The organism is Sphaerisporangium sp. NPDC049003 (assembly GCF_043197795.1).
In the GTDB taxonomy this organism is placed as follows: Bacteria; Actinomycetota; Actinomycetes; order Streptosporangiales; family Streptosporangiaceae; genus Sphaerisporangium.
Map to the genome: position 1 here is coordinate 1 of NZ_JBICTU010000032.1, position 57,671 is coordinate 57,671.

A 57,671-nucleotide genomic window follows, 5' to 3' on the forward strand; every position below is an offset into this window, starting at 1 on the left:
TTCGTTGCGCTGCGGACATCCGTGCTTCATCGCGCCGTCTGGGTGACGCGACGAGGCGGGAACCGCACGCCAGAGGGCACGCAGCGGCACGAGTCGTCCCCGACGCAACAGCGGACCGCTTGCATCATCCTGACATTCCTCGATACATCATTGCAATAGACGGAAATGCAGATGAAATGAATAAGCAAATGAGGTGCAAGAACTTGCGGCGCTGATCGCGATCGGACCGGTCCAACCGACGCGAGCGGACGCCCGGCACCGGTGGGGACCGCGTCATCGACAACTGGCCCCCGGGCCACCGTGTCCTTCAGCCTGTGACGCCCGCTATGTGACGCCTGATCGGGGTTCGGACCGTGCCCGTTCGGTAAATTGGTGCGGGTGCCGATCGCCCCGGCCGCGACCTCGCGCGCCATGACGTCCTCCGCGACCCGCCTCGCCTGGCTGGACGCGCTGCGGGGCATAGGGGCGATCGCGGTGCTGGCCGAGCACATGCTGCCCTGGGTCATCCCCTCGCTGCGCCCCTACCGGTTCAACGTCGGGCTCTACGGCATCCTGGTGTTCTTCCTGGTCAGCGGATACATCATCCCCGCGTCGCTGGAGCGGCACGGGGACCTCAGGGCCTTCTGGATCAGCCGGGGCTTCCGCCTCTACCCGATCTACCTCGTCACCATCGGGCTGGTGCTCGCCCTGGCCTGGTGGATCCCGGTACGCGGGGCAGTGCCCCGCGATCCGTCCGCGGTGGCCGCCCACGCGACGATGCTGCTGGACGTGATCGGCGTCGGCGGCGTCGTGGACACCATGTGGACGCTGTCGTACGAAATGGTGTTCTACCTGCTGGTGACCGCGCTGTTCGCGGGCCGGGTCCACCAGCGCAGCGGGGTGCTTGCCCTGCTGTTCGGCCTGACGGCGCTGGCCACCGCGCTGTTCCTGCCCGGGGCGCCGCTCGCGGGAGGCTGGCTCGCCTGGGCCTCGGGCGCGGTGCTGGCGGTGGGGCTGACCTGCGTGGTCGCCGACCGGCTCCGTACGGCCGCCGCCTGCGGGATGGGGCTGATGGCGCTGGTCCTGCTGCTGCTGAGCAGCAGGGTCCCCTGGTTCGGTGTGGTCATCGTCGCGGTCATGTTCGCCGGTACGGCGATCTACCGGTGGGAGCGCGGCGCGGGCGCGTTCTGGCCGGTCATCGTGACCGTGGTGCTCGTGGCGATCACCCCGGTGTGGGCGATCCAGGGTGGCTGGTGGTGGATCCAGCCCGATGTCTGGATCACCACGATCGCTCTCGCCGGCGCGACGTTCGCGGGCGCGATGGCCCTGAGGCACCGCAGGGTGCCCCGCTTCCTCACCTGGCTCGGGCTGATCAGCTACTCGCTCTACCTGCTGCACCACCCCCTGCTGAAGTACTACGTCGCGCTGACAGGGGACCTGCGCTGGTCTCCCCTCCACGTGCAGGTGCTCATGGCCTCGCTCTTCGTGGCCGTGGTGCTGCCCGCCAGCTGGCTGACCCACCGGTTCGTCGAGAGGCCCATGCAGCGCGCCGGCCACCGCCTGGCCCGCCGCGACGCCGCGTGACGCGCGGCTCCGGGACGGCGGCGTGCGGACCGCGCGCACGGGTCGAGGCCCGCGGCGCCGCGCCCGTCCCTACGAGGAACTCCGCCCGGCGACGAGGTGGGGGAATGCCGGGTTCGTCAGCATCGTGCGCATCCGTCGCAGCGTCCTGGCGTCGGGTGCCCGTCACGGGCTCGTCCCCCACGCGCGTTCCCCTCGAGGTGTCGTCGCGGGGGACGGCCGGGTGAGCGAGCGCGGCCGGGGCCGGGCGGCATGACCGCCCCCACGGGTACGTGATCGGCCGGACCCGGCCCCGCCCGCCCCGGCGTCAGGACGAGCGCGACTCCTCGGACGCGCGGGACTCCTCCGACGGGTGGGACTCCTCACTCGGCTGGACGACGGCGCCGGGCACGTCCGTCCGGTCGCCGGGGAGCATCCGCCACGCGAGCACGGAGGCGAGGAGCAGGACCGCCGCCTGCAGGTTGAGCAGCCCGAGGGTCGGGATGAAGCTGACGAGCACGCCGGCGAGCAGCATGCCGAGGGCCTGCAGGCCGTCGGACAGGGCCAGGAAGCTGCTCATCACCCTGCCGCGCAGGCCGGCGGGCGTGGCGCGCTGCACCACCGACAGCCAGCCCGCCATGATCCACACTCCCGGCGCCCCCGCCAGGACGAACAATCCGACGTAGACCCACAGCGCGGTCGTCAGCAGCGCCGAGTTCCAGGTGGCCAGGCTGATCAACGCGAAGATCATCAGCCCGTGGCTGACGAACTGGTTCATGTTCAGCTTGCGGGCGATGATCCCGGCCAGCGCGCCGCCGATCAGCCCGCCGACCGCCTGCACGCCGCGCAGCAGGCCCGCCTCCGACTCGCCTCCGCCCAGCAGGTCGGTGACGAACAGCAGGAACAGGATGACGAACATCCCCTGGGCGACGGACATGAGGCTGACGACGATCATGACGGCGCGCAGCCGGCCCGATGCCCAGATCGTGCGCAGGCCCCCCAGGGACTCCCGCCAGAACGCGGTGCCGGGGCCGGGCGGCGGGCCGGCGGCCCGGGTGCCGGAGATCGTCAGGACCAGCATCACGGTCAGGACGAGCGGCGCCACGGCCGCGACCACCACGCCGTTGATCCCGGCCCAGGTGAGCATCACCCCGCCGAGCGGGCTGCCGACCAGGCGTCCGAGGTTGGAGTTGAGGCTGATCGTCGCGTTGGCGGTCACCAGCTGGGCGGGGGCGACCACCGTCGGCAGCAGGGCGTTCTTGACGGACTCGAACATCGCGGTGAGCCCGGCCTCGGCCGCGGCGACCAGGTAGAGGATCCACAGGTGCCGCATGTCCTGGACGAGAAGCAGCGGCAGCAGCAGGACGCCCCGGACGATCGCGAGCCAGGCCAGGAACCGCGCGGGGTTCCACCGGTCGGCGAATATCCCGGCCAGGGGCGTGAGCACGAGGCTCGGCAGCAGCCCGAGCATCGCCACGGTGGAGGTGATCAGCGCCGACCCGGTCAGGCTCAGTGCGTACAGCGGCACCGCGATGAGCAGGCCCCACCGGGTGACCTCGGTGAAGAAGCTGGCCGCCCAGAGCCGGAAGAAGGTCGGCTGACGTAAGGGGTGGGTGAGTGCGGGGGTGCTCATCAGACCGGCTCTCCTGTCGCCTCTAATCCCGGGAAAACGCGCACACCGATATGGGCCGAGCGTCCCTCCTTAAGGCGCGCGCGTATTACGGGACGCGCGGGCGACGCAGCGAACCGAGCGATCCGCGCTCAGACGCGGAGGAAATGCCTACTCCCCCGCCGCTCCCCGGCTAAACTTTTCTCACCCGGCGCATGGGGAATCCGTGGAGCACGTACATGACCCTTTCCACGTCCTGCCGGGGAGCCTCACGCGACTGCCGCCGCCTGGCGCCTATCGCCACGTATCGCTCATGGCCGACATCAGCTCCGCATGCAGCTGTGACAGCTCGTCGCGCGTCAGGTCGATCGTGCCGTCCGCCATGAAAGCGGCGTCGAGCCAGGCCGTGTCCCCCGAAAGGACACCGTGCGGCTGCTCGCGGACGCGCTGAATCCACGGTCGCGATCGGGCCACATTCGAGGGGCCAGGCACCAGAGCATGTGCGGCGACGCGTGGGGAAGTCGCGAGGCTGACTTCCTGGCCGTGTTCCCGCGCGGGGACGCCCCCGAACGGCCTGCCTGGCCTCCGGCGGGATTCATGGATCCCGACGTGAAGTACGAGTACAAGACTCTCCGCCTTTACGCGGAAGCGCCTCCCGCGATGGAGGAAGAATGGTCTGACGTGCTCAACAACGAGGCCAGATGCGGCTGGCGCCTGGTGACCGTCCACGACAGCGTCGCCTTCCTCGAACGCGGTATCACCGACGCCTACTCGGAATCCCCTTCGCGTTTCGCGTGAGCGGCGAATGACCTGACGGTCACGGCCCCTCCGGTCGCCGGACCTTCTGGCGCACCTCCCTCAGGCAGGTCACGGTCGGCGAGGCGGATGGCGGTCCGGGCTCGGAGACGGTCTGCTGGTCGGCCCTGTCACACTCCACGCGCGGCTCCGGTCGGGGGGTGAGCCACACGATCGCCAGGACCACCGCCACCAGCACGACGCCGGCGGCGACCAGCGCCCTCCCCCAGCGGACCGGCGGCCGTACGGAATCGTCGTAGCCGTCCATGGGCGACATCCGCGCGGGCCTCCGTGCGGGCGCGGAGGGGCGGCGGGTGACGGGCGACCGCAGTGGGAAGTCCTCACTTGCCTCGACCGTGAAGCCCTCCTCGTCGCCGAGGAACCGGCGGTAGGCGCCCAGCGACGCCTGGCGGCAGAACCTCAGATCCTCCTGGTCGGGCTCGCCGGCCGCCGCGTCCAGGCAGACGTACCCGTAGATCAACTGCAGCGGGCGGCTGTGCTGGTCGCGCGGGTCGCGCGGGTCGGGAGGGGCGCCCGGTTCCGCGATGTCGGCGGAGGTCACCAGATGGGTGGCGTGCGCGACGGTCAGCCGGCGTCCCCTGCCGGTCTCGACCTCGATCACCGTGGCGCGGTCCTGGTCGGAGTTCGGCACCACCGAGTCGTCCAGCACCCCGTGGCCGTGCTCGGCGATGAGGAAGCCGGGCGCCAGAAGGGTCCGGTACCCCCGGTGGCGGCCCCGTGCGACCAGGAACGGCCAGCCCCGCGCGTAGGAGTCGTCGCCCATGTCAGTGCCCGTCCGAGAAGCGACCGTCCGTGAAACGGCCATCCGAGAAGGGGCCGCCCGTGAAGCGGCCGTCCGTGACATGGCCGTCCGACAGGCGGGAGTGCGGCAGGCGGCCTTCCATCATGTCCACCTTGCGCCGCATGTCGTACAGGACCCGGCGGCGCGCCAGGCGGAGGTTCTCGACGCGCCGCTCGGCCTCGCTCAGCTCCTGGTCCAGGCGGAGCCCCTCGTCGCCGCTCCCGCCCAGCCGGGAGTCCAGGAACAGCCCCAGCATGGTCTCGCCGACGGCCACCGCCGAAGGGCCGAAGGCGGCGAGCAGCGCGCGCCCCGCCATCTGCCCGGCGAACAGGCTCGCGGAGCCCAGCGCCTCCAGAGCGCCCTGGCGGCTCCGCCGGCGCACCTCGGCGCTCAGGGCCAGACGCGCCTCCTGGTTGAGCCGGTTCTCGACCTGGTCGAACATGTCGGGGACCACCGCCGACAGCGGGACGTCCACGTTGGCCGGGTGCGCCGGGGCCCGGGACACCTTGACGATCTCACCCCGCGAGTCGATCCTGGCGAAACCCGGGCCCACCGCGCTCACCGGGATCAGCCGGACCACCCTGTTGGCGCTGTGCAGGTTCACCAGCGACCGGAACAGGTCGTTGGAGGTCAGCAGGTTGTGCACGATGCTCAGCCGCGTGCTCTCGTCGGGATGCAGGTCCATCAGCAGGTCCCATTTGGTGATGATGAAGCTGATCGGCGCCGTCGCCTCGATCATCACCGGCAGCAGGGCGTTGAGCGTCCGCTCCAGGTGCGTCGAGCCCTCGGGGTGCCCGTCGATCTGCTGCTTGATCCGGTGCCCGTCGAGCACGCCGATCAGCGCGTCCGCCGCGTCGATCTGGGCGAACAGCTCCTTCTGCTTGGTGGAGCCCGCGTCCTGGATCTCGGTGAGGAGCTCGCCGGCGTACTCCAGGTACTTCAGATGCAAGATGGTGAGCGCCGTGCCGGCCATGGGGGTCTTCACGGTGAAGGTGAACTGCCGGGTCTCCCCCTTGGCCGTCCCGCGGGGCCAGTCGCCCGAGCCCGCCGTGTCGACCATCTGGGCGTACCACTGGTTCAGCAGCAGCACGTCGTCGTGCGACGCGGTGAGGTAGTAGCACTGGCCCGCGGGCGCCTTGAGCCGCTGGTACATGCTCGCGAGGAGCAGTGTCTTGCCCGAACCCTGCAGGCCGAGCGCCACCACCTGGAACGTCGGGGCCTTCTCGTCCACCGTCAGCGGACGCCCGGTCCTCCTCTCGCGCAGCCACCGGCCGAGCAGGACGAGGAAGACGGCCAGAACGATCATCACAAGGAGGACATCCACCACGCTTCCCCATCCCTCGCATGCCACGCGGGAGCACGCAGGCACGTCGCGGTCGCTCCCGTCCGCCTCGATCTTTCGCCGTGGGCGGGGGACGGCGCATGAGTAGGCCCCTACTCAAACGTGGACCGGGGGAACCGGCTAAGGGTCCCCCTCCGGGACGCCCAGGTCGGTGAGGATGTCCAGGGCGCGCCGCCACAGCCTCCTGGCCTGCTCGTGGTGGCCGAGGTCGCGGTGCGCGCACGCCACCGCCTGAAGGGCGTTGCTGTGCAGGGTACGGGCGTAGGTGCGGTGGGCGCGGGTGCGCAGGTGGCGGTCCAGGATCGCCGACAGGTGCAGGGCGTGGGCGGGCCAGCCGTGCCTGGCGGCGTGGACCACGGTGGCGAGCAGGTTGGCCAGCTCGGCGTCCAGCCACTCCACCGCGCGTGCCTGGTCGTGCGGCGTGGGCCCGGCCGGGTCCGGGACGGGCTGACGGCGGCCGGGCTCGCGGGGATGGGCCAGGCCCATCGCGGCCGAGGCGGTGTGGATGTAGTGGTCGAACAGCCGGGTCAGGGCGGTGCGCCGGTCGGCGTCGGTGTCCTCGTCGGCCAGCGTGGCGGTGGCGTGCGCGCGCAGCAGGTCGTGGAAGCAGTACCGGCCCGGCACCGGCTCCTGGAGCAGGTGGGCGTCGACGAGGTCGTCCAGGAGCCTGCTCGCGTGCTGGGGGGTGGTTCCGGCCAGGGCCGCGGCGGCGTGGCGCTCGATGTCGGGCCCCGGATGCAGGCCGAGCAGCCGGTACATGCCCTGCCGGCCGGGGCTGAGGTGGTGGTACGACAGGTCCATGGTGGCGGTGACGCTGAGCCGCCCGACTTCGAGCTCGCCGAGCCGGTGCTGGTGGTCGCGCAGCCGGCCGGCCAGGTGCGCGGGCGTCCAGCCGGGCCGGCCACGCAGTCGGGCGGCCGCGATGCGGATCGCCAGCGGCAGCCGGCCGCACAGCTCGACGATCTCGGTGAGCAGCGCGGGCGGCTGCCCGGCCACGCGCTGCTCGCCGGCGCTGCGGGTGAACAGGGCGAGCGCGTCGCCACGCGGCAGGACGTCCAGGGAGAGCGGCCTGACGTCCTCCAGCCCGGTCAGGCGCCTCCGGCTGGTCACCATCGTCAGGCAGCCGGGCGCGCCGGGAAGCAGGGGACGTACCTGGGCCTCCTCGGCGGCGTTGTCCAGCAGGATCAGCACGCGCTTGCCCGCCAGCCGCGACCGGTACAGGGCGGCGCGGGCGTCGAGGTCGTGGGGGATCTGCTCGCCCGGCACGCCGAGGGAGCGCAGCAGCTGTTCCAGGGCGTCGGCCGGGTAGACCGGCGACACCCCCTGCGTGAACCCGTGCAGGTCGACGAACACCTGCCCGTCGGCGAACCCCTCGGCGAGCCGGTGCGCGGCGTGCACGGCGAGCGTGGTCTTCCCGACCCCGGCCATGCCGTCGACGGCGCAGATCACGGGCGCGCCGGGCCGGTCCGCCAGGTGGACGAGCGCGCGCAGGCGCGCCAGCTCGGCCGCCCTGCCCGTGAAGCTCGGGATGTCGCGGGGAAGCTGCCGGGGCACCGCGGGCGGTCCGGGCCGGGCGTCCGCCACGCCGTCCCGGACGGCCGGTGGGGCGAGGTCGGCGTGGCCGGTCAGGATCTGGCGGTGCAGCCGCTGCAACGGCGGGCTCGGCTCGACCCCGAGCTCCCGCACCAGGTGCCTGCGCAGGTCGGCGTAGGCCCGCAGCGCCTCGGCCTGGCGGCCCGAGCGGTACAGGGCGAGCATCCACTGCGCCCGCAGCCGCTCCCGGAGCGGCTGCTCGGCCACCAGCGCCCCCAGCTCGGCGAGCAGGTCGCCGTGGTGGCCGAGCGCGAGCTGGGAGTCGATCCAGGTCTCCTGCGCGGCGGCCTTGCGCTCCTCCAGCCGGATCAGCTCCGCCCCCAGCCGGGGGTCCAGCGCGACGTCCTCGAACGGCCGGCCGCGCCACAGCCCGAGCGCCCCCCGCAGCCGTTCCGCCGCGAGCACCGGCCGCCCGTCGGCGAGGGCCCGCTGTCCCTGGTCGACAAGCTCCTCGAAGGTCAGCAGGTCGAGGTCGGCCGGGGAGAGCCGCATCTGGTAGCCGCCGGGCACGGTGGACAGCAGCGGGGCCTCCGCCGGGTCGGTGAGCCCGAGCACCCGCCTGAGCGCGGACACGTAGGTGCGCAGCGCGACCGCCGCCGTACGGGGTGGCCTCTGCGGCCACAGCGCGTCGACCAGACGGTCGACGTGCACGGGCCGGTTGACGTTCAGCAACAGGACCGCCAGCAGCGCACGCTGCTTGGCCGCGCCGAGCCGGACCAGCTTGTGGCTGCCGGAGCGGGCCTCAAGCGTGCCGAGGACACGAAACCGCATGGCCCGGCACTATCACACGGAGTTCACCTGTCGACGCGGCCGGGGTCGTCCTGTTCTTCGGCGTCATCTATTCGCCTCTCCCGCAATGGGGGATTCGGCCTTCCGGCCCCATGACGAATGGCGGCGACGGAGGCGCGCGGAACGCGTTCCCCGGGTCATCGTCCGGCAGATCGCGATCGGTTCCCAGGTCATCGTTCGACACATCGCCCCGCGTTTCCCCGTATTTCATCCCATCTCACATGGGTTGAGGGTGTTCTCGGATCCTGAGACGTTTTCGCGGTGCCGACCGGGCCGAGGGGGCGGTACGGCGGAGCGGCAGGTGAAAGGCCCCGTGGAAGCCGCCACCTCCCCGGCCGGGCCGATCGCGCACCGGTCCCTCGCCCACGTGCTGGTCGCCCTGGTCTCACCATCTGAAATGCGTGCACTCCTCATGTCAAGCGGCGACCTTACCCGGGCTTGACAGTCAGGCCGCATTGTCAATGCGACTCCGTTCCATACGTGGTCAACGAGCACCGAGCGTGGGGCCGATAAGGGGTCCACGCGGAGCCGGCCGAGGAGGATCGCCCGTGAACGCGCGACCGCCGAACAGAAACCCCGTTTCGGGACCGGCCATTTCGCCGTCCGGGCTTTCCGCCCCATCGAATCGCGTGTCGGACGACACAGAAGAGAGAGTGCGCGTGTCCGAATTGTTCAGCCTCGACGAATGCGAGCGTCTGACGGCGAAAGACGTTCACGATCTGTACCGGAAACACGTCAGCCGCAGCCAGGTCTCGCTCATGACGTCGCTCGGCTTCGGCAGGGAGCTCGTCGAGCGCGCCGAGGGAGCCTGGATCTGGACCCGCGGAGGCCGGCGGATCCTCGACTTCACCGGCGGCGTGGGCGTGCTCAACCACGGGCACAACCACCCGCGCATCCTGGCCGCCCGCAAGCGCTTCCAGGACGAGCGGCGGATGGAGGTGCACAAGACCTACTTCTCGCCGTACGTGGCGGCGCTCGGCCACAACCTCGCCCAGTTGCTGCCCGGCGACCTCAACATGTCGTTCTTCCCCAACTCGGGCGCCGAGGCGGTCGAGGGCGCGGTCAAACTCGCCTACAAGTACCACGGGGGGCGCAGGCGGACGATCCTGCGCGCCGACATCGGCTTCCACGGGAAGCTGCTGGGCTCCGGCAGCCTCACGGGCACGCAGGAGCGCTTCCGCTTCCCCGGGATCCCCGGAGTGGTCTCCTTCCCCTACGGCGACCTCGGCGCCGTGCGCGCCGCGACGGCCTCGGCGCGCACGCGCGACGGCGGCTGCGACGTGTACGCGATCATCGTCGAGCCGTTCAGCGCCTCGACCATGCGCTCCTGCTCCGAGGAGTTCCTCCGCGGGCTGCGGGAGCTCTGCGACGCCCACGGCATCGTGCTGATCTTCGACGAGATCTACACGGGATGGGGCAAGACCGGCAGCCTCTTCTACTTCATGCGCTATCCCGGCCTGGTCCCGGACGTCCTCACCACCTCCAAGTCGTTCGGCGGCGGCAAGTCCTCGATCTCCGCGTACGTCGCGAGGGAACCGGTCTTCCGCAAGGCCTACGACAACCTCGCCGACTCCCTCGTGCACAGCACCAGCACGACGTACTACGGGTTCGGCGAGGAGACCGCCACCGCGATCGAGGCGCTCAACATCGTCGTCGAGGACGACTACCCGAAACGGGCGCGCGAGATCGAGCGGGTCCTCGCGCCGGGCCTGGAACGGATCCGCAAGGAGCACCCGGACACGGTGGCCGCCGTACGGGGCTCGGGCGCGCTGTACGGGATCTTCCTGGACGGCGGGCCGAGGATCCTCGACCTGGCCGCGAAGCTCGCCCCCGGAGGCCTCCTCAGGGACCCGCGCATCCGCGTCAAGTTCGTCACCTGCTCGGTCATCGACGCCCTGTACCGCGACCACGGCGTCTACACCTACTACACGCTGAACGGCGACAACCCGCTGGTGGCCGCGCCCCCGCTGGTCGCCGAGCCCGCGGACGCCGAGTACTTCCTCGACGGCCTCGACAAGACGCTGGCCCAGGGCCTCCCCCGGCTGCTGACCAGGTTCGTACGGGAGAAGGTGGCGCCGCGATGGCCGTCCGGGTCGTAGTCACAGGCAGCTCCGGCATGCTGGGGGGCAACCTGGTCCAGCGCCTGGCGGGCGCGGGGTACGACGTGCTGGGAGTGGACCTGCGCGCCCGTCCCGGCCAGTGCCCGCAGGCCCGCTACGCCACCGGGGACGTCCGCGACACCGCGCTGATGACCGAGCTGGTGACCGGGGCGGACGCCGTGGTGCACTGCGCCGCCGCGCTGCCGAGCTACTCCCCCGACGAGATCCGCGACGTGATCGCCGGTGGCACCCGGAGCGTGCTGCGGGCCGGTCACCGCGCGTCCGTGCCGCGCGTCGTACACATCTCCTCCACGGCCGTTTACGGCCTGCCGGAGCTGGTGCCCACGCCGGAGGACCATCCCCGGGAGCCGGTCGACCCCTACGGCCGGGCCAAGGCGGCGGCGGAGGAGGTGGCGGAGAAGTTCAGGGCCGAGGGGATGTGCGTGCCGATCCTGCGCCCCAAGACCTTCCTCGGGCCGGGACGCATGGGCCTGTTCGCGATGCTCTTCGAATGGGCCGAGGAGGGGCGCGACTTCCCCATGCTCGGCCGGGGCGACGTGCGCATCCAGATGCTGGCCATCGACGACCTCGTGGACGCGGTCGTCCGGACGCTGGAGGCGCCAGCGGAGGTGGCAGGCGACACCTTCAACATCGCCGCGGCGGCGTTCGCCACCCTGCGCGAGGACTTCCAGGCGGTGCTCGACGCGGCCGGCCACGGCGGACGGGTGGTGTCCCTCCCGGCCAGGCCCACCCTCGCCGTCCTGCGGCTCCTCGGAAGGACGCGGCTGTCCCCGGTGTACGAACGGCTCCTGTACAAGCTGCTCGCGGACTCCTACGTCAGCATCGACAAGGCCCGCGAGCGGCTGGGCTTCGAGCCGAGGCTCTCCAACCAGGACGCGATCCTGCGCACCTACGCCTGGTGGCGCGAGAACGCGGAGCCGGCCGCGCGCGGCGGGCGGACCAGCCGCGACGCCTGGCGGCAGGGCGCGCTGTCGCTCGCGAAGGTCTTCTTCTGATCCCGGCCGGAGGTGCATATGCGTGTCATCGACCCTCCCGGCCCCCCGGGGATGGCCCAGAGGCCGGAACCTCCCGCGGGCGAGACGGCGGGCGGGCGGCCGGGGACGCTCGCGAGCCTGGTCACCCTGATAAGGCCGCTGCACGCGGCCAAGAGCCTCCTGCTCGTCCCCATCGCGCTCGCCGACGCCGGGGTCTGGACCCTCACGGCGCTCGGCGAGGTGGGGTGGGCCGTCGCCGGGTTCGTCCTGGCCGGCGCCTGCGTGTACGTCGGTAACGACATCGCGGACCGGCACCGCGACCGCGAGCATCCCACCAAGCGCCACCGGCCCATCGCCGCGGGGCACGTCTCGGTACGGGCCGGCTACCTCTACTGCACCGCACTGCTCGCCCTGGTCGGCGTGCTGGTCGTCTTCGGGCCGGGCAGGCCGTACTGGCCCCTGCTGGCCTACCTGGTGCTCAACGTGGCCTACAGCCGCTCGCTGAAGCACATCCCCCTCGTCGACGTGTGCGCCGTCGCCCTCGGCTTCGCGCTGCGCGTCGTCCAGGGGTCGGTGGCGATCGGGGAACGGATCTCCGGCTGGCTGCTGGTCACGGTGTTCTCGGTGTCGCTGCTGCTGGTCATCGGCAAACGGCGCCAGGAACTGCTGGACACCGGGCCGGCCCATCGCCCCGCGCTGCGCGGGTACTCGGTCGAGCTGGCCAACCAGTTGCTCCAGCTCACCTGCGTGCTGGGGGTGGTCTCCTGGCTGATCTACCTGAGCACCGAGGCGCCCCTTGGACCCTACGGCCAGGCGGCGATGCTGCTGTCGACGCCCTTCGCCCTCTTCGCCCTGTTCCGCTATCTGCAGGTCGTGCTCGTCCACGGCGGCGGCGGCGATCCGGTGCGGGCGCTGCTGCGCGACCGCGGGCTGGCCGCCACGGGCCTGGCGCTGGCGGCCTTGCTCGGCGCGACGCTCGTCCTCGCCCGCCATCCGGCGCTGGCCGAGGCGATCCTCCGATGAATCCCGGCAACGCTGAACCCCGGCAACGCGAAAGGCGGCAGTCGTGCCCCGGTCGTCCCCCCTGGTGTCGGTCATCGTCCCCGCCCACAATTCGGAGAAGACGCTGCGCGCCTGCCTCACGGCGGCGCTGGCGCAGACCTACGGCGCCGTCGAGGTGGTGGTCGTCGACGACGCCAGCACCGACCGGTCGCGGGTGATCGCGGGAGAGTTCCCGTGCACGCTGGTCCGGCACCCGTACAACCGCGGGGTGTCGGCGGCCCGCAACGCCGGGGTGGCCTCCAGCCGCGGCGAGATCCTCTTCTTCCTCGACTCCGACGTCGGCCTGGCCCCCGACGCGGTGGAGAGCGCCGTGCGGCTGCTGCGTGAGGACCCCGGCTGCGGGTGCGTGTACGGCGTCTACGCCAAGGAGCCGCTCGTCGACGACGGCCCCGTGGAGACCTACCGGACGCTGCACCTGCACCACGCCCTCAGCCGGGCGGCGGGCCTGACGGCGACCGCCGTCTTCGCCCTCGCGGCCGTACCGCGTGCGGTGTTCGAGGAGGTGGGGCCGTTCGACGACAACCTGCGCTGCGCCGAGGACGACGAGTACAGCGAACGCCTGCTGAAGCGCCACCGCATCCGGCTCACCGGCGAGGTCACCGGCCGCCACGACGAGGCGGACCGGCTGCTGCCCCTGCTCGCCGAGCAGTACGAACGCGCGCAGCTGCTCCGGTTCTCCGCACGGAACCGGCTGCGGCGCGACGCCCTGGTGGTCAACCGCGTGAGCGGGGTCCTGGCCGCCGCGCTCACCATGGCCGCGCTCCCGCTTGGCCTGGTGTGGGCGCCCGCGCTCCCGGTGCCGGCGGTGTTCCTCGCGCTGTTCGCGGTGTCCGACCCGTCGCTGTCGCGCTTCGTCCTGCGGGAGAGGGGGCCGGGGTTCCTGGCCTTCTTCACCACCGTGCACTTCCTCGCCCACGCGGCGCTGGTCTGCGGGGCCGCCGTGGGATGGGCGCGGGCCGCCGTCGACTCCTCCTTCGGTCCCTCCCATCGCGCCGCCGCCCGCCGGCGCCCGGTCGATCCATCGAAAGGCTGGTGAACCATGGCCTCCGCGCCGCTCGTCTCGGTCATCGTCCCCAACTACAACTACGGGAACGTGCTCGCGCAGTGCCTCAGGGCCGTCAAGGCGCAGACGTACTCCCCGCTGGAGATCATCTACGTCGACGACTGCAGCACCGACGACTCCGTACAGGTCGCCCGGTCGCTCGGGGTGCGGGTGCTCAGCACGCCGCGCAACAGCGGGGTGAGCGTCGCGCGGAACCTCGGCGCGGACCACGCGCGGGGTGAGGTGCTGTTCTTCCTCGACTCCGACGTGGGGCTCGCCCCCGACGCGGTGGCCGAGGCCGTGGCGCTGCTCCGGTCCGATCCCCGGATCGGCGCGGTCTGCGGCAACTACGAGCCCGTCCCGCTGAACCGCGACAGTCTGGTCAAGGAGTACCGCACCCTGTACCGCCACTACTGGTACCGGGTCGCCGAGGGCCCGATCAAGGGGTTCCTGCCCGTCGCGATCATCGCCATACCCGCCGCCGTGTGGGCGGAGGTCGGGCCGTGGAACCCCGAGCTCCTGCAGACCGAGGGCGCCGACGTGGGCGAGCGGCTCACCGACCGGTACGAGGTGCGGCTCACCTCGGCCGTGCGCGGCCGCCACGACGACGACGCCACGGTGCGCGTCGCCCTGCGGAAGGTCTTCACCCGCACCCGCCTGCACGTGCCGTTCTTCCTTCAACGCCAGTACGCCCCGGGCGTGGTCGGCTCGCCGGAGTCGGCGGCGAGCCTGGCCGCCGCGCTGACGGTGGCGACCCTGCCCGTCCCGCTGCTGACCGGGGCCGCGTGGACGGCGGCGCTGCCGGTGCTGATGTTCGCCACCTGCCTGGCCATCGACCGGCGGATGTACCGGTTCGTGTTCGCCGGCCGGAAGGCGGGCTTCGGGCTGTTCTTCGTGGGCATGCACTTCCTGGTCAACCTGACCATCGCGGCCGGGGCCGGCGTCGGGATCCTGCAGTGGCTGACGTCGCGGTCGTTCCGCCGCCTGTACGCCAAGGCGCCCGCGTGACGGCCGTGCGCCGCACCACCCGGCACAGGGTGCTCGCGGGGCTGCGCGTGGCCGCCTACGTGCTGGTGCTGGGGTTCCTCGGCTACCAGGTGTGGCGGGTGCGCCATGGCCTCGGCGAGAGCCTGCGGCTGGTGGGCTGGGGTAACGCCCTGCTGGCCGCGGCGCTGGCGGCGGTCGGCGGGGTGCCCGGCTTCCTCGGCTGGCGGATGCTGCTGGCCGGGCTCGGCACCCGCCTGTCCCTGCCGGTCGCGGTGCGGGTCTTCTTCCTGGCCGGGCTCACCCGCTACCTGCCCGGCGGCGTGTGGCCGGCGGTGGCGCACGCGGCGCAGGCCCGGCCGCTCGGCGAGCCCCCTGCCCGGCTTGCCGGAGCGTTCGTGGCCAGCCAGGGGCTCGCGGTGGTCGCGGGGCTCGCGGCCGGGCTCGTCGCCCTGCCGTGGCTCGTGGCCTCCGGCCCGGTCTGGTGGGTGCTCCTGCCGATGCTGGCCGCCGCGCTCGTGCCGCTGGCCGCTCCCCGGCTACTGGGGACGCTGCTCGGCCTCGCCCAGCGGGTCCTGCGCCGTGGCGAGCGGACCCTCGTCCTGCCCCGGCGGCGCACCCTGCTCGCGGTCACCGGGCTGATGGCGGCAGGCTGGCTGATCAGCGGCCTGCACGTGACGGTGCTCGCGGTCGCGCTCGGCGCGCCCCTGTCCGGGGCCCTGACCGTGGGGGTCGGCGGCTTCGCGCTGTCCACCGTGGCCGGGATCCTCACCCTGGTCATGCCCTCCGGCCTCGGGGTGCGCGAGGCCGTGCTCGGGCTCACGGTCGCCACCCTGCTCACCGGGCCCGGCCTGGTCACGCTCGTGGCCCTGAGCCGGGTGCTGATCACCGTGGGCGACGTCGCGTCCACGGCCGCCGTCCTCGGACTGCTGGCCTGGGCGGGCCGTCGCCGCCCCTCCCCCCTCTCCGACCAGCGCGCAGAAGGAGCCTCCCCGTCATGACCTCCCACAGCGGCCCCGTACCGCTCACCCCGCGCCGCGGGCAGACCCGCCACCTCGTACGGCAGCTTCCCTCCGGGCCGGTGACCGGCGCCGTGCTGAAGGCGCTGGCGGCGCTGCCCTTCGCCGACCTGCCGCTCGCGTGGCTGGAGCGGCATCCGGCGATGCACGGCATGGTGCTGTCCGCCTTCGGCATGCGCCGGCCGATCTTCCTCGACCACCCGGTGCGCCCGGAGCCGAGGTTCGGCTACGGCAAGCCGGACCATCCCGAGATCGCGGCCATGCTCGACGCCGGCCGTGAGCGCTACGCGGACCGGCTGGCCCGGTTCCTCGCGTTCGCCCCCGACCTCGCCGCGATCCCCGTGCGCGACCGCCCGAACGGCAGCACGCCGTACTGGGACAACGGATGGCTGCCGCCGCTGGACGCTCTCGCGCTCTACGGCTTCCTCGCCGAGACGGGCCCCCGGCGGTACGTCGAGATCGGTTCGGGGAACTCCACCAAGTTCGCCCGCCGCGCCATCGAGGACCACGGCCTTCGCACACACGTCACCTCGATCGACCCGGCGCCGCGCGCGAACATCGACGCGCTGTGCGACGCGGTGATCCGCAGCCCGCTGGAGCACGTGGACCCCGGGGTGTTCGCCGATCTCGGCGCCGGTGACATCGTCTTCCTCGACGGGTCGCACCGGGTCTTCATGGGCTCGGACGTGACGGTGTTCTTCTTCGAGATCCTCCCGCTCCTGCGGCCGGGCGTGCTGGTGCAGTTGCACGACATCCTGCTGCCCAGCGACTATCCGCCCGAGTGGCGCTGGCGGCACTACTCCGAGCAGTATCTGCTCGCGGCCTTCCTGCTGGCCGACCCGGCCCGGTTCGACGTGGAGCTGCCCAACGCGTTCGTCCACGGGGACGAGCGCCTGCGCGGCCTGGTGGAGCCCCTGTGGCACCGCGTGGCGCTCACCGAGCACTACCTTCCCGCGTCGTTCTGGCTGCGCGTCCGGGACCGGGCCACGGCATGAGCGTGCCGCGCCGGGCCGGCGGGGCGGCGCTCGGGATCCTTTCGCTGTGGCTGGTCCTCACCCTGGCCAACTGGCTCACCGGCCGGTTCTGGTGGTGGGGCGGCGCGGTCCCGCTGGTGCTGTTCTTCGCCGCGCCGCTCGTGGTGCTCGGGTCGGTGGCGATGCTCCTGCTGGCCCGCGCGCGGCTGTCCCTCCTGGAACGGGTGCTGGTCGGCCTGGCGGCTGCGGAGGTGGCGCTGGTCGTCCTGCGCCGGCTGTTCAGCGGCCGGTCCTGGGTGTGGGTCATCCCCGACCTGATGGTGCCGCCGCTGCTGTACGCGCTGCTGCCGGCGGCGCTGCTGGCCGCCGTCGCGGTGCTTGCGCTGTGCCGCGTCCAGGTGGCCAGGCCGGCCCGATGGTGGACGGTGCTGCTCACCTCGGCCGCGCTCGTCCTCGGCCTGGACCAGGCCGGGCTTCGGGAGCCGTGGGGCGGGGGCGCGGACGGGCCCGCGCCCCCGGGCGCGCTGCGCGTGGTCTCCTGGGACACCTTCTGCTGGGACACCACCGACGACCCCGTCCGCTTCCTCCGCTACCTGAGGAAGTGGAGGGCCGACGTCTACCTGCTCCAGGAGCACTCGGGGTGCGGACCCGGGGCGCCGGTGACGATCGACGACGGGGAACGGCTGCGCCGCGAGTTCCCCGGCCGTCATTTCGCGACCGCCGACGGCCTCCTCACGATCTCGCGGTTTCCCATCGTGAGGGAAACCCCGCTGGGGACGAATCCGAACCCGCTGGCGAGAAACTGGAAACGCGCCGCACTGCGCACCGATCTGCACGTCGGCGAGCACATTCTCTCGGTCTACAACGTGCATTTCTACGACATGCTCTATCTGAGCTCCAGCCCGCTGACCCGCGATTTCTACCGTTCGATCGAACTGCTTGACTCCGCGCGGGCGACCCAGCTCCAGGAGCTCGTCACCGACGTCGCCGGCAACGCCAACCCCGTGCTGGCCTCGGGGAACTTCAACCTGCTGCCCGGCATGGGATACACGCGCCGCCTCGGCCACCTGCGGGACGCGGCGCGCGCCGGCGGACCGCTCTATCCGGCGACGCTCACGTTCTCCGGCCTGCGGTTGTGGCGGATGGACTGGACCTTCACCTCGCGCGACGTCGCCGTCCACCGGTACGCCCTGCGCTCCCCCGAAGGCCTGTCGAGCCACCACCTTCAGGACCTGGTCGTGTCCCCGGCCGCGAACGAGAACGCCGCCCCGTCAACGCCCCCGAACGCCGATCCGAAGGTGAGGTAAACCATGGAAACGCGCCCTCCGCTGGTCACCGTCATCGTGCCGAACTACAACCACGCGCGATTCCTGCCCCTGTGCCTGAAGGCCGTTCAGGAACAGACGTACCCGTGTGTGGAAATCGTGATGGTGGACGACCACAGCACCGACGAATCGGTGACGATCGCGGAGTCCTTGGGTGTCGACGTCGTACGAACCCCGGTCAACAGCGGTCCCGCCGTCGCCAGGAACACCGGCGCAGGGTGGGCGAGCGGCGAAATACTGTTCTTCGTGGACTCCGACGTGGCGCTGGCCCCCGACGCGGTCGCCACCGGGGTGGCGCTGCTGCTGGCCGATCCCGGCCTCGGGGCGGCCTGCGGCATCGAGGACCCCGAGCCGCTGATCCGGTCCACCCGGGTCGAGGACTACCGCTCGCTCCAGCACCACTACTGGTCGATCGGCTCGGAGGGCGAGGTGTCCTTCCTGTGGTCGGCGATGTTCGCCATCCGGGCCGAGGTGTTCGCCGAGACCGGGCCGTTCAACCCGCTGCTGAAGCACACCGAGGAGGTCGACTACGGCCACCGGCTCAGCCGGCGTCACACCGTGCTCATCACCTCGGCCATCCACGGCCGCATGGGCCACGACCGCGAGCTCCCGGCCCTGCTGCGCAAGCTCTTCCACCGGGGCCGCTCCCGCGTTCCCCTGTACGCGAGCAGGCGCGGGTTCGCGCGGGGGTACGAGACGGCCTCACGGGCCTGGGCCTCGGTGGCGGCGCTGCTGGCCGTCGTCACCCTGCCGCTGCCCCTGGTGCTCGGCCCCGTGGCGGCGGCCGTGCCCGCGCTGCTGGTGGCCGCCTCGCTGGCGTGCGACGCGGGGATGTACAGGTTCGTGTTCTCCAGGCGGTGTCCGGTGTTCGGCCTGTTCTTCGTCGGCGTGCACTTCCTGGTGAACCTCGTCATCATCGGCGGCGTGGCGGCCGGCGCCCTGCAGTGGCTGGCGTCGGGCAGGTTCCGCAGGCTGTACGAAACGCCGGCGCCGGCCGCCCTCGGGACCCGGGGCTGAGCACGGTGGAGCCCGGCGTGGAAGGCGCCCCCCGGTGGCGGACGCGGCTGGTCGCCGGGCTCACGGTGGCGTGGCTGCTGTTCGTCGTGCTGCAGCGCCTGCTGTCCGGCCGGTTCTGGCTGTGGCTGCTGCCCGATCTGGCGCCCCCGCTGGTCTATGTCGCCGGTCCGCTCCTGCTACTGGCCCTGGCGCCGCTGGCGGGCCGGTCCCGGCGGTGGTGCTCCGCTCTGGCCGCCGTCTCCCTCGCCGTCGGCGCCGGCCAGAGCGGGCTCGCCCTCGGCGCGCTGCGGGGCTCGGGCGAGCCCGCCGCCCCGGCGGGAGCGGTGCGCGTGATGTCGTGGAACACCGAGTACTGGGACCAGGACGACCGGCCGGAGCGCTTCTACGGTTTCCTGAAGGCCCAGCGGGCCGACGTCTACCTTCTCCAGGAGTATTTGCACTGGACTGATGACACTCCCCAGGAGGTCGACGATCTGGCCCGGCTACGGCGGGAGTTTCCCGGTTACCAGATCGCGGCCGTAGGCGAACTGGTAACGCTGTCGCGCTTTCCCATCGTGGCGGCCCCGCCCGTGGGACCCGCCAGGACGCTCGGGCCCCGGCCGACGTGGGACTCGGCGTTCCAGCAGGCCAAAGTGCTACGCACCGACCTGCGGGTCGGCACGTCCGTGATCTCGTTCTACAACGTGCACATTCCCACGCAGTACATGCTGGACGAGAATCCCCTGACATCGAGGTTCTACTCGGAGTTGCGCGGCAGGAACGCCGCTCGCAAGGCGCAGTTCCACGGTCTCGCGGCCGACGTGGACGCCAACGGGAACGCGATCGTGGTGTCCGGCGATTTCAACACCACGGGCGCCATGGGAGATCTCCGGTGGCTGTCCGGCCGGCTTTCCGGCACCGATGACGCCCGCCATCTCTACCCGGCCTCGTGGCCCGCCTCCGGCCCCGCGCTGTGGCGGCTCGACTGGACCTTCACCTCCTCGGCGCGGGTCCACGGCTACCGCCTCCTCGACCCCCAGGGCCTCTCCGACCACCGCGCGCAGGCGATGCTGCTCTCCGTCGCCGGCGACGATGCTCGCAAGAACCGAATGGCATCGAGCAACTAACGACGCTCATAACGAGCCGACGAACCTGTGATGTCGCAGGCGAGGGCGCGTGCGGTCCCACACCTCGGGTGTCTCATCCAACCATTCCGGGCCGACACTATCGGACATAGCACAATATATCCGTCATATACCCATGAAACGTCTCCTCATGGTGGACAAAGCGGGGGACTTGACACCCAGCACATCCGATGTAACCATCGCAAAAAATTGCAGCGCTATGAAAATAGATTCGAGTAACTCGAATGCAAAGTGGCCGGAAGTCGTCCAGTGTCGACAAGGCGTTTGAACTCATCCAGGCCGTGTCCGAAACGGGCAGAGCCGGCATCACGCTGGGCGAGCTCGCTCGCCACGCGGGCGTCGCCGTCAGCACCGCGCACCGGTACGTCACCTCGCTGCTCGAACTCGGCGTGCTCGACCGGGACGCGGCGGGCTCGTACCACCTCGGCGTCACCCTGGTGACGCTCGCCGGGCAGTACCTGGAGGAGGACGGCCTGCGTGCGGCGGCGCGCCCGTACCTGGTCGCGCTGGTCGAGCTCAGTGGCGAGACGGTCCACCTCGGCATCCTCGCGGGGAACCGGATCGTGTACATCGACAAGGTCGAGAGCGCCAAGTCGGTGCGTCTCGTCTCGCGCATCGGCAGCCGTGTCCCCCTGCACTGCACGGCGATGGGCAAGGCCGTGCTCGCGCCGCTGGACGAGCGGCGCCGCGCGGAGATCGTCGCAGGACGCCTCGACCGCCGCACGCCGCGCACCCTCACCGGCGCCGCGCTGCTGGCCGAGCTCGACGTCGTACGTGAGCGGGGGTTCGCGATCGACGACGAGGAGAACGAGGAGGGGGTCCGCTGCGTCGGGCTGCCCATCATGAACGCCTCCGGCCAGCCGGTGGCGGCGTTCAGCGTCTCGGCGCCGGCCAACCGCTTCAGCGTCGAGGACTGCCATCGCCTGGCGCCGGCCGCGCTCGCGATGGCGGCCGAGATCAGCCGCAGGATCGGCTACGTGGCGAACCGGAACGGGGCCTCCCCCGCCCTCAGGCATCAGGCGCCAGAGGCAGGTCCGGCATCGTTCGCCGAGGCCAGGGACCCCTGACCGCCCCGGTCCCGAAGCGGGCACCGAGCAGCACCCGACCGAGAAGCCGATCCACCCGAGGAGTGAAACGGATGTCCTCCGCCATATCGCCAGACGGTCACGTCATCGTCGTCCGCAATCCCGGCACGGGCGAGCCCCTCGGGGAGGTGGAGGCCATGGACGCGGAGCGCGTGGCATCGGTGGCCGACGCCGCGCTAGAGGGCCAGCGCGCCATGGCCGCCATGCCCGCCCACCAGCGGGCCGACCTGCTCCGCGAGGTGGCCCGCCTGATGGAGGACGAGGCCGAGAGCCTGGCCGTGCTGCTCGCCGGGGAGAACGGCAAGCCCCTGCCCCAGACCCGCGGCGAGGTCGAGGCCGCGATCCGGATCTTCCGGGGCTACGCCGGGGAGGCCACGAGGCTCTTCGGCCGGCAGATCCCGCTGGACGCCGTGCCTGGCCTGGAGCGCCACCTCGCCGTCACGATGCGCGAGCCGCTCGGCGTCGTCGCGGCGCTCGTCCCGTTCAACTACCCGGTCGAGCTGTACGCCCACAAGGCCGCCGCCGCGCTGGCGGCGGGCAACGCCGTCGTCGTGCAGCCGCCGTCGCGCTGCCCGCTCGCCCTGCTGCGGGTCGCCGGACTCGTCGAGCTCGCGGGCGCGCCCCGCCACGCGCACCAGATCGTCACCGGCGGCGTGGAGGTCTCCCGGGCGCTGGCCGAGTCACCGGGAATCGCCGCGGTCAGCCTCACCGGGAGCACGGCGGCCGGCCGCGAGATCGCGCGCCTCGGGTCGGCGACGCTGAAGAAGGTGTTCCTGGAGCTCGGCGGGAACGACGCGCTGATCGTGTGCGACGACGCCGACGTGGAGGCCGCCGCCCAGGCCGTGGTGCTCGGGCGCCTGGCGCGCGGCAACGGGCAGATCTGCTGCGCGGTCAAGCGGGTGTACGTGCAGGACGGGATCCACGACGCCTTCGTGGAGTCGCTGCTCGGCCAGACCGCGAAGCTGACCGTGGGCGATCAGCTGCTGGAGTCGACCGACGTCGGCCCGCTGATCGCCGAGGAGGCCGCGGAGCGCGTCGAGGCGGCCGTCGGAAGGCTCGTGCGGGACGGCGCCCGGCTGGTCGCGGGGGGCGGCAGGCGCGCGGCGTTCGTCGACCCGGCCGTGCTCGTGGACGTCCCGGTGAGCAGCGATGCCTTCGCCGAGGAGATCTTCGGCCCGGTGGCGCCGGTGGCCCGCTTCACCGACCCGCTGGACGCCGTGCGGATGGCCAACGAGTCCCCGTACGGCCTGCACGCCGCGGTCTTCACGCGGGACGTGTCGCGGGCGTTCACCCTCGCACGGCTGCTGGACGTCGGCGGAGTGGTGATCAACGGCTCCACCGCCCTGCGCGCCGAGAACCTCCCCTTCGGCGGCACCAAGGACACCGGGGGCTACCGCGAGGGCCTGCACGAGACCGTCCTGGACTTCACCCGGCAGAAGACGATGGTGCTGATGGGGGCCTTCGGATGATCCTGGAACTCCGGGGCGTGCGCAAGGACTACGGCGGCGTGCGGGTGCTCCACGGGGTGGACCTCGCCGGCCGGCGCGGCGAGGTGCTCGCCGTGGTGGGCGCGAACGGGGCCGGCAAGTCCACGCTGATAAGGATCCTCGCCGGAGCGCAGCCCATGAGCCAGGGCGAGATGTGGATGGACGGCGAGCGCTTCGAGCTGCGCTCGCCGCACGACGCCCACGCGCGGGGCATCCGCACGGTCTACCAGGAGCTGACGCTGGTGCCCCAGCTGTCGGTCACCGAGAACCTGCTGATGGGGAACTTCCCGCGCCGCCGCTCCGGGCTCATCGACTGGCCCGCCGCGCACGCGCGGGCACAGGAGCTGCTGGACGGCATCGGTTTCGGCGCGATCGACCCGCGTACGGCCGCGGGGCGCCTGTCGGTGGCCCGGCAGCAGATGGTCGAGATCGCCAAGGCCCTGGTGGACGAGCCGCGCGTGCTGGTGCTGGACGAGCCGTCCGCGGTGCTGGCCGGCACCGACCTCGCGGCGCTGTTCGCGCTGATCCGCCGGCTGCGGGAGCGCGGCGTGCTCATCGTCTACGTGTCCCACCGGCTCGCCGAGGTGCTGGAGCTGGCCACCTCGATCGTGGTGATCAAGGACGGCCTGGTGATCGGCACCACCGAACCCGGGCGCACCAGCGAGGGCGAGCTGATCGGCATGATGGCCGGCCGCCGCCTGGAGCAGATCTACCCCGACCGGCGGGCGGAGCGTGGCGAGGCGGCGCTCACCGTGTCGCGGCTCGGCCGGGCAGGGGAGTTCGAGGACATCTCGTTCACGCTGCACACCGGGGAGATCGTTGGGCTTTTCGGCCTGGTGGGCTCGGGCCGCAGCGAGCTGGCCCGGTGCCTGTTCGGCGCCGGGCGCGCGACCTCGGGCCAGGTGCGCGCCGCGGACGGCTCCGGCGACTTCCGCACGCCTGGCGAGGCCATCGCGGCCGGGCTGGCGCTGGTCACCGAGGACCGCAAGGGCAGTGGCCTGGTGCTCGGCATGAGCGTCTCAGACAACATCATGCTCACGACGCTGCGGGCCACCACGCGCGGCCCGCTGATCGACGTGGCGCTGCGGCGGCGGAAGGTCACGGAGATGATCGATCGGCTGGACATCCAGCCGCCGAGGTGCGCCTCCATGCCCGCCGTGAACCTCAGCGGCGGCAACCAGCAGAAGGCCGTCCTGGCCAAGTGGCTGCTGGCCGGGCCCCGCGTGCTGATCCTGGACGAGCCGACCCGCGGCGTGGACATGGCCACCCGGGTCGAGATCTACCGCATGATCGACGGCCTCGCCCGCGAGGGCCTCAGCGTCCTGCTCATCTCCTCCGACCTCACCGAGGTCCTGGGCGCCACCGACCGGGTCCTCGTGATGAACCAGGGCCGCATCAGCGGCGAGGCCCGTTCGGACACGGCCACCGAGGACGAGGTCCTCACCTACGCGATCGGAAGGGCGGCATGACCGACCAGCTCGCCGGGCACGCCCCCGCCACCACCGGCAGGAGGCCGCCCCGGCTCGTCGTGGGCGGCCGTGACGTCACCGTGCAGGCCGCCTTCGTCGCGCTCATCGTGCTGATGGCCGGGACGGCGGCGCTCACCTCCGACACGTTCCTGACCCCGGCCAACCTCACCAACCTGCTCAAGCAGATGGTCACCACGGGCCTGCTCGCGTTCGGCATGCTCGTGGTCATCCTCACCGGCGGCATCGACCTGTCGGTGGGGTCGGTGGTGGCCTTCTCCGGCATCGTCACCGCGGGGCTGGTCTCCGGGCTCCCCATCCCGCTCGCCATGGCCGTGGGCGTGGCCTCCGGCGTGGGCTTCGGGCTGGTCAACGGCACGCTGGTCGCGCGCTTCGGGCTCGCGCCTTTCGTGGTGACGCTGGCCGCGCTGACGACCATACGGGGCCTGGCGTTCGTGTACTCCGAGGTGCCGATCGCCCCGGACGACCCGGCGTTCTTCACGCTCGGCTCGGCCATGGCCGGCCCGATCCCGCTGAGCACGCTGATCATGCTCGTGGTCTTCCTGGCCGGCGGGGTCTTCCTGACGCGCACCCCGGCGGGCCGTTCGATCGTCGCCATCGGCGGCAACGCGGAGACCGTGCGGCTCGCCGGCATCAACGTGCGCCGCCACGTGATCCTCGCCTACACCATCAGCGGCGCCTGCGCCGGCCTGGCGGGCGTCATCCTGAGCAGCCGGGTCGGCATCGCCCAGCCGAGCGTGGGCGTGGCGTTCGAGCTCGACGCGATCGCCGCGTGCGTGATCGGCGGCGCGAGCCTGGCGGGCGGGCGCGGGTCCACGCGGGCCACCTTCGGCGGGGTGCTGGTGCTCGTCCTGATCAACAACCTGCTCAACCTCTACGGCGTGCAGAGCTTCTGGCAGCAGGTGCTCAAAGGATTGATCATCATCGCCGTGATCCTCGTCCAGCGCACCAATCGGGTGCGTTCCTGACACCTCACACCATCGGAGGTTCCCGCATGTACATGAAGAGGCTGTGCGGCGTGCTGGTCACCGGCGTCCTCGCCGCCGGCCTGGCCGCCTGCTCGTCCGAGCCGGGCAAGCCAGGCGCGGCCACCGGCGACGGGCGGTACACGATCGGCGTCGCCAACTTCCTGCTGAGCGGCCCCTACTTCAGCGGCATGGACAAGGCGATCGCCGCCCAGGCCAAGAAGAAGGGCAACGTCGAGGTCATCAGCACCGACGCCAACGGCGACGCGGCCAAGCTCGCGTCCAACGTGGAGGACCTGCTGAGCAAGAACGTCGACGCCGTCATCATCTCCGGCGGCCCGCTGGAGTCCGCGCCGGCGGCGCTGAACGCCATCAAGGCGGCCGGCAAGCCGGTGGTCCTGGTGGACCGCAAGTTCCAGACCGGCGAGTACACGAGCTGGATCGGCCCCGACAACGAGGCGATCGGCAGGCAGGACGGCGAGTTCATCGCCGGGAAGCTCCCCGGCGGAGGCAAGGTCGCCATCATCAAGGGCGGGCCCGCCGACAACAGCATCGGCCTCGCCCGTACCAACGGGGTCAAGTCGGTCCTGCGGGGCAAGCCGTCGATCACCCTCGTCGAGGCCCCCGACTTCGGCAACTGGGGATCGGACGGCGGGCTGTCGGTGATGGAGAGCCTGCTGGCCACCAACGCCGACGTCGACGCGGTGTTCTGCGAGAACGACGCGATGTGCCTCGGCGCCCAGCGCGCCATCGCCGACGCCGGGAAGTCCAAGCAGGTCATCATCGCCGGCGTCGACGGGCAGGCCGAGGCGCTCAAGGCGATCCTGGACGGCACCAACTACGCCGTCACGGGCCTCAACGACGCCGACATCATCGGCGGAAAGGGCCTGGACCGGGCGGTGGAGATCCTGAGCGGCGCCACCGTGGAGAAGGACACGGTGGTCCCCTCCCCCATGGTCACCAAGGAGAACGCGGCACAGTACTACGACCCCAACGGCGCCTTCTGAGGGAGGTTTTCGAACTCCACGCCCCCGGTCGGGTGGCGGGCGGCGACGCCACCACGACCGCCCGCGCGGGACGCCACTCGCGTCACGCGCCTCACCCCCGTCTACCGAAGGACACCACTCATGCGACAAACCGTCAGACGAGTCGTGCACGGGGCTGCCATCGCCGCGGCCACCTCAAGCCTCGTGATCGTGGGCTCGCTCACCTCGGGCGCGCCCGCCACGGGCGCCACCGCCCCCGGCCCCGCCGCCAAGGGCGTGGCGGCCGACGACCCGACCCGCCCCGGCTGGACCCTGCTCTACAACGAGGACTTCTCGACGCCGCTGACCGGGGCGAGCACCCCGTGGGTCAAGGAGACCTACAGCTCCCCCTTCGACACCATCACCGACGACGCCGGCCAGTGGTACAAGAACGACTACGGGCCCGCGTGGACGACCGCGTTCAACTCCTTCTCCACCTACCGCAAGGACTTCAAGGTCGGGAAGGACGGCTGGCTCACGGCCTCGCTGTCGGCCCGCGACTTCAACAAGGACGGCGTCATCGAGTCCCCGCCGTCGATCACCACGCAGGCCCTCGGCAGCGAGCACGTCGCGGTGCTCAACGTGCCGGAGTCGACCGGCGGGGCCATCTTCCGGCCCACCAACAAGCTGCCCGAGCAGTACCGCATCGAGTACAAGCTCAAGACCCTCGACTTCGGCGGCAAGCGCAACGGCACGATCGACTACGGCGGACGGACCAACGGCTACAGCACCACGGGCTGCAAGACGCAGCACCCGTGGGGCGAGGGCTCGAAGTCGCCCGGCTGGAGCGGGGACGCGTCGGTGCCCTACTGCCAGTGGCAGGACGTGCGGCAGGGGCCGTACGGGTACAACGGCTACCACTTCCTGTCGATCGTCGACTTCGCCAACCCGGCGCCCCGCAACAACCACTTCTGGCACTACCACCGCAAGGTGCTCATGGACGCCTTCTCCCAGCACCCCGACCGGGTGGGCACCGGCACGGGCGGGCGGGTGTGCAACTCGGCCACGAACCAGTACTACAACTACCGCGACAGCAGCTTCAACACCGTCAACATGTGGATCAGCGGGATGCCCAACTGGACCCCGGGCCCCGGCGGCCTGCCCGGCAACTCCCAGTGGTTCATGACGAGCTGCTCCGGCGGCGTCGCCGAGCAGCAGCTCTCGTCGGCGGCGGAGCTCCAGCCCGAGCTCATGCCGAACCAGTTCTACACCTTCGCGATCGAACGTGACGCCACCGGCTACACGCTGGAGGCCAGCGGGAACTTCGCCCGCGCGGGTCAGAGGACCCTGCGCTTCCACCGCGACTTCGTGGTGGGCAACGACCCGATCTGGCACTACAACGTCAAGGCGAGTGAGTACGACGGCCGGTTCAACGGGAACCTGGTGCAGAACGACGCCCACGGCAGCACCACCTGGCCGAACCAGTGGCCATCGGGCTCGGCCTACCCCGACTACTTCGTGATCGGAGACCTGTACACCAACGTCTACGAAGGCAGTGCGAGCCTGACCGACATCCGCCTCTACGTGCCCGGCCAGACCGGCGGGACCAACCTCGCGCTGAACAAGCCGGCCACCGCCGACAGCCAGTGCGCGGCGAACGAGGCGCCGGCCAAGGCCGTCAACGGCACCGTGTCGGGCGGCCCGACGGACAAGTGGTGTTCCCTCGGATCGAGCAAGTGGCTGCGCGTCGACCTGCAGGCGGCCACGACGCTGCGGCGCTTCGTCGTGCGCCACTCCGGCGCGGGCGGTGAGAAGACGAGCTGGAACACCCGCGACTTCGACATCCAGGTGAGCACCGACGGGACGACGTGGTCCACGGTGGCGTCGGCGCGCGGCAACACCGCCGACGTAACCACCCACACCGTCTCGCCGGTCACCGCCCGCTACGTACGGCTGAACGTCCTCACCCCGACGAGCGACAGCGACACCGCGGCGAGGATCTACGAACTGGAGGCCTACGCGTCCTGACCCGGCGCGGCCCACGGCGCCGCCCCGGTCAGCCCCGTGCGGGTGGCGAGGTGCTTCCGCCGCGACACCCCTCGGGGGTCCGCGCGCGCAGGGCGGCCAGGGCGTCGGCGCGGGTGGGCTGGACGGCGAAGAACCGCGCCAGGCCGGTGGTCTGGAAGATCCTCACCAGGCGGGGGTGCAGGTCGGTCAGGGAGATCACGCCCCCGCGCTCGCCGACCAGGGTGCGCAGGGCCAGGAAGATGCGGATCCCGGTGGAGTCGCAGAAGCTCAGCTCGCCCAGGTCGAGCACCAGGCACCGGTGCTCGTCGGTCAGCAGGGCCAGGATCCGCTCGCGCAGCGACTCGGCGTTGGTGTAGTCCAGCTCGCCGCTCAGGGCGACGATGAGCGTCCAGGGCAGGGTGTCGTCGGGGTGCGGGACGAGGTGGACGGCAGCGGTCACGGGACACCTTCGGGGCGGGAAAGGGGACGTCGGGCGCGAGGGCGGCTGTGTCGTCCGCCGGACCGGGCCCGCGGCCGGCCGGTGCTCGCGTGATGGCATGGCCGGGGGGGCACGGGCTCCCGCCAGCGTAGCGGCCAGGACCGGCGGGCGCTCGCCCCCGAGCAGGGGTTGGGGAACCCTTGGGCTCCCGATTCCGAGCACCGCGGATGATGGGGCAGCATGGGTAGGTGACCGAGAACACCGACCTGCTGGCGGATCTGCTGGCGGCGGGCGATGTCGTGGTGCTCAGCGGGGCGGGGATCTCGACGGAGTCGGGGATCCCCGACTACCGGGGGCCCAGCGGGGCCCTGGTCCGGCACACCCCGATGACCTACCAGACCTTCGTCGGCGATCCGGCGGCGAGGCGGCGCTACTGGGCCAGGAGCCACCTCGGATGGCGGGCCGTGGCGCGGGCGAGGCCCAACGACGGCCACCGCGCCGTCGCCCGCCTCCAGCGGGACGGCCTGGTGGCGGGCATCGTCACGCAGAACGTCGACGGCCTGCACCAGGCGGGGGGCGCGCGGGACGTGGTCGAGCTGCACGGCAGCCTGGGCCAGGTGGTGTGCCTCGGCTGCGGCGATCTCAGCTCGCGGGAGGAGCTGGACCGCCGCCTGAGGGAGGCGAACCCGTGGTTCGACGCCCGGGTGACGGCGATCAACCCCGACGGCGACGTCGACCTGCGCGACGAGGAGGTCGACGGCTTCCGGATCGTCGGATGCGCGGCGTGCGACGGCGGGACGCTGAAGCCGGACGTCGTGTTCTTCGGCGAGACCGTCCCCGCCGAGCGCGTCCACGAGTGCTTCGCCCTCGTGGAGAGCGCCCGTGCGCTGCTGGTGCTGGGATCGTCGCTGACGGTGATGTCGGGCCGCCGGTTCGTGCTCCGGGCGGCGAAGCTCGGCATTCCCGTGGCGATCGTCAACCAGGGCCCGACCCGCGGGGACGGTCACGCCGCGCTGACCGTCGACGCCCCGCTGGGCGTGGTCCTTCCCGAGCTGGTGCGCCTCACGAGGCTCGCCTTCGACGCGCGCCGGTCCGGCCCGCCCCGCTGACCGGGGGCCCACGCCGGGCCGTACGACCGGGACACCGAGCCGGGGACCAAGGTCGGTTCAGAGGCGTTTGACCAGCTCACGTAACTTGAAGGTATGGGTCTATCGCCACTGAGGCTGCGCCCACGGTCGATCCGGGGACGGATCACGCTGTTGACCATGTTGATCACCGCCCTGATCCTGGTACCGATGGCGCTGATCATGAGCACGGTCATCCAGCAGATGTTCACCGACTCGGTATGGCACGACACCAGGGAGGAAGCCAGCGCGGTCGCGGCCGCCATCCACGCCGGGCGCCTGCCCAAGCTGATCGTGCCCGTGGTTCCCGGCATCGACCTGGTACAGGTCGTGGGACCGGACCGGAAGGTCATCGCCGCCTCCGGCGCCGCCAAGGGAAGTCGTCCGGTCAGCACGGTGTGGCCCAGCCCGGATGATCCGATCAAGGACCTGCAGACCTGCTTGAATCCCCAGCCGGGCTGCCTGCGCCTCACCGCGCTGCGGACCGGGGCGATGCCGAGCTCCTCTGTCGTCTACGCCGGCCAGCGGGCCTCCAGCATCCAGTCCACGGGATTCATCGTCACCCTCGTGGGCGTCCAGACGGCCGCGCTCATCGCGCTTGCGGGCTGGACCACCTGGAAGGTCATCGGCCAGACGTTGCGGCCCGTCGACAGCATCCGGTCCCAGCTCGCCCAGATCACCTTCCAGGACCTCAGCGGCCGGGTCCCCCAGCCCCCCGGGGACGACGAGGTCGCCAAGCTGGCCCGTACGGCCAACCGCACCCTTGGCCGGCTGGAGCAGGCCGTGCAGGTGCGGCGCCAGTTCGTCACCGACGCCTCCCACGAGCTGCGCACCCCGCTGGCCGGGTTGCGCCTGCAACTGGAGGAGGCCCAGATGCATCCCGAGGAGACCGAGCTGGAGGAACTGCTCCCCCGCATGCTCGGTGACGTGGAGCGCCTGCAGCAGATCGTGACCGATCTGCTCTATCTGGCCGGGGTCGAGAGCGCCGTGCCCGTCATGCGAAAGCAGGTGGATCTCGGCGAACTGGTCCGCATGGCGCTGGACCACCGCAACGACCGGCTTCCCACCAAGCTCTCGCTGGAGGACGGGGTGATCGTGAACGTCGTGCAGAGCCAGCTCAACCGGGCGCTGGCCAACCTGCTGGACAACGCCCAGCGGCACGCCGAGGGCACGGTGGCGGTGGAGGTGTTCCGGGAGGGGGACACCGCCGTGCTGGCGGTCTCCGACGACGGCGCCGGGGTCGCCGACTCCGACCGCGAAAGGATCTTCGAGCGCTTCACCCGGCTGGACGCCTCCCGCAGCCGCGACCGCGGCGGCACGGGCCTCGGCCTCGCCATCGCCCGCGACGTGGCCCGCGCCCACGCCGGGACCATCCAGGTGCTGCGCTCCCCCTCCGGGGGCGCGCGGTTCGAGGTCCGGCTCCCCCTCTCCGGAGTCTCCTAGCCGCGGCCGCGGCTCGCACGCGAGGTCATCTTCCGGTCGAGGGCCGGGCGGTCCCCGGTCAGTTCAGCTCGCCGAGCATCTGCCTCACCTGTGCGGAGCGTGACTGGTCGATCCGGCGGGCGAAGCTCTCGACCTCGGCGTTCATGCCCGTGCCGATCTCCGTGCGCGCCATCTCTATGGCGTTGGTCTGGTGGGCGATCATCACGTTGAGAAACCTGCGCTCGAACTCGACGCCGGTCATCTTCCCCAACGTGGTGATCTCCTCCGGGCTGGTGGCGTGCAGGCCGCCGTGGGCCTCGTGCGCGCGGACGTCCACCGTCAGGGGGCGGCCCCAGCCGAGCAGCCACGCGGTCATGGCCCGTACCTCGTCGCCCTGGGTGGCCTCGACCGCCGTCGCCAGGGTCCTCACCTCGCCCCGTACGGCCCGGGTCCTCGCCAGGCCGGCCATCGCCATCCCCTGGCGGTGGTGCGGGATCATCATCTGCAGGAACATCACGTCCGCGTCGTTGACCGGCCCGGTCGCGGCGGGCGCCGAGGTGCCGCCCGCGGGTCGCGATCCGGGGGTGGCCGTGGCGGCGGCGCAGGCGGGAAGGGCCAGCAGGCTCACCGCGGCGACGAGGGCGAGTGCGGCGCGTCTCATGTGGTCCGCCTCTCTGGGTTCGGTGACCGGCCTGATCCGAAGGCGTCGTGGGGAGCCGGCCCTTCCGGTGCGTGCGGAAGGGCCGGCGGTCTTCCGGGGGCGCCGCGCCCGGGGACGCGGCGCCCGTCAGCACGTCGGCGGGTCAGACCCTCTGCCACAGGGCAGGCACGTTCGGCGGCTCCCACCCCGCGAGCGCCGTGTGGGCCTGGATGCACCGGTAGAGCACGCCGTTGTAGGTGACCTGGGCGCCCACCGCGTAGGCGGTGCCGGCCTTCCACGTTCCACCCGGGGCGGTCGTGGTGGGAGTCGGGGTCGGGGTCGGGGTGGGAGTGCGGGTCGGCGTGGGGCTCGGGGTGGGCGAGGGGTTGCCACCACCGCCGCCGATCTGCAGGTCGATGCACGAGTAGAAGGCGTTCACCGTGTCGGCGATGTTCCAGATCGCGAGGACCTTCTGCCTGCCGCTGAAGCCGGACAGGTTCACGGTGTGCGACACCGTCGCGCCGGGCTGGCGGCCCTGGTCGTCGAACACCGCGACGCGGGTGCCGCCGATGTAGTACTCCCAGGTGCTGGTGGCGTGGCGGGCGGTCAGCACCCAGTTGAAGGTGACCGTGGTGCCCACGGAGGTGGCGGGCCACGGCTTGCTCTCATCGCTGAGCTGGGCGAACCGGGCGACGCCGCCGTGGCAGTTCCGCTGCCCCTTGGGTCCTTCCACGCTCTGCGGCTCGTAGATGATGTCGCCGCAGTTGGGGACGACGCCCTGGGCGCACAGGGCCTGCCGGCTCGGCGGCGAGGACACGTAGCCGTGGGCCAGGGCAGGCGAGGCGGCGAACACCGTGATCCCTGCGGTTAGTAAAGCCGTGGCCACCACCATGATCGTTTTCCGCATGCGGCACTCCTTCGCTGGGGGGTGCCAGAAATATAAAGGAAAGTTTCCTAAGAGTAAATAGCGCGGCCAGGCGCCTCCGGCCGGACGGCCCGGTCATCCGGCGAGCATGGCGTGAAGCCTAAGGTTGGTTCCCGCGGCCACGATCAGCAGGCACAGCGCGGCCCCGGCGGGCCGTACGCCCGCTCGACAGGCCGGTAGGCGCCCTCTCTCTCGAAGACCGGCGCCCCTACCCCTTAGACCCCTGCTTTCCGCGCCGAACTAGCCCCTTACGTGCCTCTGGTCCATCGTAGGAACCAGCGATGGGACGGCACCGCGCGAGGTGCCACGAGAGTGCGGAGGTCATCATGGAGGACTACGGCGTCACAGGCATACGCGTGGACCTGGAGACCGTCGTCGACGTCCCGCCGGCGCGGCTGTGGGACCTCGTCACGACCGTGCCCCGTATCGGCGACTGGAGCCCGGAGTGCGAGCACGGCGCCTGGCTCGACGCCGACCGCTCGGTGCCGGAGGAGGGGACGCTGTTCGAGGGACGCAACCGCCGGGAGGGCCGGGTGTGGACGGTGACCTGCATGGTCACCGAGGCCGAGCGCCCAAGCTCCTACGCGTGGGTGGTGCTGGACGGCGAGAACGGCCCGGAGTGCCCCTCGTCGCGGTGGCGCTACGACCTGGAGCCCGCCGACTCGCCGGACAAGACCCTCGTCCGTCACAGCTTCGAGCACGGCCCCGGCGGCAGCGGCCTGCGCGACATGATCGCCGCCAATCCCGACATCGCCTCGATCATCATCGAGGTCCGCCTGAACGAGCTGCGCAAGCACATGACCGAGACCCTCGACGCGATGATCCGGGCCTGACCCCGCCGATCAGGCCTCGCCCGGCGTCCGTGACGGCCGCCCCTTTCCCATGGTGAGGGGGCGGTTCATCCGTGTGTCCGCCCAGGAGACGCAGGCGGGGCCTGAAGGAGGCGATCGAGAACGGCGACCTCTGAGCCACCGCCGGGTGGGGCCCGCCCCTCGCCCGGGTCCCACCCGGTCACAGGTCATTTCCCGCGTACGACAGGTTGAAGCTCTTGTTCACCAGGGGGAAGTCGGGGACGATCGCGCCCCCGAGCGCCACGGGCAGGGCCGGCCAGTTGAAGAACGACGGGTCCACGATCTTGACCCGGCTGAGGGCGCCTCCGGCTGCGAGCTCCACCCGGTGCGTGATCGTCCCGCGCCAGCCCTCGACGATGCCCACCCCGGAGCTCGGCGAGCCCGGCGCGGCGCGGGGCAGCCGTCCGCCCGTCTCCCCCGGCGCGAGCCCCTCGCACAGCCGCGCGATCAGCTCGATGGAGGTGGCGATCTCCTCCAGGCGGACCTGGAACCGGGCCAGCACGTCACCGTCCGAACGGGTGGCCGCCGCGAACGGGCCGATGTCGGTGAAGGGGTGGTCGCGGCGGGCGTCCACCGCGAGACCGCTGGCCCGCGCGACGTACCCGAGGGCCCCGAGGTCCGCCGCGGCCTCGGCGGTCAGCACGGCGGTGCCGGCGAACCGGTCGGTCACGACGGTGTGCCCGAGCGCCAGGCCGGCGATCTCGGCCACGTCGGCGCCGACGGCACGCAGCGCGGCGAGGTCGGGCAGCGCGCGCAGGGCGGCGCCACCTGGCCTCACCCCGCCGCGCAGCAGCCGGTGGCCGGTGACCTCGGCGTTGAGCCGGAGCAACCGCTCGCGGACGCGCCCGCAGTGCGCGTTGAGGATGCCGTGGCCCACGTCGTTGCACAGGGCGCCGATGTCGGTGACGTGGTTGTAGAGGCGTTCCAGTTCGAGCAGGACGGCGCGCCCGCGCTGCGTCGCGGCGCCGAGGACGCATCCGGTCGCCTCCTCCACCGCGAGGCAGTAGGCCAGGGCGTGGCCGACGGAGGTGTCCCCGCTGACGCGCTCGGCGAGCGCCAGCCCCTCGGCCGGCCGGCGCCCGGTGAACAGCTTCTCGACGCCCCGGTGGACGAACCACAGCCGGGCCTTCAGCTTGAGGATCGTCTCCCCCACCACCGAGAACCGGAAGTGGCCCGGCTCGATCAGCCCCGCGTGCACCGGGCCGACGGGGATCTCGTACACGCCCGGCCCCTCCACGGTGAGGAAGGGGTACGGGCCCTCGGGGTCGCCGAACTCCGGCGCGGGCCCGGCGTCGGCCCGCATGGGATACCAGCCCCTCGGCCAGTGGTGGTGGCGGACCAGGCGATGGGGAAGCGGGTGACGCATCGGGACGATGCCATACAGATCACGCATTTCCCGTTCGAACCGGCCCGCCGGGAAGGACAGCCCGGCGAGGCTCGGGATCACCGGTTCGCACAGGTCGAGGTGTACGTGCACTTCGGCGCGCCGGTCCGGCGACCCGGCGGTGTACAGGTACACCACGCGCAGGGCTCCGGCGTCCTCGTGGGCGGCCACCAGGGCCAGGCGGTAGCCGCCGGCGAGCAGCCGTGCCGTGCGGTCGGCCAGCTCGCCGGTCCGTACGTTGACGATGAGACGGCCGGTCACGGGGTCGCTCCCGCCATGGTCGCGGCGGCCTCCAGCAGCGGGCGCATCGGCCCGGCGGCTACGCCGAGGACGGCGCAGGCGACCAGGCCCGCGATCAGCGGCACCGCCGAGGCGCGCGTCAGCCGTATCGCCGCGCCGCCCGGCGGGGGCGCGCCGAGCAGCATGCGCCTCCCGCCCGACAGCACTCCGGCCCCGATGACCAGCGTCAACGCCAGCGCCGCCGCCACCGCCCAGCCGAACCCGGCGGTGAACCCGGCTCGGGCGATCCCGAGCTCGCTGGCGAACAGGCTGAACGGAGGCATGCCCGTCAGCGCGAGCAGGCCGAGGCCGAAGGCGCCCGCGAGGAGCGGAGCCCGCGAGGCGAGGCCGCCCACCGCCGCGATCCTGCTGCTCCCGAAGGCCTGCCGGATGTGGCCCGAGGAGAGGAACAGCACCGACTTGCCGAGCCCGTGCCCGAGGATGTGCAGCAGTACGGCCGCCATGGCGAGCCGACTGCCGATGGCGGCCCCGAGCGCCACCAGGCCCATGTGCTCGATGCTGGAGTAGGCGATCATGCGGATGTAGTCGCGCTGGGCCAGCAGCAGCGCCGCCGAGACCGACAGGGACGCCAGGGCCGCGATGATGAGCAGCGTGCGGGTGAACCCGGCGCCGAGGGCGACGTCGGCGATCACCTTAACGCGGAGGATGGCGTAGAACGCCACCGACAGCAGCACCCCGGACATGAGCGCGGACACCGGCGCCGGGGTCTGGCCGTAGGCGTCGGGCAGCCAGGCGTGCATCGGCGCCAGCCCCGCCTTGGTGCCGAACCCGAGCACGAGGAGGACCACGGCGGTGCGCATCACCCCGGGGTCCAGGCCGGCCGCGTCGCCGGACAGGACCGCCCAGTCGAGCGCGCCGGCCGCCGGCACGCCGGCGCGCAGGGCCGCGTAGTGGGTGAGCACCACGCCGAGCAGGGCCAGCGTGATGCCGACCGAGCAGATCACGACGTACTTCCAGGCCGCCTCAACGGCCTGCCGCGTACGGCGGTGCCCGACCAGGAACGCGGTGAGGATCGTGGTGGCCTCCACCGCGACCCACAGCACCCCGAGGCTCGCCGCGAGCACCGCGACAGCCATGGCGGCGACGAACGCCTGGGTGAGGATGCCGTACCTGCGGGTGGCGCGGGGACCGGTGCGCCCGGCGGCGAGCTCGGCGGCCATGTACGCGGGCCCTGCGAGCGCCGCGAGCAGGGCCACCACGCCGATCACGATCAGCATGAAGGCGCTCAGCGCGTCGGCGCGGAGCAACCCCGAGAGCGCCGTCCTGGGCTGGGCGGTGGTGGCCACGGCCAGCGCGACCGCGCAGCCCAGCGACCCGGCCGCCGCCCCCGCGCCCAGCCAGGCCGTGACGGCGCGCCAGCCGAACACGGCGTAGCCGAGCGCCGCGAGGAGCGGGAACAGGATCGGGGCGATCACGAGAAGACTCACGCGACCTCCCCGCCCACCGGCCGGAAGGCCCTTCGCCGAAGGGATGCGCGGCTCATCGCGTCCGCGGCGTGGTCGTCATGTGGGCCGTCCATCAGTCGCGCAGCTCCCGTAGCTCGTCCAGGTCGGTGCCGCCGAAGGCGGCGCGCATGCGTGTGGTGAGAACCTGCAACACCAGTACGGCGAGCAGCACATCCAGCGAGACGCCCAGCTCGACGACCACGGGCACCCCGCTGGTGGTGAGGAAGGCGGTCGCGGTGATGGCGTTGTCCATGAGCAGGAACCCGACCACCTGTGACAGCGCCCTGCGCCTGCTGACCAGGACGAAGAACCCGACCAGCAGCACGGTCAGGGCGACGGGCACCGCCCGTGTGGAAGGGGTGGGCGTGAGCCGTACCAGCGGCTGGGAGATGTCGTAGGCCACCATCGCCAGCACGGCCGCCACCAGCAACGAGGTGGCCACGTTGACCAGCGGCCTGCTCTCGCGGTCCTCTCCCCCGGCCACCAGCGCGCGGCGCATGAGATGCGGCAGCAGCCCGGCGCGCAGCCCGCCCACCGCGACGCCCGCCACGGCGAGCTCGGCGGATCCCTCGTGGGCCGCCAGCACGAGCACCATGGCGGCCAGGGCGACGCCCTGCCAGGCGAAAAGCCGGACGATGGCCGCCAGGTCGTGCCGCCCGAGCACCAGCACCCCGGCGAGCAGGAACGCCCCGCAGGCCAGATCGAGCAAGGGCACGTACATCGATTCGTTCATGTCATCTCACGTGAGGAAGCAGGAAGCGGCGACGGCCAGCAGCGCCAGCATGAAGGACCCGGCCAGCAGCTCGGGGATGCGGAACAGGCGCAGCTTGGCCATGAACACCTCGGCGGCGGCGAGCACCGTGCCGAGCACGGCGACCTTGACCACCAGCACCGCCATCGCGAGCGCCACCGAGGCCGGCCCCGCTCCGGTGGTGGCGATGCCCCAGGGGACGAAGAGGCTGCCGAGCAGCCCCAGCAGCACGGAGAGCCGCATCGCCGACGCCCACTCGATCAGCGCCAGGTCCGGTCCCGCGTACTCCAGGATCATCGCCTCGTGGATCATCGTGAGTTCCAGGTGCGTCGAGGGGTTGTCCACCGGGATGCGCCCGGTCTCGGCCATGGTGACCACCACCAGGGCGACGGCCGCGAGCAGGCTGACCGGGGAGATCACCGCCAGCGGGTTACGCAGGGCCGAGGTGACGATCACGCCCAGGTTGGTGGACCCGGCCCGCACCGACAGCGCGAAGATCGACAGCAGGATGGTCGGCTCCACCAGAGCCAGCACCGTGACCTCGCGGCTCGCGCCCATCCCGCCGAACGCCGTCCCGGTGTCCAGCCCTCCGAGGGCCAGCGCCACCGACCCGAGGGCCAGCAGGGCGGCCACCGCGAACAGGTCGGCCACGCCGTCGAGCGGGGAGCGCGTGGTGACCAGGGGCACCACCGCGGCCACCACCAGGGCGGTGCCGGCCAGCACGAGAGGCGCCATGCGGAACACCCATCCGGTGCCGTGCGGGATGATGGCCTCCTTCCTTCCCAGCTTGCGCAGGTCACGGCACGCCTGGCCCACCCCGGCGCCCGCCCGCCCCTCCAGCCGGGCGCGGACCTGCCGCATCAACCCGGCCAGCAGGGGCGAGCCCACGGCCACGAGCACGACCTGCGCCACCGCGCCCACCAGCCCGGTCACGCGGCCCCCTCCCCGGACCGCGCCGCCGGCCCCGTCACCAGACCACCGCCAGCACGATCAGCATGCCGGTGAGCGCGTAGAACCCGTAGGCGAGATACCGGTGGACGCTGCCGTCAGCCAGTCGCGTGGCACGGCGGCCGACCACGGCCGCGGCGGCCAGCACCGGGTCGTACAGCCGCCGCTCGACTCGGTCGCGTATCCGGGCGCGGAACTGGACGCTCTCCACGATGTAGGCCGACTCCTTCACCGGGGTGACGTCCAGGTCGCTCTCGGGGGCGAGCACGTTGTCGAAGACCCGCTGCAACGGCTGGGCGAACGAGGTGGCGGTGTACTCCATGCGCGGCGACATGGGTCCGGCCCCGCAGTCCCACAACCGCGCCGGGCGCCGTGCCCGCCGCCTGGCGAGCAGCCGTACCGCGCCGAGCGCGCCCACCCCCGCGATGACGAGCGCGGCGGCCAGCAGCAGCGGGGACATCGTCCCCGCGGTCCTCGTGAGCCGCAGCGTCAACTCGCCGCCCACCCCGCCCGCCCCGGGAAGCAACGTGGCGACCGTGCGGGAGAGGGCGGGCAGGACGGCGGTCGGGGCGAGCGCGAGGCCCGCGCAGCACGCCGCCGCGAGCGCCATCCCGCCGAGCATGACGGGCGGGCTCTCGGCCGCGCGCCCGGCCTCCGCGGTGCGCGGGCGGGCGAGGAACCCCACGCCGAAGGCCTTGACGAAGGTGGCGACCCCGAGGCCCGCCGTCAGCGCGATCACCCCCACGGCCGCAGGCATCGTGACGGCCCCCGTCACACCCGAGCTGGGCAGGGAGTGGATGAGGCTCTGCAGGAGCAGCCACTCGCTGACGAACCCGTTGCCGGGCGGCAGCGCGGAGGCGGCGAGGGCGCCGACCGCGAACAGCGCGGTCGTGTACGGCATCCGGCCCCGCAGGCCCCCGAGCGCGTCCAGGTCGCGTGTCCCGGTGGCGTGCAGGACGGACCCCGCCGAAAGGAACAGCAGCGTCTTGAACGCGGAGTGGTTGACCACGTGCAGCAGCGCGGCGGCCAGCGCGAGGCCCGCGAGCATCGGGTTCCCGCAGGCGGCGATGAACCCGGCCGCGCCCACGCCGATCAGGACCAGCCCCATGTTCTCGGTGGTGGAGTAGCCGAGCAGCCGCTTGAGGTCGGAGGCGACCGTGGCCTGCAGGACGCCGAACAGCGCCGACAGGGCGCCGGCCGCGAGCACCAGCAGCCACCACCAGGCCGGGCCGCCGTGCAGCAGGTCCATGCCGACCCGGACTATTCCGTACACACCCATGTTGACCATGGCCCCGCTCATCATGGCCGACACCTGGCTCGGCGCCTCCGGATGGGCGCGCGGGAGCCAGACGTGCAACGGCACGACGCCGGCCTTGGAGGCGAAGCCCACCAGCGTCGCGAGGAACACGGTGCCGGACACCGCGGGAGACAGCTCGGCCTCCCTGAGCTGGGCGAAGGAGTCACCTCCGGCACTCGCGGCGAAGGCGGCCAACCCGGTCAGGATCGCCACGAAGCCGAGGTGGGTCATCACGGCGTACCACAGCGCCGCCTCGCCCACGGCGGCACGGCGCGCGTGCTCGGCCGGCACCAGCAGCAGCGAGGTGATCGCCATCAGCTCCCACGCGGCCAGCAGCGTGCTCACGCTCGCCGCCACGGGCACCAGCAGCATGGCCGCAAGGAACAGCGGGGGCGTCGCCTGTGCCACGCGGCCGTCCAGGCCGTGCCGGGTGTAGCCGATTCCGTAGATCGCGGCGCACACCGCGACCGCGCCGGTGACCGCGACGAACGTCCCGGCCAGCGGGTCGAGCGCGAGGCGCGCGCCCGCCAGCGGGAGCACGCCGGGGAGCCAGGCCGACCAGGTCTGCCCGGCGAGCGCCGCGACGCCCGCCGAGGCCCCCGACGCGCCCGCGCAGGCCATCCCCACACCCACCACCAGCGGCCGGACGCTGCGCGGGGTCATCACCCCGGCCAGCGCCGAGGCCAGGCACAGGCCCAGCGCGGACGTCAGGAACGTTCCGGCCGCGTTCACCGGCCGGTCAGCCCGCGCAGCGCCTCGACGATGGCCCCGGGCTCCGGCGGGCATCCCGCCACCTCGACGTCCACGGGCAGCACGTCCTTGACCGCGCCGACCACACCGTACGCCCCGGCGAACACGCCGCAGTTCCTGGCGCAGTCGCCGAGCGCGATCACCAGGCACGGCTCGGGGACCGCTTCATGGCTGCGCCGCAGGGCGACCTCCATGTTGCGCGTCACAGGGCCGGTCACCAGCAGCGCGTCCGCGTGCCGGGGCGAGGCCACCAGGCGCGCCCCGTAGCGTTCGGCGTCGTACACCGGCCCGAACGCCGAGGCGATCTCCACTTCGCACCCGTTGCACGAGCCCGCGTCGACATGCCGTATCTGCACGGAACCGCCGAACTCGGCCGCGGCGGGCACGGTGTCGCCACCGGCCCTCTCCGGCGCCGGTTCGGCCACCCTGCCCGTATTTCGTATCTTCCGCCACAGACCGATCACGACGACACCTCAGCGACTGGGGAGATGGATGGGGGACGCGTCGAAGCACGGCCGACATCGGCCCGGCGAGCGGCTCGTACGAACCGCTCCCGTCTCGTTTCGTTCGGCTCCGCCGTGTCCCCGCCCGGGGATCAATTCAGGTAGGAGTCGCGTGCCGCCTCAGCGGCCCGGTCGCATCCGCACCGCTGAGCGCGTACACGAACGTCGAGATCTCGCGCGTGGCGAAACGATACCCATGCGTAGTCGTATCACAACTCACTGTGACGGGTTGGAGCCTCTACTTCGCCCACCACGGCGGGGTGACGCGCCGGAAGAGGACCGTTGTCGCCCGTTTTCTGGCCAGGGTCCGTTCGCCAGGGGCGTCGGCGGGGTGGTCGTCGGCGGTGTGCCTGTCCACGGGCCGGCGGGGCGGGCGTCACGGCGCCGTCCCGCGGATTCCATTTACTCCGTGAACCTGCCGGCAGGATACGCGGGGACCGGCGTTCGCGTCCAATTATGTTTCTTGATGAATCGACTAATGAAACGCCTATGACAAGCGCTTAATGGGCGCGCTCTTGACTGTTTCGGGAAATTCATGCGACCGTCGAATACGTGAATCACCGCACACCACACGGTGTCACCGCCCCGGCCGCGGGCGAGGCACTTTACCACGGTGATGCTCTGGAAAGAGGGACGACCGGGCGTACCGAATGCGGCGGAGAAATGTAGTCGTAACACCCGGATGAAAGCGTCCGCGGGTTTCTCGTCAGATCGGCCGATAAAGGCCGGGCCGGGCCTGCTCCGTCACGGGGGTGCGGCACCGGGTCGGCGCGAGGGGGACGATCCGCGCCGTCGCGGATATCCGGACACGCCGGGCCGTCGACGTCACCCGTTCACAGGAAGCCCGTGGATCACGACAAGAGGCGGAAGTTGGAAATGGCAGACCATGTGAACGCGGCGGGACACGAGGGCGGCGACGCGGTCGCGGTGATCGGCCTGGCGTGCAGGTTGCCCGGCGCGCCAGGCCCCGAGGCCCTGTGGCGGCTGCTGCGCTCCGGGGGCGACGCGGTCGCCGAGCCCTCACCCGAGCGGCTGGCCGCCGAGCCGGAGATCGGCGGGCGTCGTGGCGGCTTCCTCGACCAGGTCGACCGGTTCGACGCGGGCTTCTTCGGGATCTCGCCCCGCGAGGCCGTGGCCATGGACCCCCAGCAGCGGCTGATGCTGGAGCTGGGCTGGGAGGTCCTGGAGGACGCCGGGGTGCTCCCCGCCGGCCTGGCCGGGGTCCGGGCCGGGGTGTTCCTCGGCGCGATCGGCTCCGACTACGCCACCCTGGCCGCCCGGAGCGGCGAGGCGGCCATCACCCGTCACACGCTCGCCGGACTGAACAAGGGGATGCTGGCGAACCGCGTCTCCTACTTCCTCGGCCTGCGCGGCCCGAGTCTCACGGTGGACACCGCCCAGTCGTCCGCGCTGGTCGCCGTACACCTGGCCTGCGAGAGCCTGCGGAGCGGCGAGTCCACCCTCGCGATAGCCGGCGGAGTCAACCTCAACCTGGTCCCCGAGAGTACCCTCATCGCCGAGCGGTTCGGAGGGCTCTCCCCCGACGGGCGCTGTTTCACCTTCGACGCCCGCGCCAACGGGTACGTACGAGGCGAGGGCGGGGGGCTGGTCCTGCTCAAGCCGCTGTCGCGGGCCCTGGCCGACGGCGACACCGTCCACGCCGTCATCCGTGGCGGCGCGGTCAACAGCGACGGGGCCACGGACGGCCTCACCGTGCCGAGCGATCGCGCGCAGGAGGAGGTCGTACGCCTGGCGGTGAGCCGGTCCGGGATCGACCCCGCCGCCGTGCAGTTCGTCGAGCTGCACGGCACGGGGACGAAGGTGGGCGATCCGGTCGAGGCCCGCGCGCTCGGGGCGGCACTGGGCGCGGCCCGCCCGCCCGGCCGGCCGCTGGTCGTCGGCTCGGTCAAGACGAACATCGGGCACCTGGAGGGCGCGGCCGGCATCGCCGGACTGCTCAAGGCGGTCCTCAGCATCCGTCACCGTGAGATCCCGCCGAACCTGAACTTCGAGACGCCCAACCCCGGCATCGACCTGGACGCCCTGAACCTGCGGGTGGCCGACGCGCTACGGCCCTGGCCACGGCCGGAGGAGCCGCTCGTCGCCGGGGTCAGCTCGTTCGGAATAGGCGGCACCAACTGCCATCTCGTCCTCACCGAACCTCCACCCACCCCGAACCTGGCCTCTCCACCCACCCCGAACCTGGCCTCTCGGCCGACCCTGAGTCCAGGCGTGAGTGCCCCCGCAGCCGCGGCTCGCTCCGGCGACCGTCCTCGCGGGCAGGACCTCGGCGCGCCGTCGCCCCTTCCCTTCGTCCTCTCCGGACAGACCCCAGGGGCGTTGCGGGAGCAGGCCGGGCGCCTGCTCGACGTGGTGACCAGCGCGGACGCGGACCTGTCCGATCTGGCGTTCTCCCTGGCCACCGCGCGTACCTCCTTCAGGCACCGGGCGGTGCTGGTGGAGCCGGACCGGCACGCGCTGCTGGACGGCCTCAGGGCGCTCAGCTCGGGCGACCCCACGGCCGCCGCGGTCCTCGGTGCGGCGCGGAGCGCGAACGGGGGCGTCGTCTTCGTGTTCCCCGGCCAGGGCAGCCAGTGGATCGGCATGGGCCGTGAGCTGGCCCGCGTCTCCCCCGTGTACGCCGAGCACCTGCGAGCCGTCGCGAGCGCCCTTGAGCCGCATGTGGACTGGTCGCCCGCCGAAGTGCTCTGGGGGCTTCCCGGCGCGGCCTCGTTCGACCGGGTCGAGGTGGTCCAGCCGGCCCTGTTCGCCGTCATGGTGGCACTAGCCCGGCTCTGGGAGTCGTTCGGAGTCGTCCCCGACGCCGTCATCGGGCACTCGCAGGGCGAGATCGCCGCGGCGCACATCGCCGGCGCGCTGTCCCTGGAGGACGCGGCCGCGATCGTCGTGCTGCGCAGCCAGGCGATCGCGGCGATCTCCGGTCACGGCGGGGGGATGGTGTCGATCCCGCTGCCCGTCGATCGGGTCCGTGCGCGGCTGTCCCGCTGGGCGGGCCGGTTGAACATCGGCGCCGTCAACGGGCCCTCCGCCACCGTGGTCTCCGGTGACAGCGACGCCCTGGACGAACTGGTGGCCGCGTACGAGGCCGAGGACGTCCCGGTGCGCGGCGTCCGCATCGACTACGCCTCGCACTCCGCGCACGTCGAGGCGGTACGGGACCAGCTGATGGAGCTTCTGCCGGGGTTCGTCCCGCGGAGCACGGAGACCGCGTTCTACTCCAGCGTCACCGGAGGGCTCCTCGACGCCGCCGAGCTCGACGCCGGCTACTGGTACCGCAACCTGCGGCACACCGTCGAGTTCGAACGCGCCGTACGCGCCGCGCTGGCCGACGGGCACGATGTCTTCGTCGAGGCCAGCCCGCATCCGATCCTCGTCGTGGGACTCCGCCAGATCCTCGACACCACCCCCACAAAACAGGCAGACCTGTCCGGCACCCTGCAGACGGTGAGCTCGACCGGCACCGTCCAGGTAGGGAGTTCGAGCGGCACGGCTCAGGCCGGGGTGGTGACCGGGACCCTGCGGCGGGGCGGTGACGACCTCGGCCACTTCCTGCGGTCGGCGGCCAGGCTGCACGTCCACGGAGTGCCCGTCGACTGGACGGGCGCGCTGCCCCCGGACGCACGGCGCGTGCCACTGCCCACGTACGCCTTCCAGCGCGACCGCCACTGGCTCGACCGGGCGACGACCCCGGAGCCCGAGCATCCCGCCCCGGAGACGGCGAGCCGGAGGGACGTCCCGGCGGGGTCGGCACCCGAGCCGGAGGAGTCCGGACAGGGGCCGGTGAGCCGGAGGGACGTTCCGGCCGGATCGGCACCCGAGCCGGAGGCAAGGCCCATCAGCGCGCTGGGCGTGCGGCTCGCCGGGCTCACGGATGAGGAGCGGGCCCGCTCGGTGCTCGCACTCGTCCTCTCCGCGACGGCGACCGTCCTCGGACATGCCGGCGGGGTCGCCGTGACCGCGGACCTCCCGTTCCGGGACCTCGGGCTCGACTCCCTCGGCGCGGTCGAGCTACGCGACAGGCTGTCGTCCGTGACGGGGCTCCCGGTGCCGGCCACCGTCACCTTCGACCACCCCACGCCCCTCGCGGTCGCACGGTTCCTGCTGGCCGAGGCCGCGGGACGTACCGAGCGACCGGCTGAGCCCGCGCGGGCGCGCGCCGGGGCCAGCCCGTACGAGGAGCCGGTCGCGCTGGTCGCGATGAGCGGCCGATGGCCGGGAGGGGCCGACACCCCGGAACGGCTGTGGGAGCTGTTGCTGGCCGGAGCCGACGCGATCAGCGGCTTTCCCGCCAACCGGGGGTGGGACCTCGACGCGCTCTACGACCCCGGCTCGGCGCGCCCCGGCACCTCCTACACCCGCGAGGGGGGCTTCCTGCACGACGCCGATCGGTTCGACGCCGAGTTCTTCGGCATCAGCCCCCGGGAGGCCGCCGCGATGGACCCCCAGCAGCGGCTGCTGCTGGAAACGTCCTGGGATCTGCTCGAACGTGCCGGGATCACGCCCGAGTCCCTCAGGGGCAGCCGCACGGGCGTCTTCGTCGGAGCGACACCCCAGGACTACGGCCCACGGCTGCACGAGGCCGCCGAAGACGCCGAGGGATACGCGCTGACCGGCACCACGACCAGCGTGGTCTCCGGGCGGATCGCCTACGCCTTCGGCTTCGAGGGGCCCGCCGTCACCGTGGACACCGCCTGCTCGTCGTCCATGGTCGCGTTGCACCTGGCCGTCCAGTCGCTGCGTGGCGGAGAGTCCGATCTGGCGCTGGCGGGCGGGGTGGCCGTGATGTCCGGCCCTGGGATGTTCACCGAGTTCTCCCGCCAGCGGGGCCTCGCCCGGGACGGGCGGTGCAAGCCGTTCGCGGCGGGGGCCGACGGCACCGCGTGGGCCGAGGGCGTGGGATTGCTGCTGGTCGAACGGCTGTCGGACGCGGAGCGCCTGGGTCACCGGGTGCTGGCGGTCATCCGGGGTACCGCCGTCAACCAGGACGGCGCGTCCAACGGGTTGACCGCTCCCAACGGACCCTCGCAGCGGCGCGTCATCCAGGACGCGCTGGCCTCGGCGGGATTACGGGCGGCGGACGTCGACGTGGTCGAGGCGCACGGCACCGGCACCACCCTGGGCGACCCCATCGAGGCCCAGGCCATCATCGCCACCTACGGTCAGAACCGACCGGCCGACCGGCCGCTGCTCCTCGGCTCGGTGAAGTCGAACATCGGCCACGCCCAGGCGGCCGCCGGGGTGGCGAGCATGATCAAGCTCGTGTCGGCCCTGGAGCACGGGGTGGTTCCCAAGACGCTGCACGTGGACGAACCGTCCGGGCATGTGGACTGGAGCGCCGGATCGGTCGAACTGCTCACCGACACCCGCCCATGGCCCGAAACCGGACGCCCCCGCCGCGCGGCCCTGTCCTCCTTCGGAATCAGTGGCACCAACGCCCACGTCATCATCGAACAACCCCCCGCACCCTCCCCCGATTCGAAACCCGACCTCGGACTTGGATCCGAATCGGAACCCTCCCCGAAAGCCGCTTCACCGGAACCGGATACCAAGCCGTCACCGGGAGGCGGACTGGACAATGTGCCCGGGGGCGGTGTGCTGCCGTGGGTGGTCTCCGCTCGGACTCCCGACGCGCTGCGTGACCAAGCCCGAAAGCTCGCCGAACACCTGGACCGCAACCCCGCGCTGGAACCAGCCTCGATCGGGCTGTCCCTGGTCACCACCCGGACCCTGTTCACCCACCGCGCCGTCCTCCTCGGCAACCGCGACCACCTCACCGAGGGACTACACGCCCTGGCCGAAGGACGAACACATCCGGCCCTCACCCTCGGAACCGCCGCCCCCACCCCACGGACCGCGTTCCTGTTCACCGGACAAGGCAGCCAACACCCCGGCATGAGCCGCGAACTCCACCAAACCTTCCCCGCCTACGCCACCACGTTCGACCAACTCACCGACACCTTCGACACCCGCCTCAACCTGCCCGTCCCCCTACGCGAAGTCATCCTGACCACCTCACACACCGAACTACTCAACCAAACCCTCTACACCCAACCAGCACTGTTCACCCTCCAAATCTCCCTCGCACACCTACTCGCCACCTGGGGCATCACCCCCGACGTCGTCACCGGACACTCCATCGGCGCCATCAGCGCCGCCCACATCGCCGGCATCCTCACCCTCAACGACGCCACCACCCTGATCGCCACCCGCGCCCACCTCATGCAAACCCTCCCCACAGGACACGGCGCCATGGCAGCCATCCAAGCCACCGAACACGAAACACAAACAGCCCTACACAACCACCCAAACGTCACCATCGCCGCACTCAACACCCCCACCTCCACCGTCATCTCCGGCGACTACCACCAAGTCCACACCGTCACCGAACACTTCAGAGCACAAGGCCGCAAGATCAAACACCTCACCGTCAGCCACGCCTTCCACTCCCCCCACATGGACCCCATCCTCCAACCATTCCGCGACGCCATCTCCACCCTCACCCTCACCCCACCCACCATCGACTACATCTCCGACCTCACCGGCCAACCCGCCGACCCCCACCACATCACCACCCCCGACTACTGGACCCACCACCTACGCAACCCCGTCCGATTCCACGACGCCACCCAACACCTCAACGCCACCACCCACCTCGAACTCGGCCCCGACGCAACCCTCACCCCACTCCTCCACGACACCCTCGACACCGACATCACCACCGCACCCCTCCTCCGCAAAGACCGCCCCGACACCCCCACCGCCCTCACCGCAGCCGCCACCGCCTTCACCCACGGAACCCCCACAAACTGGACCAAACTCCTCCCCGACACCCCCACCACACAACTCCCCACCTACGCCTTCCAGCACGAACGCTTCTGGGTGAACTCCCCCGCGTCCGGGCCCGGCGACGCTCACGGTCTGGGGCTGGGGGCGGCGGACCATCCTCTGCTCGGCGCCGCCACCACCTTGGCCGGCGGGGACGGGGTGCTGCTCACCGGCCGCCTCTCCCTCACAACCCACCCCTGGCTCGCCGACCACACCGTCCTCGGAACCGTCATCGTCCCCGGCACCGCGTTCCTCGAACTCGCCCTACGCGCCGGCGACGAAGCAGGACTCGACACCGTCGAGGAAATCATCGTCGAGGCGCCCCTGGTGCTGTCCACGGACACCCACATCCAGGTACGCGTCGGCGCCTTGGACGGCGAGCGCCGTTCGGTCGAGATCCACTCCCGTCCCGAAGGAGCTGCCACGGGCACCGGCTGGACCCGGCACGCGACGGCGGTGCTGGTCGAGCGGACGACCGCTCCCGGCTTCGACCTCGGGGCCTGGCCACCGGAGGCCGCCGAGCCGGTGACACTGGAGGACGCCTACGCGACCCTCGACCGGGCGGGACTGCGGTACGGTCCCGCGTTCCAGGGGCTGCGAGCGGCCTGGCAGCGCGGTGACGAGCTCTTCACCGAGGTGAGCCTGCCCGAGGACCGGCACGAGGAAGCGGGCCGGTTCGGCGTGGACCCCGCCCTGCTGGACGCGGCCGTACACCTGCCGGCGCTGCGCGGTCTGGCGGACGTGCCGGAGGGACACAACCGGCTGCCGTTCGCGTGGAACGGAGTGCGACTGCACGCCTCCGGAGCCACCAGCCTGCGGGTTCGTGTGGTGACCTCCGGCCCCGACTCGTTGTCCCTGCGTGCCACCGACCCCGCGGGCGCGCCCGTCATCGAGATCGGCTCGCTCCTGGCCCGGCTGGTCTCGGGACGGCAACTGGCGGAGGCCCGTCCGGCCCACCACGACTCTCTCTTCCAGGTCGGCTGGACCGAGCTGACGCTGGACGCCGCCCGGCGCGATTCCTGGGCGGTGCTCGGTGAGGACGGCCGCGCCACGCACGACGCGTTGCGCGACGGCGGTGCGACGACCTCGTTCTTCACCGACCTGGACGCGCTCGGCGAAGCCCTGGACGCCGGCGAGCCCACGCCCGACCTCGTCCTGCTGCCGGTCCACACACCTACCGGGGAAACCGGCCCGGTTCCCGAGCGGTCTGGGGCCGGACCGGTCTCCGCCGCGCACAGCGGTGCCGGGCGGATGCTCGCGGCGCTTCAGGAATGGTTCGCCGACGCTCGGTGGGCCTCGTCACGGCTGGTGGTGCTGACGCGGAACGCGGTCTCCGTGACCGGCGACGACACCCCCGACCTCGCCTCCGCTCCCATCTGGGGCCTGATCCGCTCGGCACAGACCGAACAACCCGACCGCATCCTGCTCATCGACCTCGACACCGAACCCGCCTCGCGCACGGCGCTGCCCTCGGCCGTGGCCACCGCGCTGACCACCCAGGAAGGCCAGCTCGCGCTGCGTGCGGGACGAGCGTTCCTCCCCCGCCTCGCTCGCGCCACGCACCCCACGCCACAGCCAGAAGCCCCCACTCTGCCCACACCAGAGCCAGAAGCCGCCCCCCGGTCCGCGACACGACCCGAAGCCACCGCCGAGCCCGAAGCCGCTCCCTGGATCGGGAAGAGGTGGAACCCCGAAGGCACCGTACTGATCACCGGAGGCCTCGGCGGACTCGGGACCCTGCTCGCCCGTCACCTCGTCCACAACCACGGCATACGCCATCTCCACCTCACCGGCCGCCAAGGCGTCAACACCCCCGGAGCCAACGACCTACGAACAGAACTCACCGCCCTGGGCGCCACCATCACCATCACCGCCACCGACATCACCGACCAAGACGAACTAGCCACCCTCCTGGCCCACATCCCCACCGACCACCCCCTCACCGCCGTCATCCACGCCGCCGGCACCACCGACGACGGCGTCATCGGATCCCTCACACCCGACCGGCTCAGCAACGTACTCGCCCCCAAAATCGACGGCGCCTGGAACCTGCACCACCTCACCCGCCACCACAACCTCACCGCCTTCATCCTGTTCTCCTCCATCTCCGCCACCCTCGGCTCAGCAGGACAAGCCAACTACGCCGCCGCCAACGCCTTCCTCGACGCCCTCGCCACCCACCGCACCACCCAAGGACTCCCCGCCCTCTCCCTCGCCTGGGGCCTATGGCAACACACCAGCACAATCACCGCACACCTCACCAACACCGACCGAGCCCGCATCACCCGGACCGGCCTGCACCCCCTCCCACCGACCAAGCACTCACCCTCTTCGACACCACGGTCTTCCAGACCGGACAACCCCCCGTCCTCGTCCCGTCCCCCATCGACCTCACTCCACGGCGGGACCCTGCGGAGGCCGTACCCCCCCGTATTGCGTGGCCTGGTACGCCCGGGCCGCCGCGCCACCGCGGGAGCGGCGGCCTCCGGCAGCGCGCCCTCCCTGATCACCCGGCTGGCCGGGCTCGGGCAGGACGAACGTGACGCGGTCCTGCTCGCCCTGGTACGTACCGAGGTGGGCACGGTGCTCGCGCACCCCGACCCCGCATCCATCCCCGCCGACCGGCCGATCATCGAACTCGGCCTGAACTCCCTCACCGCCGTAGAACTCCGCAACCGCCTCAACACCGCCACCGCGCTCAGGCTCCCCGCCACCCTCACCTTCGACCACCCCACACCTGAGGCGATCGCGGGCTTCGTCGGGCAGGAGCTCGGCGAGGTCGCCGGCCGGGCGCAGGCGAGCCCCCCGAAGGCGGGCGCGAAGGCGGCCACCGGCGGGCTGGCGGCGATCCACCGGCGGATGCACGAGACCGGTAAGCACGTCGAGGCGGCGGAGCTGCTGCTGGCGGTCTCGCCCGTGCGCGCCCGGTTCGGCGCGGCGGACCGGCGCGAGCACGCTCTCGGGCCGATCCGGCTGGCCACCGGCCCCGGACGGGTCTCGCTCGTGTGCTTCCCGGCGCTGAGCGCGATCTCCGGGCCCCACGAGTACTCCCGCTTCGGTCAGCTCTTCCGGGACGAAAGGGACGTGCACGTGGTGCCCTCCCCTGGGTTCACCTCCGACGAGGACGAGGCGCTCCCGGACTCGCTGGAGACGCTGATCAGGATGAACGTGGAGGGACTGCGCGAGAGCGTCGGGGAGGAGCCGTTCGTGATCGTCGGCCGCTCGATGGGAGGCTGCGTCGCGCACGCGGTGACCGTGGCCCTGGAGGACGAGGGGCTGTTCCCGGCCGGACTGGCGCTGATCGACAGCTACCCGATCGACGCGGCGGCACAGGAGGGCATGGACTGGTGGCTGGGCGCCATGATCGGCGGGATGCTCGAACGGATCGACCGGTTCGACCTGAACGTGCACGACAGCAGGCTGACCACGATGGGCGCCTACAACCGGCTCTTCGTCGGCTGGCAGCCCAAGCCGGTCCAGACGCCCATCCTGATGCTGAGGGCCCAGGAGCCGCTGCGCGGCACCACCGTGGAGGCCGAGGGTGGCCGGGACTGGCGGGCGTTCTGGCCGGTGGCCCATGACGTGGCCGACATCCCCGGCGACCACTTCACGACCCTGGAGGAGCACTCCGGCAGTACGGCCGAGGCCATCAGAACCTGGGTCGAGAGCCTGAACCCATGACCAGGCCAGGGAGTCCAGCTCTGTCTTCACACAGATGTCGGGCTCCCTCCTGTCGCTGACGCAGGTGATCCCTGACTTCGGGGTCTATGCGGTGGTCCGCCGGAGGGCCAGTTCCTTTTCCCCCTCTGGCAGCGCGTCGGCGACCAGTAGCCGCGGCAGCAGTCGCGGTTCCAGGGTCACCGCCCGGAAGACGAGCGCGACGGTCACGTCGTGGGAGGGCCGGTGCACGACCTCGACCGGGTCAGCGGCGCGGATCTCGCCGGGCTCGATCACGCGCAGATACGCGCCCGGCCGGGCGGCCCGCGTGAACCGCTTGATCCAGCCGTCACGCTCCAGCCAGCCCTGGAAGGTCCCACACGGGATACGCGCGCACGACACCTCCAGGACCGCATCCGGCCCGATCCGCCAACGCTCACCGATCAGGGCGCCGTTGACGTCCAACCCCTGGGTGGTGAGGTTCTCCCCGAAGACTCCGTTCCCGAGCGACCTGCCCAGCTCGGTCTCCCACTCGTCGAGATCCTCGCGGGCATAGGCGTAGACGGCCTGGTCGGGACCGCCGTGGTTCTTCACGTCATAGACTCGGTCACCGACGAGGCCGACCGCGCCGGTGCCGTTCTGCCGCGTGGCCGTCCGCGTCCTGCGGCGCATCTCGCGCTCAGCCGCGACGGGCTCAGGCGGGCGGGCCGGTGAGCTGGCGGAGTATGCCCAGCCTGTCGGGAAGGACGGCGTACTCGACGATGCGCCCGTCGCGGAACCTGATCGTGCTGATGCTCTCGCCGGTGAAGCGCCGGCCGCTCGGCGGGGCGCCGAACACCTCGCCGCGCTGCACGCCCTCGATGGTCCAGTAGACGACCACCCGGTCCCCTTCGGCCACGGTGTCGGTCACGGTGGCCGTCACGCCCTCCACGGCCGACCGCAGCCAGGTGACGTGCTCGACGAAGCCCGCCCGCCCGGCGCCCAGCCCTCCTCCGGTCGGGGTGGCGCTGTCCTGGCCGTCCTCGGCGATGATCTCGTCGAGGACCTCCAGCTTCCCTTGGGAGACCACCTCCTCGTAGAAGCGCCGCGCCACGGCCTTGTTCGTCTCAGTGCTCAACGATGTGCTCCTTGTCAGTCGGCTGTCGCGGTGGCGCGTGGTCACCGGATCTCGGGAAGGGGAAGCAGGCCGAGGTTGGCGTCCAGGCCGCCGTCGACCACCAGCGACGTGCCCGTGACGTAGGACGCGGCCGGGGACGCGAGGAACCAGATCGCCTCGGCCTGCTCGCGCGGCTCGGCGAACCGCTGGAGCGGGATGTTGCGCTCGATGAGGGCCAGCAGGGCCGGGTTCTGGTGGACGCCCGCGTTGATGCGGGTGCGGGTCAGTCCGGGGGCGACGGCGTTGACGCGGATCCCCTGCACGGCGTAGTCGAGGGCCGCGGCCTTCACCAGGTTGATCACGGCGCCCTTGGTCGCGTTGTACGCCCAGTTGCCCGGATCGGCGCGTATCCCCGCGACCGACGCGGTGGCCACGATCGAGCCACCACCGGCGGCGCGCAGCGCGGGCGCCGCCGCCCGGATACCGAGGATGGGTCCCCGGAGGTTGACCGAGATGATGCGGTCGGCCGCCTCGACCGCGCCGGGGTACTCGAACGGCAGCGTGCCCCCGATCCCCGCGTTGAGGATCGCGCCGTCGAGCCGGCCGAACCGCTCGACGGCGAGCGCCACCGCGGCCTGGTTGGTGTCCTCGCCCGACACGTCACCGGCCAGGGTGACCACCCGCTCGGTGCCGGCCAGCGCCTTGAGGCCGGCCTCGTCGTGGTCGACCGCGACGACCCCGACGCCGCGCTCGGCGAACAGCTCGACGGTGGCCCGGCCGATCCCGGACGCGGCGCCGGTCACCAGGACGGCCCGGGGCCGCCCTTCGGTGCCGGGCGCGGAAGTGGCTGAGGTCATCTGAGGCCTTTCAGGTCGGTAGCGGAGCGGCCGTGCCCGTGCCGAGGCGTGGGACGGCCGCGAGGAGGGCGGAGGTGTACGGGTGGCGTGGGGCCGTGAACACGGTGTCGACCTCTCCGATCTCGACCACCGCCCCGTCCTTCATCACCGCGACCCGGTCGCAGAACTGGCGGATGACGCCGAGGTCGTGCGAGATGAACAGCAGCGACACCCCGGCCTCCCGCCGCAGGCGGGCGAGCAGGCCGAGAATCTGGGCCTGGACGGTGACGTCCAGGGCGGACACGGGCTCGTCGCAGACGAGGACCTCGGGCCCGGGGGCGAGCGCGCGCGCGATGGCCACGCGATGGCGCTGCCCACCGGAGAGCCGGCTCGGCCGCCGCCCGAGGAAGCCCGCGTCCAGGCCGACGTCGGCGAGCAGCTCGACGACCCGGTCACGCGCGCGGGGCCCCGTGTGGCCGGGGCCGATCGCCTCCGCGACGACGCGTTCGACGGTGAAGCGCGGGTCGAAGGAGCCGAGCGGATCCTGGTCGACTAGCTGGATCCGTGACCGCCGGTCCCGGCGCTCGCGCTCGCGCAGGCCACTCCACGCCTGGCCGGCGAGCCGTACCGATCCGGCGTCGGGGTCGGGGTCGAGCTCGGCGAGGACGAGGCGGGCGGTGGTGCTCTTGCCCGAACCGGACTCGCCGACGAGCCCGAGCGCCTCCCCTGCCAGCAGGTCGAAAGACACGTCGTCGACGGCGGTACGCCTGCGGCCGTCGAGGGACCGGAACCGCTTGGTGACCCCCCGCACCTCCAGGACCGGCCCGCCGGCCACGGGCGGCGGCGAGGCCGCCGCCGGGACGCGGCCCGGGCCGGGACGTACGCCGGGGTGCCAGCAGCGGGCCCGGTGACCCGGCTCCAGTTCCACCGAGGGCGGCGTCTCCTCACGGCAGCGGTCGTCGGCGAGCGGGCAGTGGGGGGCGTAAGGGCAGCCGGCCCGCGCGGGCCCGGCCGTCCCCGGCGCCTCGGAAGCCACGCGCGGCCCGTCCACGCTGGGCACCGCCGCGAGCAACCCGGCGGTGTACGGGTGCGCCGGTTCGGAGAGCAGGCGGGAAGCGGGACCCTCCTCCATCACCAGACCCGCGTAGAGGATGGTGACACGATCGGCCATCCGGGCCACCACCGCGAGGTCGTGGCTGATCAGCAGCACCGCCGTGCCCGCGTCCTTCATCGCCCGCAGCAGGTCGAGCACCTGGGCCTGGAGTCACGTCCAGGGCGGTGGTCGGCTCGTCCGCGATCAGCAGGGACGGCCGCGCCGCGATGGCCGAGGCGATCAGCGCCCGTTGCCGCAGGCCGCCCGAGAGCTCGTGCGCGTACTGCAGCAGCCGTTCCTCCGGGTGCGGGATGCCCACGTCGGCGAGCAGCCCGAGCACCCGTTCCTCAAGGCCGTCCCGGGGCACGAGGCCGTGTACCTCAAGGGGCTCGGCCACCTCGTCCCCGACCCGCCGCAGCGGGTCGAGCGAGCTCAGCGCGTCCTGCAGGACGTACCCGATGTGACGCCCGCGCAGCCGCCGCCACTCCCGCCGGCTCAGCCCGCGCAGGTCCCGTCCCCCGAAGGCGAGGGTCTCCGCGCGCACGCCGGCCGTCTCGCCCGCGAGCCCCAGCAGGGTGCGGGCCGTGACGCTCTTGCCGGAGCCCGACTCGCCCACCAGCGCGACGCACTCCCCCGCCCGCACCGAGAGGCTCACGTCCCGTACGGCGTGGACGACCCCGTGGCGGGTGGTGAAGTCGACCGACAGCGCGGCGACGTCGACCAGCGGCCGGCCGCTCATCCGCGCTCCCCGCCCTCGTAGCGGTCGCGCACTGCCCGACCGGCCACCGTCACGGACATGACCGTCAGCGTGATGGCCGCGCCGGGGAAGATCCCGAGTGTCCACGCGGCGTCGAGGTAGTCGCGGGCCTGGGCCAGCATCGATCCCCACTCGGGGTCGGGCGGCCGCGGCCCCAGCCCGAGGAAGCTGAGCGAGGCGCCCGCGATGACGGCCGTTCCGACGTTCATGGTCGCGAGGACGAGCAGCGGCGCGAGCACGTTCGGGGCGATGTGCCGGGCGAGGATCCGCCACCTGCCGATCCCGAGGTTGACGGCGGCCCGTACGTAGGCGGAGTCGCGCACGACGACGGCCCGCACGCGGACGACGCGGGCGAACCCCGGCGCGAGGGAGACGGTGATCGCCACCATGACGTTGCCGGTGCCGGGCCCGAGCACGGCGACGACGAGCAGGGCCATCAGGATACTGGGGAAGGACAGCAGGATGTCGGCGACACGCATGGCCGCCTCGTCGACGACCCGGCCGCCCAGCGCGGACAGCAGCCCCCACGCAGAACCGGCGAGCCCGGCCAGCACGGTGGAGCCCACCCCTACCAGCAGCGACGACCGCGCGCCGTGGACGACGCGGGCCAGGACGTCGCGCCCCAGCTGGTCGGTGCCGAACGGGTGGCCCGGCCCGGGCGGGCGCAGCGCGACGGCCGGGTCGACCTGGTTGGGATCGCCCGCGAGCAGGCCGGGGAAGGCGGCGGCCACGCAGACCAGCGCGAGGAACGCCCCGGCGACGACCAGGCCGGGCGGCACGGGCAGGCGGCGCGCCGTCCGCCTCACCGGCGGCGCGGCGCTCGTACGGCCGAGAACGGCCGCCCGCGCCGAGGCCGCCGATGTGGCGGGCGGCGGGACCGGCGCGGGAGCGGTCACAGGGCGACCTGCCGCATGCGGGGATCCACGACACGGTAGAGCAGGTCGAGACCCAGGTTGATCAGCGAGAAGGCCGCCGCCGCGAGCACGACCCCCCCCCCGTGACGACAGGGAAGTCGCGCCCCTGGACCGCCGACACGACCACCTGGCCGATGCCCTGCCGGGCGAAGACGGTCTCCACCACGACGACCCCGCCGAGCAGCTCGCCGAGCGCCCTCCCGGAAAGGGTCAGAACCGGCAGGGCCGCGTGGCGCAGAGCGTGGCGCAGCCGGACGCGGTTCTCCGTCGCGCCCCTCGACCGGGCGGTGAGGGCGAACGGCTGCTCCAGCGCGTGCTCGACGCCCTCGCGGGTGACCTGGGAGAGCACCCCGGCGATCGACAGGGTCAGCGTCAGCCACGGCAGCACGAGCGCGGGGAGCCCGTCGCCGAGCACGGGGAACCAGCGCAGGTGGAAGGAGAACGCGATGAGCAGCAGCGTGCCGATCCAGAAGTTCGGCGTGGAGATCGAGCAGAACTCGAAGACCCGGGACACCGCGCGGGTGCGCGGACGGCCCGCGGTGAGCACGGCCAGCGTCACCGCCAGCGCGAACCCGAAGACCATGGCCCCGGCGGCCAGAGCCGCTGTCGCCCCGAGCTGTTCCATGATCACGCTGCCCACCGCCTCGTTGAGCTGGTAGGACCTGCCGAGGTCGGCGCGGAGCAGCCTGCCGGCGAAGATGGCGTACTGCACCAGGAGCGGCCGGTCCAGGCCGTACTGGGCGCGGATCGCGTCGAGCACGGCCGGTGTGGCGGTGGCCTGGACCCCGCCCGCGATCACGCGGGCGGGGTCCCCCGGCACCAGCCGCATGCCGGCGAAGGCCAGCGTCGCCGCGCCCCACAGGACGAACACGGTCTGCGCCAGCCTGCGCAGCAGCCAGCGTGCCGGAGGTGGCATCCTCGCTACGCCTTCAGCCAGGCGCTGTGGAACGTGGGATAGGTCTGCACGTCGAAGGCGACCCCGCCGACCCTGTCGGAGAACCCGTTCAGCTGCACCGGCGTGTAGAGCGGCAGCACGTACGCCTTGTCGAGCACCTCGCGCTGGACCGCGGCGTAGTCGCGGGCCGCCGTCGCGGGGTCCGCGGTCTCGGCGGCCTCCTGCACCCAGTGGTCGATCTCGGGCGAGGAGACCAGGGCGACGTTGCCGCCCGCCTTCGCGTAGGTGTTGCCGGAGGCGAACGCGAAGCGCAGGACGTCGGGGGTGGGCCTGGCGAAGCTCACGTCGACCAGGTCGTACTCCCCTCCGATCAGGTACTCGCTGACGAAGGCGCCGGTGTCGACGGCCGGCCTGTCGATCTTGATGCCGACGAGCTTCGCCTGGGCCTGGATGCCCTCGGCGAGGACGTCGCGCTGCTCCTTGTTGCCCTCGGCCCAGTACGGCCAGGTCAGCGTCAGCTCCTTGCCGTCCTTGACGCGGTAGCCGTCCTCGCCGGTCTGCTTCCACCCGGCCTCGTCCAGCAGTCGCCTGGCCTTGGCGGGGTCGTAGGAGGAGAGGGCCTGCTCGGCGCCCGGGTCGTACGCGGCGGTGGTCGCGCTGAGCGGGTTCTTCACCGCCTTGTAGTAGCCGAA

At 72.1% G+C, this 57,671-nt stretch carries 42 protein-coding genes and 1 pseudogene (1 of these 43 running past the window's edge); 22 read left to right on the forward strand and 21 right to left on the reverse strand.

Translation table 11 applies throughout. The features are described from left to right. Window positions 1–378: 378 nt before the first annotated feature. Window positions 379–1,563, forward strand: a complete 1,185-nt coding sequence (locus ACGFIV_RS29800) for an acyltransferase (RefSeq protein ID WP_358562300.1) — start codon at window positions 379–381, stop codon at window positions 1,561–1,563. A gap of 304 nt (window positions 1,564–1,867) precedes the next feature. On the opposite strand, the gene ACGFIV_RS29805 is transcribed toward ACGFIV_RS29800, so the two are convergent. Next, window positions 1,868–3,172: an MFS transporter gene (locus tag ACGFIV_RS29805; RefSeq protein ID WP_392838282.1), complete on the reverse strand. Its 1,305-nt coding sequence runs from the start codon at window positions 3,170–3,172 to the stop codon at window positions 1,868–1,870. A gap of 402 nt (window positions 3,173–3,574) precedes the next feature. Here ACGFIV_RS29805 and ACGFIV_RS29810 point away from each other — a divergent pair, with 402 nt between their 5' ends. Next, entirely contained in the window at window positions 3,575–3,946 is a 372-nt protein-coding gene (locus ACGFIV_RS29810; RefSeq protein WP_358558882.1) for a DUF4177 domain-containing protein, read from the forward strand. A 19-nt stretch (window positions 3,947–3,965) separates the two neighbouring features. Here the strand turns inward: ACGFIV_RS29810 and ACGFIV_RS29815 are convergent, their stop codons facing one another. The 3 genes from ACGFIV_RS29815 to ACGFIV_RS29825 form a co-directional block, all read right to left on the reverse strand. Then, window positions 3,966–4,727, reverse strand: a complete 762-nt coding sequence (locus ACGFIV_RS29815) for a hypothetical protein (RefSeq protein ID WP_392838283.1) — start codon at window positions 4,725–4,727, stop codon at window positions 3,966–3,968. A 1-nt stretch (window position 4,728) separates the two neighbouring features. Then, window positions 4,729–6,051, reverse strand: coding sequence for a hypothetical protein (locus ACGFIV_RS29820; RefSeq protein WP_392838284.1), 1,323 nt, complete (start codon window positions 6,049–6,051; stop codon window positions 4,729–4,731). A 156-nt stretch (window positions 6,052–6,207) separates the two neighbouring features. Further along, window positions 6,208–8,451, reverse strand: a complete 2,244-nt coding sequence (locus ACGFIV_RS29825; protein ID WP_358558887.1) for a BTAD domain-containing putative transcriptional regulator — start codon at window positions 8,449–8,451, stop codon at window positions 6,208–6,210. A gap of 677 nt (window positions 8,452–9,128) precedes the next feature. On the opposite strand from ACGFIV_RS29825, the gene ACGFIV_RS29830 reads away from it, so the two are divergent. From ACGFIV_RS29830 to ACGFIV_RS29905, 16 genes are all read left to right on the forward strand, one after another. Continuing rightward, window positions 9,129–10,568 carry an aspartate aminotransferase family protein gene (locus ACGFIV_RS29830; protein ID WP_392838285.1) on the forward strand — a complete coding sequence of 480 codons (1,440 nt, stop codon included), beginning with the start codon at window positions 9,129–9,131 and terminating at the stop codon, window positions 10,566–10,568. Then, entirely contained in the window at window positions 10,550–11,584 is a 1,035-nt protein-coding gene (locus ACGFIV_RS29835; protein ID WP_358558891.1) for an NAD-dependent epimerase/dehydratase family protein, read from the forward strand. Before ACGFIV_RS29830 ends, ACGFIV_RS29835 begins: the two co-directional genes overlap by 19 nt. A gap of 18 nt (window positions 11,585–11,602) precedes the next feature. Further along, on the forward strand, window positions 11,603–12,586 hold the full coding sequence (locus ACGFIV_RS29840; protein WP_392838286.1) for a UbiA prenyltransferase family protein: 984 nt from the start codon (window positions 11,603–11,605) through the stop codon (window positions 12,584–12,586). Between the two features lie 43 nt (window positions 12,587–12,629). After that, window positions 12,630–13,661, forward strand: a complete 1,032-nt coding sequence (locus ACGFIV_RS29845; RefSeq protein ID WP_392838287.1) for a glycosyltransferase family 2 protein — start codon at window positions 12,630–12,632, stop codon at window positions 13,659–13,661. Between the two features lie 3 nt (window positions 13,662–13,664). After that, window positions 13,665–14,675, forward strand: a complete 1,011-nt coding sequence (locus tag ACGFIV_RS29850; protein ID WP_358558898.1) for a glycosyltransferase — start codon at window positions 13,665–13,667, stop codon at window positions 14,673–14,675. Further along, the gene (locus ACGFIV_RS29855; RefSeq protein ID WP_358558900.1) at window positions 14,672–15,652 is read left to right on the forward strand and encodes a hypothetical protein; all 981 of its coding nucleotides are present in this window, start codon (window positions 14,672–14,674) and stop codon (window positions 15,650–15,652) included. The genes ACGFIV_RS29850 and ACGFIV_RS29855 overlap by 4 nt, the downstream gene beginning before the upstream one ends. Further along, complete coding sequence (locus ACGFIV_RS29860; protein WP_358558902.1) at window positions 15,649–16,665, forward strand: class I SAM-dependent methyltransferase; 1,017 nt, start codon at window positions 15,649–15,651, stop codon at window positions 16,663–16,665. The genes ACGFIV_RS29855 and ACGFIV_RS29860 overlap by 4 nt, the downstream gene beginning before the upstream one ends. After that, window positions 16,662–17,951 carry an endonuclease/exonuclease/phosphatase family protein gene (locus ACGFIV_RS29865; RefSeq protein ID WP_392838288.1) on the forward strand — a complete coding sequence of 430 codons (1,290 nt, stop codon included), beginning with the start codon at window positions 16,662–16,664 and terminating at the stop codon, window positions 17,949–17,951. The genes ACGFIV_RS29860 and ACGFIV_RS29865 overlap by 4 nt, the downstream gene beginning before the upstream one ends. A gap of 3 nt (window positions 17,952–17,954) precedes the next feature. Next, window positions 17,955–18,986, forward strand: coding sequence for a glycosyltransferase family 2 protein (locus tag ACGFIV_RS29870; RefSeq protein ID WP_392838289.1), 1,032 nt, complete (start codon window positions 17,955–17,957; stop codon window positions 18,984–18,986). 17 nt (window positions 18,987–19,003) lie between these two features. Then, window positions 19,004–20,092 (forward strand): endonuclease/exonuclease/phosphatase family protein, encoded by a 1,089-nt coding sequence (locus ACGFIV_RS29875; protein WP_358561706.1) that lies wholly within the window; start codon window positions 19,004–19,006, stop codon window positions 20,090–20,092. Window positions 20,093–20,334: 242 nt separating this feature from the next. Continuing rightward, window positions 20,335–21,177 (forward strand): IclR family transcriptional regulator, encoded by an 843-nt coding sequence (locus ACGFIV_RS29880; protein ID WP_392838290.1) that lies wholly within the window; start codon window positions 20,335–20,337, stop codon window positions 21,175–21,177. 71 nt (window positions 21,178–21,248) lie between these two features. Then, a complete protein-coding gene (locus ACGFIV_RS29885) occupies window positions 21,249–22,664 on the forward strand; it encodes an aldehyde dehydrogenase family protein (RefSeq protein WP_392838291.1) in 1,416 nt (471 codons plus the stop codon). Then, complete coding sequence (locus ACGFIV_RS29890) at window positions 22,661–24,151, forward strand: sugar ABC transporter ATP-binding protein (protein ID WP_392838292.1); 1,491 nt, start codon at window positions 22,661–22,663, stop codon at window positions 24,149–24,151. The genes ACGFIV_RS29885 and ACGFIV_RS29890 overlap by 4 nt, the downstream gene beginning before the upstream one ends. Beyond that, window positions 24,148–25,137 carry an ABC transporter permease gene (locus tag ACGFIV_RS29895; protein WP_358560117.1) on the forward strand — a complete coding sequence of 330 codons (990 nt, stop codon included), beginning with the start codon at window positions 24,148–24,150 and terminating at the stop codon, window positions 25,135–25,137. The genes ACGFIV_RS29890 and ACGFIV_RS29895 overlap by 4 nt, the downstream gene beginning before the upstream one ends. 26 nt (window positions 25,138–25,163) lie before the next feature. Continuing rightward, entirely contained in the window at window positions 25,164–26,141 is a 978-nt protein-coding gene (locus tag ACGFIV_RS29900; protein ID WP_392838293.1) for a substrate-binding domain-containing protein, read from the forward strand. A 120-nt stretch (window positions 26,142–26,261) separates the two neighbouring features. Beyond that, on the forward strand, window positions 26,262–28,127 hold the full coding sequence (locus tag ACGFIV_RS29905; RefSeq protein ID WP_392838294.1) for a discoidin domain-containing protein: 1,866 nt from the start codon (window positions 26,262–26,264) through the stop codon (window positions 28,125–28,127). 28 nt (window positions 28,128–28,155) lie between these two features. On the opposite strand, the gene ACGFIV_RS29910 is transcribed toward ACGFIV_RS29905, so the two are convergent. Further along, window positions 28,156–28,566 (reverse strand): STAS domain-containing protein, encoded by a 411-nt coding sequence (locus ACGFIV_RS29910; RefSeq protein ID WP_392838295.1) that lies wholly within the window; start codon window positions 28,564–28,566, stop codon window positions 28,156–28,158. A gap of 227 nt (window positions 28,567–28,793) precedes the next feature. Here ACGFIV_RS29910 and ACGFIV_RS29915 point away from each other — a divergent pair, with 227 nt between their 5' ends. Further along, entirely contained in the window at window positions 28,794–29,654 is an 861-nt protein-coding gene (locus ACGFIV_RS29915) for an NAD-dependent protein deacetylase (protein ID WP_392838296.1), read from the forward strand. A 156-nt stretch (window positions 29,655–29,810) separates the two neighbouring features. Beyond that, window positions 29,811–31,112 (forward strand): HAMP domain-containing sensor histidine kinase, encoded by a 1,302-nt coding sequence (locus ACGFIV_RS29920; protein WP_358560108.1) that lies wholly within the window; start codon window positions 29,811–29,813, stop codon window positions 31,110–31,112. Between the two features lie 58 nt (window positions 31,113–31,170). Here the strand turns inward: ACGFIV_RS29920 and ACGFIV_RS29925 are convergent, their stop codons facing one another. Further along, entirely contained in the window at window positions 31,171–31,752 is a 582-nt protein-coding gene (locus ACGFIV_RS29925) for a DUF305 domain-containing protein (protein WP_392838297.1), read from the reverse strand. Between the two features lie 142 nt (window positions 31,753–31,894). After that, entirely contained in the window at window positions 31,895–32,638 is a 744-nt protein-coding gene (locus tag ACGFIV_RS29930; RefSeq protein WP_392838298.1) for a lytic polysaccharide monooxygenase, read from the reverse strand. A 344-nt stretch (window positions 32,639–32,982) separates the two neighbouring features. Here ACGFIV_RS29930 and ACGFIV_RS29935 point away from each other — a divergent pair, with 344 nt between their 5' ends. Beyond that, window positions 32,983–33,489, forward strand: a complete 507-nt coding sequence (locus ACGFIV_RS29935; protein ID WP_358562208.1) for an SRPBCC family protein — start codon at window positions 32,983–32,985, stop codon at window positions 33,487–33,489. Window positions 33,490–33,667: 178 nt separating this feature from the next. Here the strand turns inward: ACGFIV_RS29935 and ACGFIV_RS29940 are convergent, their stop codons facing one another. The 6 genes from ACGFIV_RS29940 to ACGFIV_RS29965 form a co-directional block, all read right to left on the reverse strand. After that, complete coding sequence (locus ACGFIV_RS29940; RefSeq protein ID WP_392838299.1) at window positions 33,668–35,152, reverse strand: NADH-quinone oxidoreductase subunit C; 1,485 nt, start codon at window positions 35,150–35,152, stop codon at window positions 33,668–33,670. Continuing rightward, complete coding sequence (locus tag ACGFIV_RS29945; RefSeq protein ID WP_392838300.1) at window positions 35,149–36,618, reverse strand: proton-conducting transporter membrane subunit; 1,470 nt, start codon at window positions 36,616–36,618, stop codon at window positions 35,149–35,151. The genes ACGFIV_RS29940 and ACGFIV_RS29945 overlap by 4 nt, the downstream gene beginning before the upstream one ends. A 91-nt stretch (window positions 36,619–36,709) precedes the next feature. Further along, complete coding sequence (locus tag ACGFIV_RS29950; RefSeq protein WP_358561609.1) at window positions 36,710–37,369, reverse strand: hypothetical protein; 660 nt, start codon at window positions 37,367–37,369, stop codon at window positions 36,710–36,712. Between the two features lie 6 nt (window positions 37,370–37,375). Then, the gene (locus ACGFIV_RS29955; protein ID WP_392838301.1) at window positions 37,376–38,320 is read right to left on the reverse strand and encodes a respiratory chain complex I subunit 1 family protein; all 945 of its coding nucleotides are present in this window, start codon (window positions 38,318–38,320) and stop codon (window positions 37,376–37,378) included. 34 nt (window positions 38,321–38,354) lie between these two features. Continuing rightward, window positions 38,355–40,364 carry a proton-conducting transporter membrane subunit gene (locus tag ACGFIV_RS29960; protein WP_392838302.1) on the reverse strand — a complete coding sequence of 670 codons (2,010 nt, stop codon included), beginning with the start codon at window positions 40,362–40,364 and terminating at the stop codon, window positions 38,355–38,357. Then, window positions 40,361–40,846 (reverse strand): NADH-quinone oxidoreductase subunit B family protein, encoded by a 486-nt coding sequence (locus tag ACGFIV_RS29965; RefSeq protein WP_392838303.1) that lies wholly within the window; start codon window positions 40,844–40,846, stop codon window positions 40,361–40,363. Before ACGFIV_RS29965 ends, ACGFIV_RS29960 begins: the two co-directional genes overlap by 4 nt. Window positions 40,847–41,761: 915 nt before the next feature. On the opposite strand from ACGFIV_RS29965, the gene ACGFIV_RS29970 reads away from it, so the two are divergent. Continuing rightward, on the forward strand, window positions 41,762–51,412 hold the full coding sequence (locus ACGFIV_RS29970; protein ID WP_392838304.1) for a type I polyketide synthase: 9,651 nt from the start codon (window positions 41,762–41,764) through the stop codon (window positions 51,410–51,412). Window positions 51,413–51,496: 84 nt separating this feature from the next. Here ACGFIV_RS29970 and ACGFIV_RS29975 read toward each other — a convergent pair whose 3' ends face one another. The 8 genes and pseudogenes from ACGFIV_RS29975 to ACGFIV_RS30010 all read right to left on the reverse strand — a co-directional run. Continuing rightward, the gene (locus ACGFIV_RS29975; RefSeq protein ID WP_392838305.1) at window positions 51,497–52,060 is read right to left on the reverse strand and encodes an MOSC domain-containing protein; all 564 of its coding nucleotides are present in this window, start codon (window positions 52,058–52,060) and stop codon (window positions 51,497–51,499) included. A gap of 22 nt (window positions 52,061–52,082) precedes the next feature. Next, on the reverse strand, window positions 52,083–52,505 hold the full coding sequence (locus ACGFIV_RS29980) for an ester cyclase (protein ID WP_392838306.1): 423 nt from the start codon (window positions 52,503–52,505) through the stop codon (window positions 52,083–52,085). A 41-nt stretch (window positions 52,506–52,546) separates the two neighbouring features. Then, a complete protein-coding gene (locus ACGFIV_RS29985) occupies window positions 52,547–53,341 on the reverse strand; it encodes an SDR family NAD(P)-dependent oxidoreductase (RefSeq protein ID WP_392838307.1) in 795 nt (264 codons plus the stop codon). A gap of 10 nt (window positions 53,342–53,351) precedes the next feature. Further along, on the reverse strand, window positions 53,352–54,572 hold the full coding sequence (locus tag ACGFIV_RS29990; RefSeq protein WP_392838308.1) for an oligopeptide/dipeptide ABC transporter ATP-binding protein: 1,221 nt from the start codon (window positions 54,570–54,572) through the stop codon (window positions 53,352–53,354). An 85-nt stretch (window positions 54,573–54,657) separates the two neighbouring features. Then, a pseudogene (locus tag ACGFIV_RS29995) lies at window positions 54,658–55,152 on the reverse strand (ATP-binding cassette domain-containing protein); the annotation flags it as partial. Beyond that, a complete protein-coding gene (locus ACGFIV_RS30000) occupies window positions 55,149–56,066 on the reverse strand; it encodes an ABC transporter permease (protein ID WP_392838309.1) in 918 nt (305 codons plus the stop codon). The gene ACGFIV_RS30000 and the pseudogene ACGFIV_RS29995, both read right to left, overlap by 4 nt. Before the next feature lie 61 nt (window positions 56,067–56,127). Further along, on the reverse strand, window positions 56,128–57,000 hold the full coding sequence (locus ACGFIV_RS30005; RefSeq protein WP_392838310.1) for an ABC transporter permease: 873 nt from the start codon (window positions 56,998–57,000) through the stop codon (window positions 56,128–56,130). Window positions 57,001–57,005: 5 nt separating this feature from the next. Then, a protein-coding gene (locus tag ACGFIV_RS30010; protein WP_392838311.1) for an ABC transporter substrate-binding protein crosses the window boundary here: on the reverse strand, window positions 57,006–57,671 show its 3' end. It continues 984 nt past the right edge of the window; the window shows 666 of its 1,650 coding nt (coding positions 985–1,650); the start codon falls outside the window, past its right edge; it ends in the stop codon at window positions 57,006–57,008.

Coding starts and splice junctions, on each gene's coding strand:
- ACGFIV_RS29805 (WP_392838282.1), bottom strand. CDS start 3,172: ATGAGCACCCCCGCACTCACCCACCCCTTACGTCAGCCGACCTTCTTC.
- ACGFIV_RS29815 (WP_392838283.1), bottom strand. CDS start 4,727: ATGGGCGACGACTCCTACGCGCGGGGCTGGCCGTTCCTGGTCGCACGG.
- ACGFIV_RS29820 (WP_392838284.1), bottom strand. CDS start 6,051: ATGATCGTTCTGGCCGTCTTCCTCGTCCTGCTCGGCCGGTGGCTGCGC.
- ACGFIV_RS29825 (WP_358558887.1), bottom strand. CDS start 8,451: ATGCGGTTTCGTGTCCTCGGCACGCTTGAGGCCCGCTCCGGCAGCCAC.
- ACGFIV_RS29835 (WP_358558891.1), top strand. CDS start 10,550: ATGGCCGTCCGGGTCGTAGTCACAGGCAGCTCCGGCATGCTGGGGGGC.
- ACGFIV_RS29840 (WP_392838286.1), top strand. CDS start 11,603: ATGCGTGTCATCGACCCTCCCGGCCCCCCGGGGATGGCCCAGAGGCCG.
- ACGFIV_RS29850 (WP_358558898.1), top strand. CDS start 13,665: ATGGCCTCCGCGCCGCTCGTCTCGGTCATCGTCCCCAACTACAACTAC.
- ACGFIV_RS29860 (WP_358558902.1), top strand. CDS start 15,649: ATGACCTCCCACAGCGGCCCCGTACCGCTCACCCCGCGCCGCGGGCAG.
- ACGFIV_RS29865 (WP_392838288.1), top strand. CDS start 16,662: ATGAGCGTGCCGCGCCGGGCCGGCGGGGCGGCGCTCGGGATCCTTTCG.
- ACGFIV_RS29870 (WP_392838289.1), top strand. CDS start 17,955: ATGGAAACGCGCCCTCCGCTGGTCACCGTCATCGTGCCGAACTACAAC.
- ACGFIV_RS29880 (WP_392838290.1), top strand. CDS start 20,335: ATGCAAAGTGGCCGGAAGTCGTCCAGTGTCGACAAGGCGTTTGAACTC.
- ACGFIV_RS29885 (WP_392838291.1), top strand. CDS start 21,249: ATGTCCTCCGCCATATCGCCAGACGGTCACGTCATCGTCGTCCGCAAT.
- ACGFIV_RS29890 (WP_392838292.1), top strand. CDS start 22,661: ATGATCCTGGAACTCCGGGGCGTGCGCAAGGACTACGGCGGCGTGCGG.
- ACGFIV_RS29895 (WP_358560117.1), top strand. CDS start 24,148: ATGACCGACCAGCTCGCCGGGCACGCCCCCGCCACCACCGGCAGGAGG.
- ACGFIV_RS29900 (WP_392838293.1), top strand. CDS start 25,164: ATGTACATGAAGAGGCTGTGCGGCGTGCTGGTCACCGGCGTCCTCGCC.
- ACGFIV_RS29905 (WP_392838294.1), top strand. CDS start 26,262: ATGCGACAAACCGTCAGACGAGTCGTGCACGGGGCTGCCATCGCCGCG.
- ACGFIV_RS29920 (WP_358560108.1), top strand. CDS start 29,811: ATGTTGATCACCGCCCTGATCCTGGTACCGATGGCGCTGATCATGAGC.
- ACGFIV_RS29925 (WP_392838297.1), bottom strand. CDS start 31,752: ATGAGACGCGCCGCACTCGCCCTCGTCGCCGCGGTGAGCCTGCTGGCC.
- ACGFIV_RS29930 (WP_392838298.1), bottom strand. CDS start 32,638: ATGCGGAAAACGATCATGGTGGTGGCCACGGCTTTACTAACCGCAGGG.
- ACGFIV_RS29935 (WP_358562208.1), top strand. CDS start 32,983: ATGGAGGACTACGGCGTCACAGGCATACGCGTGGACCTGGAGACCGTC.
- ACGFIV_RS29950 (WP_358561609.1), bottom strand. CDS start 37,369: ATGAACGAATCGATGTACGTGCCCTTGCTCGATCTGGCCTGCGGGGCG.
- ACGFIV_RS29970 (WP_392838304.1), top strand. CDS start 41,762: ATGGCAGACCATGTGAACGCGGCGGGACACGAGGGCGGCGACGCGGTC.
- ACGFIV_RS29975 (WP_392838305.1), bottom strand. CDS start 52,060: ATGCGCCGCAGGACGCGGACGGCCACGCGGCAGAACGGCACCGGCGCG.
- ACGFIV_RS29985 (WP_392838307.1), bottom strand. CDS start 53,341: ATGACCTCAGCCACTTCCGCGCCCGGCACCGAAGGGCGGCCCCGGGCC.
- ACGFIV_RS30005 (WP_392838310.1), bottom strand. CDS start 57,000: ATGCCACCTCCGGCACGCTGGCTGCTGCGCAGGCTGGCGCAGACCGTG.